This is a genomic window from Pelagimonas varians (assembly GCF_003208435.1).
Lineage (GTDB): Bacteria > Pseudomonadota > Alphaproteobacteria > Rhodobacterales > Rhodobacteraceae > Pelagimonas > Pelagimonas varians.
Window position 1 is genome coordinate 1 of record NZ_QKMF01000006.1, and the last position, 53,981, is coordinate 53,981.

Annotated in this window: 69 protein-coding genes and 1 tRNA gene; 48 read left to right on the forward strand and 22 right to left on the reverse strand. The window is 54.7% G+C overall.

Annotation, left to right across the window (positions count from 1 at the left end):
• The first annotated feature begins 1,570 nt into the window (after nt 1–1,570).
• From rpsJ to C8N36_RS09335, 5 genes are all read left to right on the forward strand, one after another.
• Nucleotides 1,571–1,876, forward strand: a complete 306-nt coding sequence (rpsJ, locus tag C8N36_RS09315) for a 30S ribosomal protein S10 (protein WP_097803781.1) — start codon at nt 1,571–1,573, stop codon at nt 1,874–1,876.
• A gap of 9 nt (nt 1,877–1,885) precedes the next feature.
• Nucleotides 1,886–2,602 (forward strand): 50S ribosomal protein L3, encoded by a 717-nt coding sequence (gene rplC, locus C8N36_RS09320; RefSeq protein ID WP_097803780.1) that lies wholly within the window; start codon nt 1,886–1,888, stop codon nt 2,600–2,602.
• The gene (gene rplD / locus C8N36_RS09325; RefSeq protein WP_097803779.1) at nt 2,599–3,216 is read left to right on the forward strand and encodes a 50S ribosomal protein L4; all 618 of its coding nucleotides are present in this window, start codon (nt 2,599–2,601) and stop codon (nt 3,214–3,216) included. Before rplC ends, rplD begins: the two co-directional genes overlap by 4 nt.
• Entirely contained in the window at nt 3,213–3,509 is a 297-nt protein-coding gene (locus C8N36_RS09330) for a 50S ribosomal protein L23 (RefSeq protein WP_097803778.1), read from the forward strand. Before rplD ends, C8N36_RS09330 begins: the two co-directional genes overlap by 4 nt.
• A gap of 160 nt (nt 3,510–3,669) precedes the next feature.
• Complete coding sequence (locus C8N36_RS09335; RefSeq protein WP_097803777.1) at nt 3,670–4,353, forward strand: aquaporin; 684 nt, start codon at nt 3,670–3,672, stop codon at nt 4,351–4,353.
• 85 nt (nt 4,354–4,438) lie between these two features.
• On the opposite strand, the gene C8N36_RS09340 is transcribed toward C8N36_RS09335, so the two are convergent.
• Both C8N36_RS09340 and C8N36_RS09345 read right to left on the reverse strand, forming a co-directional pair.
• A complete protein-coding gene (locus C8N36_RS09340) occupies nt 4,439–5,179 on the reverse strand; it encodes a sulfite exporter TauE/SafE family protein (protein ID WP_097803776.1) in 741 nt (246 codons plus the stop codon).
• A 59-nt stretch (nt 5,180–5,238) separates the two neighbouring features.
• Nucleotides 5,239–5,907, reverse strand: a complete 669-nt coding sequence (locus tag C8N36_RS09345; RefSeq protein ID WP_306456905.1) for a LysE family translocator — start codon at nt 5,905–5,907, stop codon at nt 5,239–5,241.
• 369 nt (nt 5,908–6,276) lie between these two features.
• On the opposite strand from C8N36_RS09345, the gene rplB reads away from it, so the two are divergent.
• The 39 genes from rplB to C8N36_RS09545 all read left to right on the forward strand — a co-directional run bounded on the left by rplB (nt 6,277) and on the right by C8N36_RS09545 (nt 32,587).
• The gene (rplB, locus tag C8N36_RS09350; protein ID WP_097803774.1) at nt 6,277–7,119 is read left to right on the forward strand and encodes a 50S ribosomal protein L2; all 843 of its coding nucleotides are present in this window, start codon (nt 6,277–6,279) and stop codon (nt 7,117–7,119) included.
• Between the two features lie 3 nt (nt 7,120–7,122).
• Nucleotides 7,123–7,401 carry a 30S ribosomal protein S19 gene (gene rpsS, locus C8N36_RS09355; RefSeq protein ID WP_097803773.1) on the forward strand — a complete coding sequence of 93 codons (279 nt, stop codon included), beginning with the start codon at nt 7,123–7,125 and terminating at the stop codon, nt 7,399–7,401.
• A 3-nt stretch (nt 7,402–7,404) separates the two neighbouring features.
• A complete protein-coding gene (gene rplV / locus C8N36_RS09360) occupies nt 7,405–7,785 on the forward strand; it encodes a 50S ribosomal protein L22 (RefSeq protein WP_097803772.1) in 381 nt (126 codons plus the stop codon).
• Nucleotides 7,785–8,504 carry a 30S ribosomal protein S3 gene (rpsC, locus tag C8N36_RS09365; protein ID WP_097803771.1) on the forward strand — a complete coding sequence of 240 codons (720 nt, stop codon included), beginning with the start codon at nt 7,785–7,787 and terminating at the stop codon, nt 8,502–8,504. Before rplV ends, rpsC begins: the two co-directional genes overlap by 1 nt.
• 2 nt (nt 8,505–8,506) lie before the next feature.
• Nucleotides 8,507–8,920, forward strand: coding sequence for a 50S ribosomal protein L16 (gene rplP, locus C8N36_RS09370; RefSeq protein ID WP_097803770.1), 414 nt, complete (start codon nt 8,507–8,509; stop codon nt 8,918–8,920).
• A 131-nt stretch (nt 8,921–9,051) separates the two neighbouring features.
• Nucleotides 9,052–9,723: a hypothetical protein gene (locus tag C8N36_RS09380; protein ID WP_141467980.1), complete on the forward strand. Its 672-nt coding sequence runs from the start codon at nt 9,052–9,054 to the stop codon at nt 9,721–9,723.
• 121 nt (nt 9,724–9,844) lie between these two features.
• Nucleotides 9,845–10,468: a TIGR02466 family protein gene (locus C8N36_RS09385; RefSeq protein WP_097803767.1), complete on the forward strand. Its 624-nt coding sequence runs from the start codon at nt 9,845–9,847 to the stop codon at nt 10,466–10,468.
• Between the two features lie 118 nt (nt 10,469–10,586).
• The gene (locus C8N36_RS09390; RefSeq protein WP_097803766.1) at nt 10,587–11,006 is read left to right on the forward strand and encodes a hypothetical protein; all 420 of its coding nucleotides are present in this window, start codon (nt 10,587–10,589) and stop codon (nt 11,004–11,006) included.
• The gene (locus tag C8N36_RS09395; RefSeq protein ID WP_245910779.1) at nt 11,003–11,683 is read left to right on the forward strand and encodes an HTTM domain-containing protein; all 681 of its coding nucleotides are present in this window, start codon (nt 11,003–11,005) and stop codon (nt 11,681–11,683) included. The genes C8N36_RS09390 and C8N36_RS09395 overlap by 4 nt, the downstream gene beginning before the upstream one ends.
• 303 nt (nt 11,684–11,986) lie before the next feature.
• On the forward strand, nt 11,987–12,193 hold the full coding sequence (rpmC, locus tag C8N36_RS09400) for a 50S ribosomal protein L29 (protein ID WP_097803765.1): 207 nt from the start codon (nt 11,987–11,989) through the stop codon (nt 12,191–12,193).
• A 3-nt stretch (nt 12,194–12,196) separates the two neighbouring features.
• Nucleotides 12,197–12,427, forward strand: coding sequence for a 30S ribosomal protein S17 (gene rpsQ / locus C8N36_RS09405; protein ID WP_097803764.1), 231 nt, complete (start codon nt 12,197–12,199; stop codon nt 12,425–12,427).
• Nucleotides 12,428–12,502: 75 nt separating this feature from the next.
• The gene (gene rplN / locus C8N36_RS09410; RefSeq protein WP_097803763.1) at nt 12,503–12,871 is read left to right on the forward strand and encodes a 50S ribosomal protein L14; all 369 of its coding nucleotides are present in this window, start codon (nt 12,503–12,505) and stop codon (nt 12,869–12,871) included.
• A gap of 1 nt (nt 12,872) precedes the next feature.
• Complete coding sequence (gene rplX / locus C8N36_RS09415) at nt 12,873–13,184, forward strand: 50S ribosomal protein L24 (RefSeq protein ID WP_097803762.1); 312 nt, start codon at nt 12,873–12,875, stop codon at nt 13,182–13,184.
• Nucleotides 13,177–13,737 carry a 50S ribosomal protein L5 gene (rplE, locus tag C8N36_RS09420; RefSeq protein ID WP_097803761.1) on the forward strand — a complete coding sequence of 187 codons (561 nt, stop codon included), beginning with the start codon at nt 13,177–13,179 and terminating at the stop codon, nt 13,735–13,737. Before rplX ends, rplE begins: the two co-directional genes overlap by 8 nt.
• A gap of 14 nt (nt 13,738–13,751) precedes the next feature.
• Nucleotides 13,752–14,057, forward strand: coding sequence for a 30S ribosomal protein S14 (rpsN, locus tag C8N36_RS09425; protein ID WP_097803760.1), 306 nt, complete (start codon nt 13,752–13,754; stop codon nt 14,055–14,057).
• A gap of 13 nt (nt 14,058–14,070) precedes the next feature.
• Complete coding sequence (gene rpsH, locus C8N36_RS09430; protein ID WP_097803759.1) at nt 14,071–14,463, forward strand: 30S ribosomal protein S8; 393 nt, start codon at nt 14,071–14,073, stop codon at nt 14,461–14,463.
• Nucleotides 14,464–14,473: 10 nt separating this feature from the next.
• Nucleotides 14,474–15,007, forward strand: a complete 534-nt coding sequence (gene rplF / locus C8N36_RS09435) for a 50S ribosomal protein L6 (protein ID WP_097803758.1) — start codon at nt 14,474–14,476, stop codon at nt 15,005–15,007.
• 12 nt (nt 15,008–15,019) lie between these two features.
• Nucleotides 15,020–15,379: a 50S ribosomal protein L18 gene (rplR, locus tag C8N36_RS09440; protein ID WP_097803757.1), complete on the forward strand. Its 360-nt coding sequence runs from the start codon at nt 15,020–15,022 to the stop codon at nt 15,377–15,379.
• Between the two features lie 141 nt (nt 15,380–15,520).
• On the forward strand, nt 15,521–16,084 hold the full coding sequence (gene rpsE, locus C8N36_RS09445) for a 30S ribosomal protein S5 (protein ID WP_097803756.1): 564 nt from the start codon (nt 15,521–15,523) through the stop codon (nt 16,082–16,084).
• A gap of 3 nt (nt 16,085–16,087) precedes the next feature.
• Complete coding sequence (gene rpmD, locus C8N36_RS09450) at nt 16,088–16,276, forward strand: 50S ribosomal protein L30 (RefSeq protein WP_097803755.1); 189 nt, start codon at nt 16,088–16,090, stop codon at nt 16,274–16,276.
• Between the two features lie 173 nt (nt 16,277–16,449).
• Nucleotides 16,450–17,214 carry an MBL fold metallo-hydrolase gene (locus C8N36_RS09455; protein WP_176527069.1) on the forward strand — a complete coding sequence of 255 codons (765 nt, stop codon included), beginning with the start codon at nt 16,450–16,452 and terminating at the stop codon, nt 17,212–17,214.
• A 337-nt stretch (nt 17,215–17,551) separates the two neighbouring features.
• Nucleotides 17,552–17,767, forward strand: a complete 216-nt coding sequence (locus C8N36_RS09460) for a DUF1127 domain-containing protein (RefSeq protein WP_097803753.1) — start codon at nt 17,552–17,554, stop codon at nt 17,765–17,767.
• 230 nt (nt 17,768–17,997) lie between these two features.
• Entirely contained in the window at nt 17,998–18,468 is a 471-nt protein-coding gene (gene rplO, locus C8N36_RS09465; RefSeq protein WP_097803752.1) for a 50S ribosomal protein L15, read from the forward strand.
• Nucleotides 18,469–18,579: 111 nt separating this feature from the next.
• On the forward strand, nt 18,580–19,941 hold the full coding sequence (gene secY / locus C8N36_RS09470; protein WP_097803751.1) for a preprotein translocase subunit SecY: 1,362 nt from the start codon (nt 18,580–18,582) through the stop codon (nt 19,939–19,941).
• Entirely contained in the window at nt 19,938–20,582 is a 645-nt protein-coding gene (locus C8N36_RS09475) for an adenylate kinase (protein ID WP_097803750.1), read from the forward strand. The genes secY and C8N36_RS09475 overlap by 4 nt, the downstream gene beginning before the upstream one ends.
• 90 nt (nt 20,583–20,672) lie before the next feature.
• On the forward strand, nt 20,673–21,044 hold the full coding sequence (locus C8N36_RS09480) for a hypothetical protein (RefSeq protein WP_097803749.1): 372 nt from the start codon (nt 20,673–20,675) through the stop codon (nt 21,042–21,044).
• A gap of 282 nt (nt 21,045–21,326) precedes the next feature.
• Nucleotides 21,327–21,695 (forward strand): 30S ribosomal protein S13, encoded by a 369-nt coding sequence (rpsM, locus tag C8N36_RS09485; RefSeq protein ID WP_097803833.1) that lies wholly within the window; start codon nt 21,327–21,329, stop codon nt 21,693–21,695.
• A 15-nt stretch (nt 21,696–21,710) separates the two neighbouring features.
• Complete coding sequence (rpsK, locus tag C8N36_RS09490) at nt 21,711–22,103, forward strand: 30S ribosomal protein S11 (protein WP_097803748.1); 393 nt, start codon at nt 21,711–21,713, stop codon at nt 22,101–22,103.
• Nucleotides 22,104–22,216: 113 nt separating this feature from the next.
• A complete protein-coding gene (locus C8N36_RS09495; protein ID WP_097803747.1) occupies nt 22,217–23,233 on the forward strand; it encodes a DNA-directed RNA polymerase subunit alpha in 1,017 nt (338 codons plus the stop codon).
• A 137-nt stretch (nt 23,234–23,370) separates the two neighbouring features.
• Complete coding sequence (gene rplQ / locus C8N36_RS09500) at nt 23,371–23,790, forward strand: 50S ribosomal protein L17 (RefSeq protein ID WP_097803746.1); 420 nt, start codon at nt 23,371–23,373, stop codon at nt 23,788–23,790.
• Nucleotides 23,791–24,070: 280 nt separating this feature from the next.
• A complete protein-coding gene (locus tag C8N36_RS09505; RefSeq protein ID WP_097803832.1) occupies nt 24,071–25,141 on the forward strand; it encodes a 3-deoxy-7-phosphoheptulonate synthase in 1,071 nt (356 codons plus the stop codon).
• A gap of 201 nt (nt 25,142–25,342) precedes the next feature.
• Nucleotides 25,343–26,716 (forward strand): trypsin-like peptidase domain-containing protein, encoded by a 1,374-nt coding sequence (locus C8N36_RS09510; RefSeq protein ID WP_097803745.1) that lies wholly within the window; start codon nt 25,343–25,345, stop codon nt 26,714–26,716.
• A gap of 3 nt (nt 26,717–26,719) precedes the next feature.
• Nucleotides 26,720–28,033, forward strand: a complete 1,314-nt coding sequence (locus C8N36_RS09515) for a replication-associated recombination protein A (protein ID WP_097803744.1) — start codon at nt 26,720–26,722, stop codon at nt 28,031–28,033.
• Nucleotides 28,030–28,560 (forward strand): hypothetical protein, encoded by a 531-nt coding sequence (locus C8N36_RS09520; protein WP_097803743.1) that lies wholly within the window; start codon nt 28,030–28,032, stop codon nt 28,558–28,560. The genes C8N36_RS09515 and C8N36_RS09520 overlap by 4 nt, the downstream gene beginning before the upstream one ends.
• Nucleotides 28,561–28,590: 30 nt before the next feature.
• Nucleotides 28,591–28,968 (forward strand): fluoride efflux transporter CrcB, encoded by a 378-nt coding sequence (crcB, locus tag C8N36_RS09525; protein WP_097803742.1) that lies wholly within the window; start codon nt 28,591–28,593, stop codon nt 28,966–28,968.
• Nucleotides 28,965–30,005, forward strand: a complete 1,041-nt coding sequence (locus tag C8N36_RS09530; RefSeq protein ID WP_097803741.1) for an RluA family pseudouridine synthase — start codon at nt 28,965–28,967, stop codon at nt 30,003–30,005. Before crcB ends, C8N36_RS09530 begins: the two co-directional genes overlap by 4 nt.
• Before the next feature lies 1 nt (nt 30,006).
• Entirely contained in the window at nt 30,007–30,675 is a 669-nt protein-coding gene (locus C8N36_RS09535; protein WP_097803740.1) for an HAD-IA family hydrolase, read from the forward strand.
• Nucleotides 30,672–31,388, forward strand: a complete 717-nt coding sequence (locus C8N36_RS09540; protein WP_097803739.1) for an ATP12 family chaperone protein — start codon at nt 30,672–30,674, stop codon at nt 31,386–31,388. The genes C8N36_RS09535 and C8N36_RS09540 overlap by 4 nt, the downstream gene beginning before the upstream one ends.
• Before the next feature lie 191 nt (nt 31,389–31,579).
• On the forward strand, nt 31,580–32,587 hold the full coding sequence (locus C8N36_RS09545) for an amino acid ABC transporter substrate-binding protein (RefSeq protein WP_097803738.1): 1,008 nt from the start codon (nt 31,580–31,582) through the stop codon (nt 32,585–32,587).
• On the opposite strand, the gene C8N36_RS09550 is transcribed toward C8N36_RS09545, so the two are convergent.
• The 10 genes from C8N36_RS09550 to rpmH form a co-directional block, all read right to left on the reverse strand.
• Nucleotides 32,584–33,078 carry a SixA phosphatase family protein gene (locus C8N36_RS09550; protein WP_097803737.1) on the reverse strand — a complete coding sequence of 165 codons (495 nt, stop codon included), beginning with the start codon at nt 33,076–33,078 and terminating at the stop codon, nt 32,584–32,586. The two genes, C8N36_RS09545 and C8N36_RS09550, sit on opposite strands and share 4 nt — an antisense overlap.
• A gap of 657 nt (nt 33,079–33,735) precedes the next feature.
• Nucleotides 33,736–34,623 (reverse strand): acetylglutamate kinase, encoded by an 888-nt coding sequence (gene argB / locus C8N36_RS09560; RefSeq protein ID WP_097803736.1) that lies wholly within the window; start codon nt 34,621–34,623, stop codon nt 33,736–33,738.
• Nucleotides 34,624–34,678: 55 nt separating this feature from the next.
• Nucleotides 34,679–35,335 (reverse strand): ribosome biogenesis GTP-binding protein YihA/YsxC, encoded by a 657-nt coding sequence (yihA, locus tag C8N36_RS09565; protein ID WP_097803735.1) that lies wholly within the window; start codon nt 35,333–35,335, stop codon nt 34,679–34,681.
• The gene (locus C8N36_RS09570; RefSeq protein WP_097803734.1) at nt 35,332–36,075 is read right to left on the reverse strand and encodes an MOSC domain-containing protein; all 744 of its coding nucleotides are present in this window, start codon (nt 36,073–36,075) and stop codon (nt 35,332–35,334) included. Before C8N36_RS09570 ends, yihA begins: the two co-directional genes overlap by 4 nt.
• Nucleotides 36,072–37,895, reverse strand: a complete 1,824-nt coding sequence (gene yidC / locus C8N36_RS09575) for a membrane protein insertase YidC (RefSeq protein ID WP_097803733.1) — start codon at nt 37,893–37,895, stop codon at nt 36,072–36,074. Before yidC ends, C8N36_RS09570 begins: the two co-directional genes overlap by 4 nt.
• 150 nt (nt 37,896–38,045) lie before the next feature.
• Complete coding sequence (locus C8N36_RS09580; protein WP_097803732.1) at nt 38,046–39,593, reverse strand: putative bifunctional diguanylate cyclase/phosphodiesterase; 1,548 nt, start codon at nt 39,591–39,593, stop codon at nt 38,046–38,048.
• Nucleotides 39,594–39,665: 72 nt separating this feature from the next.
• A complete protein-coding gene (ttcA, locus tag C8N36_RS09585) occupies nt 39,666–40,514 on the reverse strand; it encodes a tRNA 2-thiocytidine(32) synthetase TtcA (protein ID WP_097803731.1) in 849 nt (282 codons plus the stop codon).
• 79 nt (nt 40,515–40,593) lie between these two features.
• The gene (yidD, locus tag C8N36_RS09590) at nt 40,594–40,824 is read right to left on the reverse strand and encodes a membrane protein insertion efficiency factor YidD (RefSeq protein WP_097803730.1); all 231 of its coding nucleotides are present in this window, start codon (nt 40,822–40,824) and stop codon (nt 40,594–40,596) included.
• Nucleotides 40,821–41,219 (reverse strand): ribonuclease P protein component, encoded by a 399-nt coding sequence (gene rnpA / locus C8N36_RS09595; protein WP_097803729.1) that lies wholly within the window; start codon nt 41,217–41,219, stop codon nt 40,821–40,823. The genes yidD and rnpA overlap by 4 nt, the downstream gene beginning before the upstream one ends.
• A gap of 17 nt (nt 41,220–41,236) precedes the next feature.
• Entirely contained in the window at nt 41,237–41,371 is a 135-nt protein-coding gene (gene rpmH / locus C8N36_RS09600) for a 50S ribosomal protein L34 (RefSeq protein WP_072775959.1), read from the reverse strand.
• A gap of 281 nt (nt 41,372–41,652) precedes the next feature.
• On the opposite strand from rpmH, the gene C8N36_RS09605 reads away from it, so the two are divergent.
• The 4 genes from C8N36_RS09605 (at nt 41,653) to C8N36_RS09620 (ending at nt 45,339) form a co-directional block, all read left to right on the forward strand.
• Complete coding sequence (locus C8N36_RS09605; RefSeq protein WP_097803830.1) at nt 41,653–42,396, forward strand: TVP38/TMEM64 family protein; 744 nt, start codon at nt 41,653–41,655, stop codon at nt 42,394–42,396.
• A gap of 2 nt (nt 42,397–42,398) precedes the next feature.
• A complete protein-coding gene (locus tag C8N36_RS09610) occupies nt 42,399–43,817 on the forward strand; it encodes a dihydrolipoyl dehydrogenase family protein (protein WP_097803728.1) in 1,419 nt (472 codons plus the stop codon).
• A 6-nt stretch (nt 43,818–43,823) separates the two neighbouring features.
• Nucleotides 43,824–45,206: a sensor histidine kinase gene (locus C8N36_RS09615; protein WP_097803727.1), complete on the forward strand. Its 1,383-nt coding sequence runs from the start codon at nt 43,824–43,826 to the stop codon at nt 45,204–45,206.
• Between the two features lie 56 nt (nt 45,207–45,262).
• Nucleotides 45,263–45,339 (forward strand) — tRNA-Arg (locus tag C8N36_RS09620).
• 20 nt (nt 45,340–45,359) lie between these two features.
• Here the strand turns inward: C8N36_RS09620 and C8N36_RS09625 are convergent.
• The 10 genes from C8N36_RS09625 to C8N36_RS09680 all read right to left on the reverse strand — a co-directional run bounded on the left by C8N36_RS09625 (nt 45,360) and on the right by C8N36_RS09680 (nt 53,909).
• The gene (locus tag C8N36_RS09625) at nt 45,360–46,352 is read right to left on the reverse strand and encodes a tyrosine-type recombinase/integrase (RefSeq protein WP_170125849.1); all 993 of its coding nucleotides are present in this window, start codon (nt 46,350–46,352) and stop codon (nt 45,360–45,362) included.
• An 80-nt stretch (nt 46,353–46,432) separates the two neighbouring features.
• Nucleotides 46,433–46,639 (reverse strand): hypothetical protein, encoded by a 207-nt coding sequence (locus C8N36_RS09630; RefSeq protein WP_097803725.1) that lies wholly within the window; start codon nt 46,637–46,639, stop codon nt 46,433–46,435.
• Nucleotides 46,632–47,849: a phage portal protein gene (locus tag C8N36_RS09635; RefSeq protein WP_097803724.1), complete on the reverse strand. Its 1,218-nt coding sequence runs from the start codon at nt 47,847–47,849 to the stop codon at nt 46,632–46,634. Before C8N36_RS09635 ends, C8N36_RS09630 begins: the two co-directional genes overlap by 8 nt.
• Nucleotides 47,846–48,379: an HK97 family phage prohead protease gene (locus C8N36_RS09640; RefSeq protein WP_097803723.1), complete on the reverse strand. Its 534-nt coding sequence runs from the start codon at nt 48,377–48,379 to the stop codon at nt 47,846–47,848. The genes C8N36_RS09635 and C8N36_RS09640 overlap by 4 nt, the downstream gene beginning before the upstream one ends.
• On the reverse strand, nt 48,376–48,657 hold the full coding sequence (locus C8N36_RS09645) for a head-tail connector protein (RefSeq protein ID WP_097803722.1): 282 nt from the start codon (nt 48,655–48,657) through the stop codon (nt 48,376–48,378). The genes C8N36_RS09640 and C8N36_RS09645 overlap by 4 nt, the downstream gene beginning before the upstream one ends.
• Nucleotides 48,657–49,895, reverse strand: coding sequence for a phage major capsid protein (locus C8N36_RS09650; RefSeq protein ID WP_097803721.1), 1,239 nt, complete (start codon nt 49,893–49,895; stop codon nt 48,657–48,659). The genes C8N36_RS09645 and C8N36_RS09650 overlap by 1 nt, the downstream gene beginning before the upstream one ends.
• 84 nt (nt 49,896–49,979) lie before the next feature.
• Nucleotides 49,980–50,702: a hypothetical protein gene (locus C8N36_RS09655; RefSeq protein WP_097803720.1), complete on the reverse strand. Its 723-nt coding sequence runs from the start codon at nt 50,700–50,702 to the stop codon at nt 49,980–49,982.
• A 58-nt stretch (nt 50,703–50,760) separates the two neighbouring features.
• Nucleotides 50,761–51,207: a hypothetical protein gene (locus C8N36_RS09660; RefSeq protein ID WP_097803719.1), complete on the reverse strand. Its 447-nt coding sequence runs from the start codon at nt 51,205–51,207 to the stop codon at nt 50,761–50,763.
• Nucleotides 51,208–51,847: 640 nt separating this feature from the next.
• Entirely contained in the window at nt 51,848–53,515 is a 1,668-nt protein-coding gene (locus C8N36_RS09675; protein ID WP_097803716.1) for a terminase large subunit, read from the reverse strand.
• Nucleotides 53,516–53,558: 43 nt separating this feature from the next.
• On the reverse strand, nt 53,559–53,909 hold the full coding sequence (locus C8N36_RS09680; RefSeq protein WP_097803715.1) for an HNH endonuclease: 351 nt from the start codon (nt 53,907–53,909) through the stop codon (nt 53,559–53,561).
• Between the last annotated feature and the right edge of the window lie 72 nt (nt 53,910–53,981).

Genomic DNA, 53,981 nt, shown 5'->3' on the forward strand with positions numbered 1-53,981 from the left:
CAACAGGTGTGCATTCACGAACACCGCTTTTGTTGCAAACTTCTCCCCACCGCGTGAGCCAGCACATCCCGTTTCGTGATCCAATGACATAAACTGGGGATTGGGCGCGTTTGGTGGCACAGGTTTTCTAGATCTTGAAGCGCGTCCCAATTGGATTCGCTATTTTTGGTTGACCCTTTTCAGGCTTTGGAGATTCGTTGCCCGGATACCGCTGTCCGTCGATGTCGAACCGGCGGGGCAGGACTGTGGGCGGTGGTGAGAAACTCGGTGCCGCCGCCAATGCACTCACCTGACAGTGACGTTTTCCCAACCACCGCCAACCACACTCAAAATGCGGTTGCTTCCCTCACGAGGTGGACTGTCACACCACGTCCAGCGATCACCCTTGGTTCGATCGTGATGGCTAGGCCATCGGCGTTCTTGTGCCCGGTGCGTGTCTGGATCTGTCCGTGAGAGAAATGTCAGTCTGGTTGAAGGTGGATCGGATTCCGCGTTCCGCAATCCGGCTGCCAGCCTTCATGTTCTTTCAGGCTGTCCAGCTGTCGAAATCGATAGAGTTTTCACGCAGGCGCTGTTCGTTCATCCGCCTCTGTAGATCGATACAGCCTAACTTCTGCACGCCAAGCCCAGCCTGATGCCCCTTCGATACTCCAATGGTCTGTTCATACAAAAGCGGCTTCACCTCATCGTTTGCCTTCTCCCTTGAAGCACAGGCTATCCTTAAACGCGGAACACATCAGGGATGCAGATTGCACGCCGTCGATCGGCTGGCCGCATCCTGTGAAAATGATAAGGGTAGATCTGTTAACTTGGAGGGAGCAACTTTTCGACAGAAGGAAGCTGTCATTACCTCATCGTTCGTGAGGCCAACGGCCGCATTAGACTTTGTAGCGGGATGCGCTTTGTCCGACGGCAGGTGCTAAGCTAGTTATTGAGGGTGCAATCGAGGGCTAAACACTTTTTTCCCTCGACCGGAGGCTCCGGTCGAAGGCAGTCATTATATACAGTGGTCAGTTGTTTGACTTGCGAACCACGTTGCGGATCTTGCTTCGTTTGTGGCCTTCAAAGTCGCTGCTAGACAAAATCATCTGGATTTGCTGTCTGTCAAAGTCGGTCAAGTTAGATAGGTCTTGGTTCGGAGCGTATCGCGCAATATCGCTTTCGAGGCTGGCATACGCCGTCGAAGAAAAACCGAGTGAGGCAACAAACGTCGAAAGGGCGACCAAAAATATGAAACGCATTTTGCGTCCTCTTCTGTTACTAAATAAGGCAATTGTACCAGACGTGCGCAGGGGGCAAAAGTAACGGTCCTGTCAACTCTGGCTGATACGCAAAAATTGGCGCATGCGAAACGGATCCGGGCTCGCTTTGAGGTCTTGTCGCAGCGGAATGGACATCAATCTATTCGGTGCCACTATTATTGCTTGCCAGACTGCCGAACCCCGTGTACTCCGCCCAAGTTCCTATGAGGAATAACGAGGCGGGGTGATTCCCGCCTTTTGGGTTCGATGAAGGTCTGCGGCGGTCGTGGGTCCTCCTCTCAACTCCAACGCCAATAAAGGTATGTTCAATGTCTCAGAACATCCGTATCCGGCTTAAAGCGTTTGACTACCGTGTTCTCGACGCCTCTACACAAGAGATCGTCAACACAGCCAAACGTACCGGTGCCACGGTCCGCGGTCCTATCCCGCTGCCCAACAAGATCGAAAAGTTTACTGTTCTACGTGGTCCACACGTAAACAAAAAGTCGCGTGACCAGTTCGAGATCCGTACGCACAAGCGTATGCTCGACATTGTCGACCCGACTCCACAGACTGTTGATGCCCTGATGAAACTCGACCTCGCCGCCGGCGTTGACGTCGAGATCAAAGTATAAGGGGGTCACATGCGCTCTGGTATTATCGCAAAGAAAGTCGGGATGACTCGCGTCTTCATGGAAGATGGCAAGCAGATCCCAGTGACTGTTCTACAACTCGAAAACCTGCAGGTTGTTGCTCAGCGTACTGCTGAAGACAATGGTTACACAGCTGTTCAGCTGGGTGCCGGCACAGCCAAGGTTAAACGCACAAGCAAAGCCATGCGTGGTCACTTCGCCAAGGCGAATGTTGAACCCAAGCGCAAGGTTGCTGAATTCCGCGTTGCTCCTGAAAACATGATCGAAGTGGGCGCGGAAATTACCGCTGAACACTATAACGAGGGCCAGTACGTTGACGTATCCGGCATCTCGATCGGTAAAGGTTTTCAAGGCGGCATGAAGCGTTGGAACTTTGGCGGTCTGCGCGCGACACACGGTGTTTCGATCAGCCACCGTTCGCACGGTTCGACAGGTCAGTGTCAGAATCCCGGTAAGGTTTTCAAAGGCAAGAAAATGGCCGGTCACATGGGTGCAGCCCGTGTTACCACCCAAAACCTTCAGGTTGTCAAAGCTGACGCGGATCGCGGCATCTTGATGATCAAAGGCGCCGTTCCTGGTTCCAAAGGTGGTTGGGTTACGGTCAAAGACGCCGTGAAAAAGCCGCTGCCCGATGACGTGCCAACACCGGCCGGTCTTCGCGCAACTGCCGCACCTGCAGAAGCTCCTGCAGAAGGAGGTGAAGCATGAAACTTGATGTGATCAAACTTGACGGCGCGTCCGTAGGTTCGGTGGATCTGGACGAAGCACTGTTCGGCGTTGAGCCGCGTGCAGACATCCTTCACCGTGTGGTTCGCTGGCAGCGTAACAACGCGCAGGCCGGTACCCACAAGGTAAAGACCCGCTCGGAAGTTAGCTACTCGACCAAGAAGATCTATCGCCAAAAAGGCACCGGTGGCGCACGTCACGGTTCCCGCAAGGCGCCCATCTTCCGTAAAGGTGGCATCTATAAGGGTCCAACACCGCGTTCGCACGGTCACGACCTGCAAAAGAAAGTCCGCGCACTTGGTCTGAAAATGGCTTTGTCTGCTAAGGCTGCAACTGGTTCGCTGGTTGTGATCGAGGACATCAACACCGACGGCAAGACCAAGACCTTGGCAAATCAGATCAAGGCTCTGGGTTGGAAGCGCGCGCTGGTCATCGACGGAGCTTCGGTTAACGAAGAATTCCTGAAGGCCGCTCGCAACATCGAAGGTCTGGACGTTCTGCCCACCATGGGTGCCAACGTTTATGACATCCTGCGCCGTGACACGCTTGTGCTCACAAAAGCGGGTGTCGAAGCACTGGAGGCTCGCCTGAAATGAGCGCGAAAGCACAACACTACGACATCGTTCGCAAGCCGATCGTAACCGAGAAAACCACAATGGCATCCGAAAACGGTGCAGTGGTTTTCGAAGTCGCCATCGATAGCAACAAGCCACAGATCAAAGAGGCCGTTGAGGCTCTCTTTGGTGTGAAGGTGAAAGCGGTTAACACCACAATCACCAAAGGCAAAGTCAAGCGTTTCAAGGGCACCACCGGTCGCCGTAAAGACGTTAAAAAGGCCTATGTAATGCTCGAAGAGGGCAACACCATCGACGTGACCACTGGTCTCTAAGAAGGTTTGGCATCGCCATTGAAAAGGCCCTCTGCGCAAGCAGGGGGCCTTTTTCGTTGTGGCGAATGGGCTACAGGTGAGCCATGAGATTTGTCTTTCCCCTTATGCGCGTGGCGTCAAAATAAGATGTTCTCTTCATACAGCTTTGTGGTGAGGGAATATGAACAAACAAATAGCGGAATTTCTTGGGACTTTTACCTTGGTCCTGTTCGGGTGTGGGGCCGCGGTGATTGCCGGAGATGACATCGGCCTGACTGGCATCAGTTTTGCATTCGGTTTGGCGTTGATTGGAATGGCCTATGGTATCGGGTCCGTTTCCGGCTGCCATATCAACCCAGCGGTTTCTTTGGGAATGGTGGCCGCGGGCAGGATGAGTGTCGGTGAGGCGATCACTTACATTGTCGCGCAGGTTGCCGGTGCGGTTGCGGCTGCGGCTGTCTTGTTGATGATTGCGTCGGGCAAAGCGGATTACACCGTCGCCGCCAACGGGCTTGGCCAAAATGGATGGGGCGCGGGTTATCAAGCTGAATACGGCATGATGGCGGCCTTCGTCTTTGAACTGGTGGCGACTTTTCTGTTTATGGTGGTGATTTTAGGCGCAACCAGTGCAGGGGCTCCGGCGCAGTTGGCAGGTTTGGCGATTGGTCTTGCCTTGGTGGCAATTCACCTTGTCGGGATCAAGGTTACTGGTGTTTCAGTGAATCCGGCACGGTCGATTGGCCCAGCCTTGTTTGCAGGATCAGCTGCGGTTGGCCAGCTTTGGCTGTTTATCGTTGCCCCGATTTTGGGTGCCGCCGCCGCAGGTGTTTTGTTCCGTAGTGGAATGCTAACAGCACCAGAGTAAACGGGCCGGCCAGAGTATCGAAAATGGAAAGCCCCCTGTCAGGCGGGGGCTTTTTCTTGTTAGCAGCGCTCAAAAAGACAGAAGATCAACCAAAGATAACTTCGTACAAGAGTTTGAAGGACACCAAACCAAGAGCGATTTCCACCAACAGATAGAACATGCGCTCTGACAAAATCTTCGAAACGGTTGCACCGCTCCATGCGCCGGCAAGGGCCATCGGGGCCAGCCAGATCGCTTGGGTAAAGCTGTCCCACGTGATTTGCCCCGCGATAATGAAGGGCGGAACTTTCATCAGGTTGATGGCAGAAAACAGGATCGTTGTTGTCCCGAGGTAGACCATTTTGTCCAAACGTTGCGGTAGGACATAGGCCTGATAGGGCGGGCCGCCAGCATGAGAAATATAGCTGGTCAGGCCGGTCAACGTGCCCCAAAAAATACCGCGCGGAATGTCCGCAGGCTTTGCTGGAACATCGCCTTTGGACAAGCGGCCGCGCAAGGCATTGGCGAGATACAAAAAGCCGACAGCAGCGACCAGGAGCTTGACAAGATCTCCGGACACGTGAGCTACGGCGACATATCCCAAAAGAATTCCTGCAATGGCTCCGGGCATTAGAATTTTGAGGTTCCGAACCGAAAATGCCTTGCGAAACAGATACACTGCATAGGCATCCGCAACGATATAGATCGGCAACAACAAACCCGCTGCCTGAGCCGGATCCATGAACAGCGACATCAATGGAACCGCGAGGATGGCAATCATCGGCACGCCGCCCTTGGACAGCCCCATCAAATAGGCCGCAAGTCCTGCGACAATCCAGTATTCCATGCGTTGACCTTTATTTGGCGGATTTAGGCGGTTTCGGGTGCCTTGTGTCGGGTTGGCTTTTACCGTTGTGCCAAGACGGCGAGCAGAACAACAGCCATCATAGTGGTGGCCATCGCTATATTTATGACCGAATGCGTGCGGTCAGATAGGTTCAGGCGGTGGAGTGATACGCCAGCCCACAGCCAGAGAAAATGTATGGGAATCCAGATCGCATTGACGATCAGAAATTTAAGTCCAACTTCGACGACATAAGAGTCGGGCCAAAAGGCAAAGCCGGTAAAGAGTGCTGTGTTGACGGCATAGGCCTTGGGGTTAAACAGCTGGAGCACTATGCCACCATAAATGCCGGGCGGATCAGCGCGTTCAATAAATGCGATGCGTGATCCAGCAAAAGCAATCCGCAGGGCAAGATAGGCGACATATCCAAAAGACAGTATAAAAAACACCGTCCGGATACGTTCGTCAGCGATAATCAGAGTCGCCAAGCCGCTGACGACAGCCAAGGCAACCAGATTTGTGCCAATGAACAACCCACCGACGTAGCGCGCTCCGGTCCGAAAGCCGAACCCAGCCCCAACCCCGGCAGTAGAGAGCACACCGGGGCCGGGTGTGATAATCAAGAAAAAGACTGCGGCGGCGAAGGTTAACATGTGAATTGGATAAGCTTTTCGGAGGCGGTTTGCAATGGGAGGGCCGGGACCGGTATTGTATAGGTCTGTTGTGTCCATGAGGGCCCCAAGCTGCGTTATGGGTTCTGCGCCGCCAGCGTGAGTTAAATGCGCCTTCCTGATCGCGCTTAAGAGAGGCGATTTATTTCCCCGCCGCCCCTGTCGCACCGGTTCATTCTGAACGCTCGACCACAGGTTCAGGCCCTGCATTTTGAGGAGTTTGAACGCGCAGCTCAAAAAAGAGGTGGGGCCTATAGACCACCCCATGATTCCCTGATAGACGCGCTCCATGTCCAAGGCTCCAGATTCGTTCTGGGGCCTTGTGATCTTTTCGTCGGGGACCTTCGGGGCCCTATACTCCGGGGCTAACGCCCCAAACACAGGCGAGCCCCGTTCGGGGAATTCGTCGAAAAACGGAAGTCAGAAAGCATGGCATTAAAGTCGTATAAGCCGACTACGCCAGGCCAGCGTGGGCTGGTTCTGATCGACCGTTCGGAGCTGTGGAAAGGTCGTCCTGTCAAGGCACTCACTGAGGGTCTGACTAAAAAGGGCGGTCGTAACAACACCGGACGGATCACGATGCGTCGCAAAGGCGGTGGGGCAAAGCGCCTCTATCGTATCGTAGATTTTAAGCGGAACAAATTCGACGTGACAGCAACTGTTGCACGTATTGAATATGACCCTAACCGGACCGCATTTATCGCACTCGTTCAATATGACGATGGCGAACAGGCCTATATTCTTGCACCTCAGCGTCTCGCCATTGGTGACCGCGTTGTTGCAAGCGCCAAGGCCGACATCAAGCCCGGTAACGCGATGCCCTTCAGCGGCATGCCGATCGGTACTATTGTTCACAACATCGAAATGAAGCCTGGTAAAGGTGGTCAAATCGCGCGTGCAGCTGGTACTTATGCCCAGTTTGTTGGTCGTGACGGTGGCTACGCCCAGATCCGCCTCAGCTCGGGTGAACTGCGCTTGGTTCGTCAGGAATGCATGGCCACCATCGGTGCTGTGTCCAACCCTGACAACTCAAACCAGAACTTCGGTAAAGCCGGCCGTATGCGCCACAAAGGCATCCGTCCGAGCGTTCGTGGTGTCGTAATGAACCCAATCGATCACCCACATGGTGGTGGTGAAGGCCGGACATCGGGTGGTCGTCACCCTGTTTCGCCTTGGGGTAAACCGACCAAGGGCAAGCGTACCCGCAATACCAACAAAGCGTCGCAGAAGCTGATCATCCGCTCGCGCCACGCCAAGAAGAAGGGACGCTAATTAATGTCTCGCTCTGTTTGGAAGGGCCCATTTGTCGATGCCTACGTCCTGAAAAAGGCCGAAAAAGCACGCGACTCGGGCAAGAACGAAGTTATCAAGATCTGGTCGCGTCGTTCGACAATCCTGCCGCAATTCGTCGGTCTGACTTTTGCCGTGTATAACGGTCACAAGCATATCCCAGTGAACATCACTGAGGACATGATTGGTCAGAAGTTCGGTGAATATTCGCCAACGCGTACCTATTATGGTCACGCGGCCGACAAAAAAGCCAAAAGGAAATAAGCCATGGGCAAGGATAAAAATCCCCGCCGCGTGGCGGACAACGAAGCGATGGCAAAGCTGCGCATGCTGCGCACCTCGCCGCAGAAACTCAACCTTGTTGCCCAACTTATTCGTGGCAAAAAAGTTGATCGCGCTCTTGTCGATCTGACCTTCTCTAAGAAGCGGATCGCCGAAGATGTGAAAAAGTGCCTGCAGTCCGCCATTGCAAACGCTGAGAACAATCACGGTCTGGACGTTGACGAACTCGTCGTCGCCGAGGCCTATGTTGGTAAGAACCTGATCATGAAGCGCGGTCGTCCTCGGGCGCGTGGTCGTTTTGGTCGGATCAACAAGCCGTTCTCGGAACTCACCATCAAGGTGCGTCAGGTTGAGGAGCAAGCCTAATGGGTAATAAAACAAACCCGATCGGTATGCGTCTGCAGGTGAACCGCACCTGGGACAGCCGTTGGTACGCTGACACCAAAGACTACGGTGATCTGCTGTTGGAAGACCTCGCGATCCGCGATTTCATCCACAAAGAGTGTAAGCAGGCCGGTATTGCCCGCGTGATCATTGAACGCCCTCACAAGAAGTGCCGTGTATCTGTACACACAGCGCGTCCGGGTGTGATCATCGGCAAAAAAGGTGCTGACATCGAAGTTCTGCGCAAGAAGCTGGCGGCTATGACCGACAGCGAAGTGCACCTGAACATCGTTGAAGTGCGCAAGCCCGAGCTGGACGCCCAGCTTGTTGGTGAGAGCATTGCTCAGCAGCTGGAACGCCGTGTGTCTTTCCGCCGTGCGATGAAGCGCGCTGTTCAAAACGCCATGCGTATGGGCGCCCTGGGTATCCGGGTGAACGTTGCTGGTCGTTTGGGCGGTGCAGAAATCGCGCGTACCGAATGGTACCGCGAGGGCCGAGTGCCCCTTCACACGCTGCGTGCTGACATCGATCACGCCCAAGTCGAAGCTTCGACCGCCTATGGTATCATTGGTATCAAGGTCTGGATCTTCAAGGGTGAGATCATGGAGCACGACCCGGCGGCACGCGATCGTAAATCGCAAGAAGTTCAAGATGGCCCAGCACCTCGCGGTGCAGGTGGTCGTCGTGATAACCGGGGGTAATCATGCTTCAGCCAAAGCGTACTAAATTCCGCAAGATGTTCAAAGGCCGTATCAAAGGCCTTGCCAAAGGTGGTTCCGATGTAACGTTCGGCACTTACGGTCTTAAGGCTCTTGAGCCTGAGCGCGTAACTGCCCGTCAGATCGAAGCTGCACGTCGTGCCATGACTCGTCATATGAAGCGTCAAGGTAACGTTTGGATCCGCATCTTCCCAGACACACCTATCACTGCCAAGCCTATCGAAGTTCGTATGGGTAAAGGTAAGGGTTCTGTGGACCGTTGGGCCTGTAAGGTTAAGCCGGGCCGCATCATGTTCGAAATCGACGGTGTATCCGAAGATGTCGCCCGTGAGGCTCTGCGTCTGGCCGCGATGAAACTGCCGGTGAAAACCCGCGTAGTCATCCGCGAAGACTGGTAAACTGCGCAGGGGGTTCGCCCCCTTCCAGTGCCAAGATTAACAAAACCCCCGGCGCTTCATGCGCCGGGGGTTTTGCTTTTTGAAAAATCGGATACTGTGCGCCCACAACCGGAAGGGGAGGCTGTCCAGTGTTGTCACATCTCAAAGGCAAAGTGACCCTTGCCGTCATGTCTGCGGCCAAGCGTGGAAATCCCTTGGCCAAACAGCTGGTGACACAGGAAACCAAACGGTTCGCCAGCACCTTGCCTGATCAGTCCCCAATCATTACCGGCGATTACATGATACCGGACCTCAACCGGCCCCTGCCAGAAGACATGCAAGGTGGAATGCTGGGTGACTACGAGATGAAGGCGCTGGATATCACGCCAATTCAATCAACCGATTTGAAGGGCCGCAAGGTTGCCGCAGCCATGATCTCTCTGGGGTCCTACGGTGTCGGAACTCATGGCTTTTTCGGCCTTCTATTCGAAGACGAGCACTGGCTGGTTGTCCCCGTCCATATGGCGCGGTCTTGGTTGTCTTTGGATGGTCGTATTCTTGAGGATGAACGTGACACACGGGCTTGGATTCAAAACGGCGACGATGCCGCGATGTCCGACCGCCTTATGGGAGCCGAGATAACAGAGGCGATGTTTGCGGCGCACGCGTTGGCGCTGGAGTTTGACAATGGTGCCTCCTTGAGGATCGCCAAAGATCCCGCGCAAAGGCCAAAGTTCCCAGATGGAGCCGCCCGCGCATTTCTACCCACCGACAACTTGGCAAACGCAGTTTTTCTGAGCCCGTCAGGCGAGATCTTCGTCTAGGGTTCTTTTCTGATATGGCTACACGCATGGGGCATATTTGCAGCACCTGCCGTTTGGTATTGCGAGGGGTGAGCCCTGTCGCTACTTCAGCTAAAGGCCACCTAAGCTGAGGAGGGCATTCATGTCCGAGATCAAATCGCTGTTTGCGACCCGCCTGTACCGCGCCGAACTTTCTGAATTTGGCGATCCCATCGACCCAGCTGTCCTTGAGGCGTCGTGCTATTCCATTGCCGAGGATGATGAAGCCGGTCAGGAGTGGTGCGAGAACGAGGGCTATCCGGGCTACACATCCTATGCATCCTTGACGGATTTGCCGTGGCGGTTCCCCATCTTTAAGACCCTTGTCGACGCACTGGATCAGCATGTCGCGGCCTTTGTCGAGGAACTTGATTTCGATCTGGGCGACAAGGGGCTTAGCCTTGAGGATATCTGGATCAACATCCTGCCCCCCGGCGGCATGCATTCGAACCACATCCATCCCCATTCGGTGATTTCGGGTACAACCTATGTTGAGATGCCAGAAGGTGCGAGCGCGCTCAAACTTGAAGATCCGCGTTTGCCGATGATGATGGCTGCCCCGCCCCGCAAAAAGACGGCCCGCGAGGACCTGAAAGCTTTTGTCTATCAGGCCCCCAAGGTTGGCGACGTGCTGCTTTGGGAAAGTTGGCTGCGCCACGAAGTACCAATGAACCTAGCCGAAGAAGACAACCGCATCAGCGTGAGCTTCAACTACAAGTGGGAATGACGCCTCAGGGCGTGATTGATGAATAAGCATTGCTAGGTCTCTGGAATTGGAGGCTCTGCAATGCTTTGGTAATTGTCCTGCCGTAACCTTCAGCTCTGATGAGTGATCCGAGCTGACTGTGCTATTCAAAACAATCAATCTTCTGTTGCCTGTATTGCTGCCTTCATGGCGGTTTTTCAAAACCGTGGCGGCATCTCCGCGCGTCGAAGTTCGGGTCACGATAGATGGACACACCTCGGATTGGGTCTGCAGTCACCCGGAACCGGATCACATTGGCCTTGGCGCAATGATCGCCCGGCTGTTCTGGAACCCGCAGCGCAACAACAAGCTATATATGGTTAGCCTCTCTGAGCGCTTGGCAGAGGCGGAAACCAAGCATTCCACACAGGAGCTGGCGCGTTTGGTAGGCGCTACTCTGTCCGGTCGTGAAGGCGCGTTCGAATACCGCCTGCTCTTTTTGCAGCGTGATGGCAAGAAGATCATCCGCTTCTTGGAATACCAAAGCCCTCTTTTGCCCATTGGCAAAGGTGCGGCGTGACGTCAGCAGAAACCGTTCAGATCATGGGCCCGATGTTGGGTTTGGTGGTCGGTCAACAAACGTTGGAGCACCTGGCGGACCGATCCCTGAGGGCTCTGCTTGCCTTGCGCCTAGTCCTGTGCGGAATGCTGATCCTTGGCCTATATCCTGCGTTGGCGACTTGGGGATTGTTTGCTTACGGCATCGCGCTGTTGCATCGCTTTGACGGTCCGTACAACGGCGGTTCGGACAAGATGACCATGCTGATTTTAGCCTGCCTAAGCGCTTTCTATATCGCTCCTAGCCCGCTCTGGCAGGATATGGCGTTGTCCTATTTGGCGGTGCAGTTGGTTCTGTCATACTTTGTCTCCGGATACATCAAGATCATCAATCAGGAATGGCGGACCGGACAAGCGCTGCAAGATGTATTTCTCTTTTCGGCTTATCCGGTATCAACATCGTTGCGTGGTTTCGCGACCCATCCTCGGTTGCTATGGGGAATGTCTTGGGCTGTTATGGGGTTTGAGGTCTTGTTCCCTTTGACGCTGATGCATTCCACAGCTTTGCTATTTGGATTGCTGGTCGCAGCCGCGTTTCATTTAACGAATGCCTGTCTTTTCGGCTTGAACCGGTTTTTCTGGATCTGGATTTGCGCCTATCCATCACTGATCTGGTTTCAAGATAGGATTATCGGCTAACGAGGCTGGGCAAAATGGCCAAAATTTGCGCTATGATCGCAGGACTGCCTCTCTCAATTCCGCCTTGCTGGCAAGGAAAAAGCCACTATTTTCGTCACAGGCTTCTTTGGGTTGGATAAGGTCTCCAAAGGCCCTTGCCAGAATCTTCTGGCGGGCGTATAGGCACCCTTCATGCACGGAAAAACGGAATCAGTGCGCCTTGCGCGTGGCTTCTACGTTGACTGTAAACCACCTCACCAGATTTAGGGTGACCCGGACGCAAATGACCGGGGCTCTCTGGTGGAAACCAAAAGGAACAGGCGAATGAACGCCCAAGAACTTATGGACAAGACACCGGATCAACTCCGGGAAGATCTCGTTCAGCTCAAAAAGGAGGCCTTCAACCTCCGCTTCCAAGCCGCATCTGGCGCGCTGGAAAACACTGCTCGCATGCGCGAAGTTCGCCGCAGCGTTGCCCGTGTAAACACCATTTTGAATCAAAAAGCGGCAGCTGCCGCAGCGGAGGCGTAAGCAATGCCCAAGCGTATCCTTACTGGCACTGTAACCTCCACTGCCAACACCCAGACTGTAACTGTCTCGGTTGAGCGCCGTTTTAAGCATCCGGTCATGCAAAAGACCGTGAAGCGTAACAAGAAATACCGTGCTCACGACGAGGCGGAAAAGTTCGCAGTCGGCGATATGGTTCGCATCATTGAATGTGCGCCTCGCTCGAAAACGAAACGTTGGGAGGTTCTGGCTGACTAAGCCAGAGCCTTTTGGCATTCATCGAAACCCTGGGGGAGCTAACGAGAACAGCCCCCATAGGTCGGGAGAAACTATATGATCCAGATGCAGACCAATCTGGATGTAGCTGACAACTCCGGTGCCCGGAAAGTTCAGTGCATCAAGGTCCTCGGCGGCTCGCATCGCCGCTACGCATCGGTCGGCGATATCATCGTCGTATCGGTCAAAGAGGCCATTCCACGTGGTCGCGTTAAAAAGGGTGACGTCCGTAAGGCCGTTGTCGTTCGCACCGCAAAAGAAGTTCGTCGTGATGATGGCACCGCCATCCGTTTTGACCGCAACGCTGCAGTGATCTTGAACACTGCAGGTGAGCCGGTTGGCACGCGTATCTTTGGCCCAGTCGTTCGTGAACTGCGCGCAAAGAACTTCATGAAGATCATCTCACTCGCCCCGGAGGTGCTGTAAGATGGCTGCTAAGTTGAAAAAGGGTGACAAAGTCATCGTTCTTGCTGGCAAAGACAAAGGCAAAACCGGCGAGATCACTTCGGTGAACCCAGCTGCTGGTAAAGCCATTGTTGACGGCGTGAATGTTGCGATCCGTCACCAGCGTCAGTCGCAAACAGCTCAGGGCGGCCGCCTTCCTAAGGCCCTGCCAATCCAGCTGTCGAACCTGGCACTTGTTGATGCAAACGGCAAAGCAACCCGCGTTGGCTTCCGCATGGAAGGTGACAAGAAGGTTCGTTTCGCCAAGACCACAGGGGATGTAATCGATGCTTGATGAGCAAAAGTATACCCCGCGTCTTAAGACGAAGTTCCGCGACGAAATCCGCGCCAAGCTGAAAGAAGAATTCGGCTACAAGAACGACATGCAGATCCCGCGTCTGGATAAAATCGTTCTGAACATTGGTTGTGGTGCCGAAGCGGTACGTGATTCCAAGAAAGCCAAATCGGCGATCGAAGATCTGACAACAATCGCTGGTCAACAGGCCGTCGGTACAAAGGCCAAGAACAGCCACGCGCCGTTCCGCCTGCGTGAAGGCATGATCATTGGTACAAAGGTAACCCTTCGCGGTGACCGTATGTACGAATTTCTTGACCGTCTGACCACTGTTGCAATGCCTCGCATTCGTGACTTCCGTGGCGTGAAACCTTCGTTTGACGGTCGTGGCAACTTTGCCATGGGCCTGAAGGAACACATCGTCTTCCCCGAGATTGATTTCGACAAAGTCGACGAAGTCTGGGGCATGGACATCATCATCACCACGACCGCGGACGACGACGCGGAAGCCAAAGCGCTGTTGAAGCATTTCAACATGCCTTTCAACGCGTAAGGGGATCCACAGACATGGCAAAAAAATCCATGATCGAACGCGAGAAAAAGCGCGAGCGTCTGGTGGCAAAATACGCCGCCAAGCGCGCCGAGCTTAAAGAAATCGCCAACGACGAATCGAAGCCGATGGAAGAGCGTTTCAAAGCGCGTCTGAAACTGGCGAAACTTCCACGCAACTCTTCGGCCACACGCTTGCACAACCGCTGCCAGCTGACCGGTCGTCCTCATGCCTATTACCGTAAGCTCAAAGTCAGCCGTATCGCCCTGCGCGAACTCGGTTCGACCGGCATGCTGCCCGGTATGGTCAAGTCAAGCTGGTAAGGGAGAGTAGAATATGAACGATCCTATCGGCGATATGCTAACTCGTATCCGCAACTCGCAGATGCGTGGTAAATCCACCGTTTTGACACCAGCTTCCAACAAGCGCGCACGCGTTTTGGACGTTTTGGCATCCGAAGGCTATATCCGCGGCTACGAAAGTGGCACGGATTCCGCAGGTCACCCGACCTTCGAAATCAGCCTGAAGTATTATGATGGCGAACCAGTTATTCGCGAATTGGCACGGGTTTCAAAGCCTGGCCGTCGTGTTTACATGGGCGTTAAGGAGATCCCACAGGTCCGTCAGGGTCTGGGTGTCTCGATTGTCTCCACCTCTCAGGGTGTGATGTCGGATGCAAAAGCACGCGCAGCCAATATTGGCGGCGAAGTGCTCTGCACCGTCTTCTAAGGAGGGCTCTATGTCTCGTATTGGGAAAAAACCGGTTGAGCTGCCTTCTGGTGTGACAGCATCTGTTTCGGGTCAGGTTGTTGAAGTTAAGGGGCCGAAAGGCGTCCAGACTTTCACTGCCACCGATGATGTTTCAATCACCGTTGAAGACAGTGCCGTAAAAGTTGCACCGCGTGGCAAGTCAAAGCGCGCGCGTCAGCAATGGGGTATGTCCCGCACAGTGGTGGCCAATTTGGTCCACGGTGTGCAGAACACCTTCAAGAAAGAGCTTGAGATCCACGGCGTTGGTTATCGTGCAGCTGTTCAGGGCAAAACCCTGAAGCTGAACCTTGGCTACTCGCATGACGTGGACTTTGCTATCCCTGAGGGGATCAGCATTGTGTGCGCCAAGCCTACTGAAGTTGTGATCGAAGGTCACGACAAGCAGCAGGTTGGTGAAGTGGCGGCTAAGATCCGCGACTGGCGCCGCCCCGAGCCCTACAAGGGGAAGGGTATTCGCTACAAAGGCGAATTCATCTTCCGCAAAGAAGGCAAGAAGAAGTAAGGACGCACAGCAATGGCAAACAGCAAACGTGTACTGTTCCAAAAGCGCCGCATGCGCGTCCGGAACAAACTCCGCAAGGTCAACGCTGGTCGCGTTCGTCTTTCGGTTCACCGTTCGAACAAGAACATCAGTGTTCAGCTCATCGACGACGTGGCAGGCCGCACTTTGGCAGCTGCATCGACACTCGAGCCAACTCTGGGCCTTGTCGGCAAGAACAACGTCGAAGCCGCAACCAAAGTGGGTGCTTTGATCGCCGAGCGTGCGAAAGCCGCTGGTGTAGAGGAAGCATACTTCGATCGTGGTGGTTTCTTGTTCCACGGCAAAGTGAAGGCCTTGGCCGACGCTGCGCGTGAAGGTGGTTTGAAGATCTAAGACCGATACCGGTCTTACTTGCAGGCGGCGGGTATTCTCGCCGCCTCGATGATTGGGGGGCCCGTTTCGGCGGGTTCACTTCAATTGAAATAATAGGCGCTCTTTTGAGAAATCGCGCGCCGGAAATTAAAGGGATGCCAAATGGCTGAACGTGATAACCGCCGGGGCAACCGTCGCGACCGTGACGAAGCACCGGAATTTGCAGATCGCCTAGTCGCGATCAACCGCGTATCTAAAACTGTAAAAGGCGGTAAGCGCTTTGGTTTTGCTGCGCTTGTTGTTGTTGGCGACCAAAAAGGCCGCGTTGGTTTCGGTAAGGGTAAAGCGAAAGAAGTGCCCGAAGCGATCCGTAAGGCGACCGAGCAGGCCAAACGTCAAATGATGCGCGTGCCTCTCAAAGAGGGCCGCACATTGCACCACGACATCGAGGGCCGTCACGGCGCTGGTAAAGTTGTGATGCGCACTGCACCACAGGGTACTGGTATCATCGCCGGTGGTCCAATGCGTGCTGTGTTCGAAATGCTTGGTGTTCAGGACGTCGTCGCGAAATCGATCGGCTCCCAGAACCCTTACAACATGATCCGCGCCACTCTGAACGGTTTGGGCAAAGAACAGTCTCCTCGCAACGTCGCTCAGCGTCGTGGCAAAAAGGTTGCTGATATTCTTCCCAAGCGTGACGAAGCGCCAGTAGCAGAGGAAGCATAAACCATGGCTAAAACCATCGTTGTAAAACAGATCGGTTCCCCGATCCGTCGCCCCGCTGTTCAGCGTCAGACCCTGATTGGTCTTGGCCTCAACAAAATGAACCGCACCCGTGAGCTGGAAGATACTCCTTCGGTTCGCGGCATGGTTCGCAAGATTTCGCATCTTGTTGAGATCATCGAAGAAAAGGGCTAACCGCCACTTCGACTAAGTCAAAGTTTGAGGGCCTCGACAGTAATGTCGGGGCTCTTTTTCTTTGGGCATCATAAATAAAATCGATATTATTGTGAAATTGGCGAGAAAATCATTTGCTATGTGCGTCGTTCGAACTAACTTTGAGACAAGACATGTTCAACGGAGAAACCAAAATGAACCGAAGAGATTTTCTTGCCAGCAGTTCAGCCATTGGGGCTATCACCATTCTCCCGTTTGCCGCTCGGGCAGATGGCCATATGGCGGATAGTTTCGCGACACCCGCTGGTGACATCAAAGTACATCCTGTTGCCCATGCTTCTATCGTTTTGGAAACGCCAACTGGTGTGATCTATGTTGATCCCGTCGGAGAACCCGAGATCTATTCCGAATTTCCCGCGCCCGATTTGATTTTGGTGACCCATGAACATGGCGACCATCTCAACGTCGAAACACTTGCTGCTCTTGCCGGGGCGTCCACGCCCATCGTGACCAATGCGGGGGCGCATGCCAAGATGACGGAGGCCCAACAGGGAAATGCTACAATTCTAGCGAATGGTGATAGCTCCGATGTCCTTGGTCTGACGATCGATGCGATCCCGGCTTATAACACAACCGAAGACCGTATGAAGTTCCACCCGCAAGGCCGTGACAATGGCTATGTCCTGACTTGGGACGGCTTCAAGATGTATATTTCAGGCGATACGGAAGGCACCCCTGAAATGCGGGCCTTGGAAAACATCGATCTGGCCTTTGTTTGCATGAACTTGCCTTTCACCATGGATGTGGCTGCTGCGGCAGATGCTGTGGCTGAGTTTTCCCCGACAGCAGTCTACCCTTATCACTACCGTGGCCGTGATGATGGTACTCAAGATCCGCAGGCCTTTGCCGATTTGATCGGAGACAAAGCAATTGTCAAAATGGGAAACTGGTACGGCTAAAGGGCAAGCGTCTTTAGCTGAGCACAAATTTTGAAGATGCAAACACCTCCGGCTTTCGGGGGTGTTTTCTATTTCCGGTCCAAACTATCCAGCAAATTCAACAAGCCGGAGCGTCCATAGCGATTTTTTAGGGGGACTTGTGCGGGAACCTTCCCAAGACTGAACGCCTGTGCCGAATTCAAGGCTTGCTGCATTGCAGCAATTGCATAGCGGCAAGTCGAAAACGTAAATTGTTAGCGCAACCTGCATCTTCTATATCAGTTGCAGGTGAGGAAATGAAAACACATTAACTGCGCTCTTGGAATTCGCCTCGAGCCCCTCGAAAGGACCTAATACAATGGCACATATCGCACACACAGCCCCCACAGGTTTCGCCCCAGTCGCTTTGGTTCGTGGCCTGATCGCAGACGCCCAAGACTACATGGCGCGCCGCAAAGAATATAACCGCGTCATGCAAGAACTGATGTCGCTGAACGATCGCGAATTAAATGACGTTGGCCTTAGCCGCTCTGATTTTCACGCGATTGCTGTGGAAACCGCAGCCCAACTGTAAGCCTGACCGCTTTTGCTTGAACGCCCTCGAAGTTTCGGGGGCGTTTTGCGTTTGTTGGTGCAAATCAACGGAGCAGAGCAAGGGTTACGGTCCAGGCAAGCAAAGGCTTGCAAGGTGCCCAACTGGCGTCTATACGCGCCCAGTGGCCTGATGGCCGCATTAGAATCATAAAGATATGCCGTGTACGTCCCAGATCGCTTCGGGGGCGCTTCCGGCGAAGGAGAAGCGACATGAAACTCAATGAACTGCGTGATAACGATGGCGCAACAAAACGCCGCAAACGCGTTGGCCGTGGTGCCGGTTCGGGCATGGGTAAGACCGGTGGCCGTGGTATCAAGGGTCAAAAATCCCGCTCGGGTGTAGCCATCAATGGTTACGAAGGCGGTCAGATGCCTTTGTACCAACGTCTGCCTAAGCGCGGCTTCAACAAGCCGAACCGCAAGGCATGGGCCGTTATCAACTTGGGCCTGATCCAGAAATTCGTAGACGCCGGCAAATTGACTGCGGGCGATATTTCCGAAGATACACTGGTGTCTTCCGGTCTGGTTCGCCGCAAGCTGGACGGTATTCGCGTTCTTGCAAAAGGCGAAGTTACTGGCGCTCTGACCATCAACGTAACCGGCGCTTCCAAGTCCGCAATCGCGGCTGTTGAGGCAAAAGGTGGCGCGCTGACAGTCACGAACGCGGCAGCAGCGGAATAAACGCCTTGTGAGCGGCGCATCCGCCGCTTACATACCTACCTAGTTTTCCATCAACGCCGCCCGAGCAGGAGAACGCTCTGGGCGGCGTTTGTCTGACAAGAGAGACCCCGCATGGTATCCGCAGCAGAGCAAATGGCCGCAAACACAAGTTGGGCGGCACTGGGCAAAGCAACCGACCTGCGCAATCGCATCCTCTTTACCCTTGGCCTATTAATCGTCTACCGCCTCGGCACCTTCATTCCCGTTCCGGGAATTGACGGCGCTGCTTTGCAGGAATTCGTTGATCAGGCCGGGCAAGGGATCGCTGGCATTGTGTCGATGTTCACAGGGGGCGCGCTTGGCCGCATGGGCATCTTTGCCCTCGGTATTATGCCCTATATTTCCGCCTCCATTATCATTCAGTTGCTGACGGCCATGGTGCCGGCACTTGAGCAGTTGAAGAAAGAAGGCGAACAGGGCCGTAAAAAAATCAACCAGTACACACGCTACGGCACGGTGGTTCTGGCGACTTTTCAGGCTTACGGCCTTGCGGCCTCGCTTGAGGCGGGCGACCTGGCTACCGATCCCGGTTGGTATTTCCGCGCAGCCTGTGTGATCACCCTTGTGGGCGGCACCATGTTCCTGATGTGGCTGGGTGAGCAAATCACCGCACGCGGTATCGGCAACGGCATCTCGCTGATCATCTTCGTCGGTATCATCGCCGAAGTTCCTGCCGCTTTGGCGCAGTTCTTTGCCTCTGGCCGCTCTGGTGCGATCAGCCCTGCAGTGATTGTCGGTGTCATGCTGATGGTTGTGGCGGTGATTGCCTTTGTGGTCTTTATGGAACGGGCGCTTCGAAAGATCGCCATCCAGTATCCCCGCCGTCAGGTGGGCATGAAGATGACAGAAGCGCAACAAAGCCATCTGCCACTCAAAGTGAACCCGGCGGGCGTCATTCCTGCGATCTTTGCCAGTTCTTTGCTGTTGCTACCGGTGACGATCAGCACCTTCTCCGGCTCTGAAACCGGTCCGATTATGTCGACAGTTCTGGCCTACTTTGGTCCCGGACAGCCGCTATATCTGTTGTTCTTTGCGTCGATGATCGTCTTCTTTGCGTATTTCTATACGTTCAATGTGTCGTTCAAACCTGATGAAGTTGCGGACAACCTGAAGAATCAGAACGGTTTTGTTCCGGGCATTCGCCCAGGCAAAAAGACAGCTGAGTATCTTGAGTATGTCGTGAACCGTTTACTTGTTGTTGGCGCTGCATATTTGGCTGCTGTTTGTTTGCTGCCGGAAATTCTGCGGGCTCAATTCAGCATTCCGTTCTACTTTGGCGGAACTTCGGTCCTTATTGTCGTTAGCGTGACAATGGACACTATTCAGCAAGTGCAAAGTCATCTTCTCGCACATCAGTACGAAGGTCTTATTCAGAAGTCGCAGCTTCGCGGTAAAGGTAAGGCTCGTAAGCGGAAAGGGCCGGCGCGCAAATGAATATCATACTTCTAGGACCACCGGGTGCCGGTAAAGGAACCCAAGCAAGACTGTTGGTTGAACAACGAGGAATGGTGCAGCTGTCCACTGGTGACATGCTGCGCGAGGCGAAGGACAGCGGAACAGAGATGGGCCTGAAAGTGGCCGAGGTCATGGCCAAAGGCCAGCTGGTCACAGATGAGATCGTAATCGGTCTGATTCGGGAAAAGCTGCAAACGGTCAAAGCCAACGGTTTCATCTTTGACGGCTTCCCACGGACGCTTAAGCAGGCTGATGCACTGGCCGAGCTTCTGGAAGAAGTGGGTCAAACGCTGGATCGCGTGATCGAGCTGCGTGTCGAAGACGAATCTCTGGTTAAGCGCATCACCGCGCGTTCAACCTGCGGAGACTGTGGTGAGGTTTACAATGACATCACCAAGCCGATTCCCAAGGATGAGAAATGCATCAACTGCGGCGCGTCTAACTTCAAGCGTCGTGCGGACGACAACGAAGAAAGTCTGCGTACCCGTTTGATGGAGTATTACAAGCAGACTTCGCCGTTGATCGGATACTACTACGCACTGAACAAGCATTGCCGTGTTGATGGTTTGGGTGAGATCAACGAGATCAAAGCCGCAATCGATGAGAAGCTGGACAGCTAAACTAGAATTGCCAAGACTTTTGAAAAACCCACCCATTGCGGTGGGTTTTTTGTTAGGTTGATGGAACTTTAGGTATACAAGGATAGCGCGATGCTCCGTAACTCAATTTTTCTGCTCTGCGTCCCGTTTTTCTCTTTGGCGCATGCGGCGACGGCAGACACAGATTTTGTGACTGATGCCGCATTGTGCCCGCTTTCCTCAATGGAACGGCATGAAAAGGGCATGAGCTTTGATGGCCAAAGTTTTTGGGAAATAGAATATCATTGCGAGATTGACGGGGCTCTACCAGCGCTTGATTGGTCTACTGACCAGACTTTCATCAAGGCAGGCTATTGCGAAGAGCCGGGTGCATTGATGCCAACGGTCTTTGTGTTTCGGACATTTACGTCGGAACCCCGGGTGCTCTATGTTTACGAAGGCCAAGGCGGAGAGCCGGTACTGTATCACCTATGCAACGGTTAGCGGTGGGGACTTTTCCGATTTTTGTCAGGCAACAACTGTGCCTTTGATGGCATTTTGAGGTCGCGTGCCTGCGCGGCTTCTGTCTTGATTTGTAAACAGTCTTGACGAGGAGTGCGAATCCTCATAGGCACCGCGTTCTAGTAAGAATCAAATATGCAATATGGGTCAATCCCATTGCGCAGATCACCTGATCAGCTACGGCCCGGCGGTGTATGCCTCGGGCCTCATGTTGTGAAAAAAGGGTCCGGATCTACGGACTCGCAACAAAAAGGAAGATGCACTTTGGCACGTATTGCCGGCGTTAACATCCCGACCAACAAGCGGGTGCCCATCGCACTCACATATATCACAGGTATCGGCCACACTTCGGCTGCTGCTATCATCGAAGCGGTAGGCATCGACGCCACACGCCGCGTAAATGAGCTGTCCGACGCTGAAGTATTGGCGATCCGTGAGCACATCGATGCAACCTATACCGTAGAAGGCGACCTGCGCCGCGAAGTGACCATGAACGTTAAGCGTTTGATGGACCTCGGTTGCTACCGTGGCCTGCGTCACCGCCGCAATCTCCCAGTACGCGGTCAGCGTACTCACACCAACGCTCGTACCCGCAAAGGCCCCGCAAAGGCCATCGCAGGCAAGAAGAAGTAAGGGAGACACCTACCAATGGCACGTGATACTCGCCGCGCTGGCAAGAAAAAGGTCTCCAAGAACATCGCTGCTGGCGTTGCTCATGTAAACTCGACCTTCAACAACACCAAAATCCTGATCTCTGACGTACAGGGCAACGCCATTTCATGGTCGTCCGCCGGTACAATGGGCTTCAAAGGCTCGCGTAAGTCGACGCCTTATGCGGCTCAGCTTGCAGCAGAAGATGCTGGCAAGAAAGCTCAGGAACATGGTGTTAAAACTCTGGAAGTCGAAGTTCAGGGCCCCGGTTCGGGTCGTGAATCGGCTCTGCGCGCCTTGGCCGCAGCTGGGTTCAACATCACATCGATCCGTGATGTAACACCTATTGCGCACAACGGCTGCCGCCCGCCAAAGCGCCGCCGCGTTTAAGCAAATATTTTCGTATTGGGGCTTGGCATCTGTCAGGCCCCAATATGCCGTTTTGAAACCTCGGGCGTCGGGACCTATGGACATGGGGGCCGGACAGGTATGGAGGGACTTGCATGATCCACAAGAACTGGGCCGAATTGATCAAGCCAACACAGCTTGAAGTCAAACCCGGCAATGATCCAGCACGCAAAGCCACTGTTGTTGCCGAACCGCTGGAACGCGGCTTTGGTCTGACACTTGGTAATGCTCTGCGCCGCGTACTGATGTCGAGCCTGCAAGGCGCGGCCATCACAAGCGTTCAGATCGACAATGTTTTGCACGAATTTTCATCGGTTGACGGTGTTCGTGAAGACGTTACCGACATCATCTTGAACCTCAAAGGCGTTTCGATCCGCATGGAAGTCGAAGGCCCCAAGCGTTTGTCTGTGACCGCCAAAGGTCCGGGCGTTGTTACCGCTGGTGACATCACCGAAAGTGCTGGCATCGAGATTCTGAACCGCGATCACGTGCTCTGTCACGTGGACGAAGGTGCCGAAGTGTACATGGAATTCACTGTGAACACTGGCAAAGGTTATGTGTCCGCAGACAAGAACAAGCCTGAGGATGCGCCAATCGGACTGATCCCGATCGATGCAATCTATTCGCCGGTTAAGAAGGTCGCTTATGACGTTCAGCCGACACGCGAAGGTCAGGTTCTGGACTATGACAAGCTGACAATGAAGGTCGAAACTGACGGCTCGATCAGCCCCGAAGATGCAGTGGCCTACGCCGCGCGTATCCTTCAGGATCAGCTGTCGATCTTCGTCAACTTCGATGAGCCTGAGTCGGCTCAGCGTCAGGACGATGATGATGGTCTCGAGTTCAACCCGCTTCTGCTGAAGAAAGTGGATGAACTGGAACTGTCTGTCCGTTCTGCAAACTGCCTGAAAAACGACAACATCGTTTATATCGGCGATCTGATCCAGAAAACCGAAGCAGAAATGCTGCGCACACCTAACTTTGGCCGTAAGTCTTTGAACGAGATCAAAGAAGTGCTGTCGGGCATGGGTCTGCACCTTGGCATGGACGTTGAGGACTGGCCACCGGACAACATCGAAGATCTGGCCAAGAAGCTTGAAGACAACTTCTAAGCCAAATGATTTTGCAAGGGGGGCCTGTGGCCCCCTGCGCTAAGACCGGGCTCCGGCCCCAAGGAGAGTTGCTGACACGCATCGGCAGCCAGACAAAGCAAAACAGCCCGTAGAGGGCACATTCTGGAGTAAGACATATGCGTCATAAACGTGGATATCGCCGCCTTAATCGTACACATGAGCACCGCAAAGCGTTGTTCTCGAACATGGCAGGCTCGCTCATCGAACATGAGCAGATCAAAACCACTTTGCCAAAAGCAAAAGAACTCAAGCGTATCATCGACAAGCTGATCACCTTGGGCAAGCGCGGCGATCTGCACGCGCGCCGTCAGGCTGCAGCTCAGCTGAAAGAAGACAAGGACGTTGCAAAACTGTTCGAGATCCTTGGCCCACGTTACGCCGAGCGTTCGGGCGGCTATTGCCGTGTTCTGAAAGCTGGCTTCCGTTACGGTGACATGGCACCCATGGCGATCATCGAATTGGTTGACCGCGACGTAGACGCTAAAGGCAAGGCTGACAAAGCCCGCTTGGAAGAAGCAGAAGCTGCTGACGCATAAGCGAATTTTCATCGAAAATTCAGAGCCCTGCCGGAGACGGTGGGGTTTTTCTTTTGTGAAGGGTGAATTTCTGCGTGACAGTGGTGATTTGTCTGACTAGCTTAAGCCCATGACCCAAACGTACGCCACATTTTGGTACTTTTATTATCCGAGCCATCAGGCGGACGGAGGGGTTTGCGCGTTCTGACACCACGCGAAAACAAGTTACCACACCGAACCGCCCCCCTTTAGGGCGGTATTTTTGTATCCGCCGGGGGCAAACCAAAGCCAGGAAGATACAATGCCCATCGTTACCCAAAACCTCCGCGTCACCCAGATGCAAGAATTGACCACACCCGCGGATTTACGCGCCAAGGTGCCTTTGACGGATGCGATTTCGCAAACTGTTCAAGGTGGCCGTAGTGCGATCCAGCGCATTTTGAAAGGTGAGGATGATCGCGTTATCGCTGTAACCGGACCGTGCTCGATCCACGATCCTAAGGCGGCTCTGGAATATGCTCGCAAATTGCAGGCGCTGCGTGTCGAACTGGCCGACACTGTGGAAATTGTGATGCGGGTGTATTTTGAAAAGCCGCGCACCATTGGTGGTTGGAAAGGTCTGATCAACGATCCACGGTTGGATGGTTCCTTTGCGATCAACGAAGGTCTTCTGGCGGCACGTGAGCTTCTGGCGCAAATCAATGAAATGGGTCTGCCGGTTGGAACAGAGTTTCTGGATACCGCTGTGCCGCAATACGTGGTCGATATGGTGTCATGGGCGGCGATCGGTGCGCGGACCACTGAAAGCCAGATTCACCGTGAAATGGCTTCGGGGTTAAGTTGCCCGGTTGGGTTTAAGAACGGTACGCGCGGCAATATCCAGATTGCGCTTGATGCTGTGCGCTCTTCTGCGCAGCCTCATCATTTCATGGGTCTCAGCGAAAGCGGACAGGCTGCAATTGTCGGCACGCAGGGGAACCCGGATTGTCATGTGATTTTGCGAGGCGGCGCAGGGACAAACTATGACGAAGCCTCGGTGGACAAGCTTTGCTACAAGGCTGAACAGGATGGCGTTCGCCCGCAGGTGATGATTGACGCCAGCCATGCCAACAGCGGCAAAGACCCTGAGCGGCAACCGGATGTGCTCTCCAATGTGGGTGATCAAATCGCCCGCGGTGACCAGCGCATCACCGGCGTGATGATTGAAAGCAACTTGGTGGCAGGCGCACAAAAACTGGGCACCAAGCCCTTGGTCTATGGCCAATCAGTGACGGATGGATGCATTGGCTGGGCTCAAACAGAAGACGTCCTGCGTGAGCTGTCTCAGAATGTTCGCAAAAGGCGGGCAGGGGCACTTCGCCAAGCCAGTTAAAATCGGCGTGTCATGCCGGTGGCGATCAGCGGCCATGACACGCAATTTTTGCGGTGTGGATGTTCTTTCAACACCTGAACCGCATTTCCAGCCCCTGAACCGGAGAGTCCGCTCCCTACTCCTCGGTTCAGGGTGTAGTCTCAACTTGCATTCCAGCATGAGCATCCGCATATCAAACGTGTATTTGAAGAAAGCGATGCCATGCTCTTACGCCTTTGCCTCATATTGACAGTCCTTGCTGCCCCGTTATGGGCGGAGACCCGTGTTCCGCAGTCCCAAGTCGAGTTAAGCCTATCCTTTGCACCCTTGGTGAAACAGGCAACACCGGCGGTGGTGAATATCTACGCCCGCCGGATCGTAGAACAAAGGAACCCTTTTGCGGACGATCCGTTCTTTAGCAATCTGTTTCGAGATTTTAAGAGCCAACCACAGGTGCAAAATTCGCTTGGGTCCGGAGTGATCTTGTCGGACGACGGGATTGTGGTTTCGAACTATCACGTGGTTGGCATGGCCACAGACATCCGCGTGGTGCTCACAGACCGCCGCGAATTTGAAGCGTATGTTGTCTTGGCGGATCAGGAATCCGATCTGGCCATTTTGAAACTTCGCGACGCTACGGATATGCCGCATCTGACACTGCGTGATAGCGATACTGTAGAAGTGGGTGAGTTGGTTTTGGCCATCGGGAACCCCTTTGGCGTGGGGCAAACAGTGTCATCCGGAATCGTATCGGGTTTGGCACGTTCTGGCGCGGCGACAGGCAATGGACGCGGGTATTTCATCCAAACCGACGCAGCGATCAATCCGGGGAATTCGGGTGGGGCGTTGATCGATATTCACGGTGCATTGATTGGCGTAAACACCTCGATTTTGACTAAGTCAGGCGGTTCGAACGGTATTGGCTTTGCGATTCCGTCGGCTTTGGTTGGGTCATTTGTTGATCAGGCAAGATTGGGGCATGAACAGTTTCAGCGTCCTTGGGCTGGGATGACAGGGCAGCCGGTGACGGCGGATTTGTCCGAATCATTGGGTCTGGGCATTCCGAGTGGCGTTTTGATCGCACAATTGCATGACAAAAGTCCGTTCAAGGCTGCGGGGCTGCGGCCAGGTGATGTGGTTTTGAGCGTTGATGATCTGCCTGTGAACACGCCCGCCGAAATGTTGTTTCGGATGTCTGTTCGCAGCATTGGGCAAGACGTAAGGGTCACGTTTGTATCGCGCGAAGAAACAAAAGACGCCTCTGTGACATTGATGACTCCTCCGGACAGTCCAGAGCGCGAGCAGGTGACCTTGGGCAATCGCGATGTGTTGCCGGGGCTGACGATTGCGCGGATCAATCCTGCGGTCCTTGCTGAATTGGGGCTGTCGGGCAATGCCGAGGGCATAATTGTTTTGGACACCGGACATGCAGGCTCGCGCGTCGGGTTGCGGCGCGGCGATGTGATCTTGGGGGTGTCCGGTAAACAGGTGACCAGTACGGGGGATGTCACCACTTTGCTCAAAAAGTCAGGCCGGCGTATTCGGCTGGATGTGCTGCGCGGTGATCGCCGGATCACTTTGCAGTTCCGGACCTAAGCGGTGGTGGATCTCTTCGACCGTTCCGGCGATGTGCCCGACACTGCACCTAGGCCCTTGGCGGACCGATTGCGGCCGCAAGTGCTGGGGGATGTGATCGGGCAAGCGCAGGTTCTTGGGCCTGAGGCACCTTTGGGTGTGATGCTTGAGGCCGGCACGCTGGGCTCGATCATTTTTTGGGGCCCGCCGGGTGTTGGAAAGACCACCATAGCGCGGCTGTTGGCCGATGCCACCGATCTACATTTTGTGCAAATCAGCGCGATTTTCACCGGTGTGCCCGATTTGCGCAAAGTCTTTGAGGCGGCAAAGCTGCGCCGCCGGACGGGGCAGGGGACGCTGCTGTTTGTGGACGAAATCCATCGGTTTAACAAAGCCCAGCAAGACGGATTTTTGCCTCATATGGAGGATGGCACCATTTTGCTGGTTGGGGCCACCACTGAAAATCCGTCGTTTGAATTGAACGCCGCCTTGCTCAGCCGTTCCCAAGTTTTGGTTTTGGAACGCCTGTCGCCGGATGAATTGGAGTTGATGGCGCAGCGCGCGGAAAACGAGCTGGATCGGAAACTGCCACTCGAGGCGTCGTCCCGCGCCGCTCTGTTGGAAATGGCAGATGGCGATGGTCGGGCGCTGTTGAACCTGATTGAACAAGTGATGTCATGGCGGGTCAGTGCCCCCTTGGACACTGATGCCCTAACCAAACGATTGATGAAGCGGGCTGCGCAATACGACAAAGGCGGCGATGGTCATTATAACCTGATCTCGGCTTTGCATAAGTCGGTGCGCGGGTCCGACCCCGACGCGGCGCTTTATTGGTTCGCGCGTATGCTAGAGGCAGGAGAAGACCCTCGCTTCTTGGCCCGCCGGATCACGCGGATGGCCGTCGAAGACATCGGGCTTGCTGATCCGCAGGCGCAATCGGTGTGCCTGCAAAGCTGGGAAACATACGAACGGCTTGGCTCGCCTGAGGGCGAGTTGGCGCTGGCGCAGGCGTTGGTCTACATCGCCTTGGCTCCGAAATCGAATGGGGTCTATGTCGCTTACAAGGCCGCACGGGTGGCGGCAAAAAAGACCGGTTCATTGATGCCGCCCAAACATATTCTGAATGCGCCAACCAGCTTGATGAAGGACCAAGGGTACGGCACGGGCTATGCCTACGATCATGATGCCGAAGACGGCTTTTCAGGTCAGGATTATTTTCCAGAAGACATGGGACGGCACAGTTTTTACACCCCTGTTGAACGCGGGTTTGAACGCGATCTGGCAAAGCGTGTTGCCTATTTCGCCAAACTACGCGCCCGCCGGGAAGCCGATACATGAGCATTGATCTGACAGCAGACTGCAGCCGCTGTGCCGCGCTGTGCTGTATGGCCTTGGCTTTCGACAAGGGGGCTGATTTCGCATTGGACAAGCCCGCGGGGGTTGGCTGTGTAAACCTGCGCGGTGATTTTGGCTGCCAGATTCATGACAGCCGCATTGATGCCGGTTTTTCCGGCTGCCTGAAATTTGACTGTCTGGGGGCGGGGCAGAGGATCACGCAAGAGGTGTTTGCCGGAGTTGATTGGCGCGACACGCCTGCCGCAATTCCGGACATTATCGAAGCGTTTCGGATCTTGCGCGAAGTGCATCGTCTCCACGAGCTGCTTGGCTTTGCAGCGGACTTGCCTTTGGCTCCGGCGCAGCGTGACCTGCTGCATGCCTTGATGGAGGAGCTGGCTCCGAATGGAGGTTGGACCGCAGACAGCTTGAACCAACTGCCGCTTGGCAGATTGTCGTCAGACGCCACATCTTTCCTTGGATCGCTTAAAACCCTCGCCAAACGGGGCGGAATTTCAGGCAAGGCTTGACTCTGGCGGGGTAGCGCGCAACAGACGCGCATGGTTTTCACCCTCTCACAAGTGGCCCTCGGCGGGGCTTTGGGCGCTGTTTTGCGCTATCTGACCTCGCTTGGCGCGATGCGTTTGATCGGGGCAGGGTTCCCGTGGGGGACCGTCATCGTCAATATCGCCGGGTCATTTGCAATGGGGGTTATCGTGGTGGTTCTGGCACATATGTCAGGCACCCGCTTTGCGCCGCTGTTGATGACGGGCTTACTAGGTGGATTTACGACCTTCTCGGCCTTCTCACTGGACGCAGTGACCTTATATGAACGGGGTGACGTGACGCTGGCCGCAGGCTATGTGCTGTCCTCTGTTGTTCTTTCCATAGCCGCGCTTTTTGCCGGCCTTTTACTTGCCCGGAGCTTTGCCGCATGAGCCGTGTTCAGACCATAACCGTTGCCCAAGGTGACGGCGACCAGCGCCTTGATCGCTGGTTCAAGCGCAATTTCCCGCATGTCGCACAGGGGCGCATTGAAAAGATGTGCCGCAAGGGCGATTTGCGTGTTGACGGTGGACGGGTCAAAGCCTCGACCCGCCTTGAAGTCGGCCAGCAGGTGCGTATCCCACCGCTGCCCGAACCCGGCCAGATAGTGAGCCAGCCCAAGACCGATATTTCGTCTAAAGATGCAGAGATGATCCAGTCTTGTGTCTTGTGGAAAGACGACCACATTATCGCGATCAACAAACCGCCTGGCCTCGCCTCGCAGGGGGGGAGTAAGACGACCCGCCATGTGGATGGGCTTTCCGAAGCGCTGCGTTTTGGCAGCGAGGAGAAGCCGCGCCTTGTGCACCGGTTGGACAAAGATACATCCGGTGTCTTGTTGTTGGCCCGTTCGCGCGAAGTCGCCAAAGGCCTGACCGACGCTATCCGCCACAAAGAGACCCGCAAGATCTATTGGGCACTGGTTGGCGGTGTTCCGGTGCCTTACTTGGGTGAAATCCGCTATGGTCTGGTGAAAGCGCCGGGGCATGGCCCCCATGGCGAAGGCGAAAAGATGGTCGCCGTGCATCCGCGTGACATGAACAGCACGCCGGATGTAAAACGCGCCCACACGCTTTATGCAACTTTGTACCGCGTAGCATCGCGCGCGGCTTGGGTCGCGATGGAGCCGATCACAGGCCGGACCCACCAGCTTCGGGCGCACATGGCCGAAATTGGCCATCCGATTATTGGCGACGGAAAATATGGCGGTTCCGGTCAGGAAAACCTTGGGGATGGTTGGGGCGCACAATTGGGCGGCCTTATCTCGCGCAAGCTGCATCTGCATTCTCGCTCCATGACGTTTATCCATCCGATGACCCGCAAGGAAATCACGGTGACGGCACCACTGCCTGAACACATGGCGCAAAGCTGGGACACCTTGGGTTGGTCCGAAGATCTGGCCGCAGACGATCCATTCGAAGGCCTCTGATATGACGCTCAAATTGGTTGTGTTTGATGTCGACGGCACGCTTGTCGACAGTCAGGGTGATATTGTGGCATCGATGCAGATCGCTTTTGACGGCGTTGGATTGCCATTGCCTGACCGCGCGGCGGTACTGTCGATTGTTGGTCTATCCCTGCCGCAAGCGATGGCGCGTTTGGTTCCCGGGGCTTCGGATGCAAAAATTGATGCCTTGGTGACGGGCTATAAGGATGGCTACTTTGAGCGCCGCAAGGTCAGCGGGCATGCCCCGCTATATCCGGGCATCACGGATCTGCTGACGGCATTGGGCAAATATGACAATTTGCTTCTGGGGATAGCAACCGGCAAATCAAGGCGTGGATTAGATGCATTGTTGGAAGGGTTGAACCTTCCCGTGCGCTTTGTCACCACACAGGTGTCTGACGATCACCCATCGAAACCGCACCCCGCGATGCTGCACGCTGCATTGAGGGAAAGCGGCGTAGACGCGGCGGATTCTGTGATGATTGGCGACACCAGCTACGACATGGATATGGCCCAATCTGCCGGAATGAAATCCATCGCGGTTGGCTGGGGTTATCACGATGACGCGGCCTTGTCGGGGGCCAATACATTGGTTCATGACGCAGAAGCCCTGCAACAGGCAATTTACCAACAGTTGGGAGATTTGGGATGAGTGAATGGACACCCAAACGGTTTTGGAAAGCGGCAGATGTTGTTGAGGTGAGCGGCGGTTTTGCGGTCACTTTGGATGGCCGGAACGTCAAAACCCCAGCCAAAACTGCGCTGGTTGTGCCAACCCGCGAACTGGCTCAGGCGATTGCAGAAGAATGGCAAGCGCAAGAAGACAAAGTCGATCCTGCGACGATGCCCTTTACCCGGATGTCCAATTCCGCGCTCGACAAGGTTGCAACTCAATTCGCCGAAGTGGCAGAAATGCTGGCGGCTTACGGTGATGCTGATTTATTGTGCTATCGGGCTGAATCGCCGGCAACACTGGTTGAGCGCCAAAATGAGCGCTGGAACCCCTTTCTGGACTGGGCCACTCAAAATTTGGGGGTGCGGCTCGAGACGCGATCCGGGTTGATGCACGCAGCGCAAGATCCGGCAGCATTGGCCGTTCTTACAACCAAAGTGCATCAGCTGACTCCGTTTCAATTGGCTGCGTTCCACGATTTGGTTTCTCTTACCGGGTCGCTAATCTTAGGGTTTGCAGCGACTTATCCAGAGTTTGACATAGAGACCCTATGGGATTTGTCCCGTCTGGATGAGAACTGGCAAGAGGAGCAATGGGGCCCTGATGACGAAGCAACGGCCCTTGCGAACCGGAAAAAGGGTGATTTGGTCTTTGCAGCACGGTTTTACCAGCTTGCAACCAAAGTGGCATAGGGCTTACACCGCTAATCTATTGGTATAGTGGCCTTTGAAACAGGGTGCTCAGTGGCATCTTGGCTTGACCTTACAGCGGGAAATCGCCCAAACTGGTTGGCATAAGGCAGGGACACCCAGAATCTGGTAAATAACGCCTGCGTAAAAGGGCCGCCCGTTGTTCAGAGGCGAAAACCTAAGAAGAGGGAAAGATGCGGAATTTTATTCTCCTGAGCGCGCTCTTGGGTGCCGCGGGAGCCGCACAGGCAAGGACATTGGATGATGTCAAGGCAAATGGCGTCCTGAGGTGCGGAGTGAATTCCGGTTTGGTCGGCTTTGCATCGCAAGATGCAAACGAAGACTGGCTTGGGTTTGACGTTGGCATTTGCCGCGCTGTGGCAGCAGCAGTCATTGGCGATCCAACCGCAATCGAATTTGTGCCGACCACCAACAAAACAAGATTCACGGCGCTGTTGTCCGGTGATATTGACGTCTTGGTGCGCAACACAACTTGGAGCCTGTCGACTGACGTTGACCTCAAGCTGGAATTTGTCGGGATCAATTACTACGATGGCCAAGGTTTCATGGTGCCCAAAGCGTCAGGTATTTCATCAGCCAAGGAACTGAATGGAAATTCAGTTTGCGTGCAAGGTGATACCACCACAGAACCGAACCTAACGGAATTCTTTGCCCGAAATAATATCGAATACGAAGCCCTCTTGATCGAGTCGACTGCCGAAGCGCAGGCGCTGTATCTGGACGGGGGATGTGACGTTTACACCAATGATGCCTCGGCATTGGCGGCGATCCGTGCGACCTTCGAAAGCCCGGGTGATCATGTTTTGCTGCCTGAAATCATCTCCAAAGAGCCGCTGGGTCCTGTTGTGCGCCACGGCGATGATGAATGGAGTGATGTGGTGCGTTGGACGCTCAATGCTTTGATTTCGGCAGAAGAATTGCGCATCACCTCAGCCAATATTGATGAATTGCTTGAAGGGACTGATAACCCTGAAATCAACCGGTTGCTGGGTACCGAAGGCTTTTTGGGCGAAATGCTTGGACTGGACAATGATTGGGCTGTCAAAGCGATCAAGGCTGGCGGCAACTACGGCGAATTGTTCGAAAAGAACATCGGTGAAAAGACACCGATTGGTCTGCCGCGCGGCCTGAACGCGCAATGGACGGACGGCGGCTTGCTCTACAGCCCACCTTTTCGTTAAGACGAGCCGTCCAGTTCTTTTGGAATGACAAATGTCACAACCCGGCCTGTGCCGGGTTTGACCGTTTCCCAGCTGTCGGTGTCAAAATCGACCACCAAAGTCGCGCCGGTCGGGAAATCCTGGAACCGCGGGTGCGCCGGAGCTTGCGCGACCAATCCTTCGGCTAACATGGCCATGCCGGGATTGTGCCCCAACAAAAGCACAACGTTGCCTGTCGCGCCGCAAAGCGTATCCAGAATAACGCCGGGATCTGCCAAATACAGCGCCGGTTCAAACCTCGCTTGCACTGACAGACCCAATCCGTCCAACGTTTGACGTGTGCGCATCGCGCTCGAACTTAGGACCTGATCGGGAATCAGTCCTTGGGTGCGCAACCAGTTGCCCAACATCTGAGCGGAGTTCTTCCCACGCGTGTTTAAAGGGCGGTCATGGTCCTCTTGACTAAGAGACCAGTCGGATTTTGCGTGCCGCATCATGATCAGACGTTTCATAGCGTCAGTTTTTCAGAAATGCGGCCATGTGGAAAGCGGACTGTGCCTCCAAACGTGAGAAATTTTCTGAAACGGGGCAAGCGCGCCTGACCAGGCAACCTTGGGTGCGGCATGTTTCCCCTTCAAGGCTCCGCATATGGGCTTTGCAAGTTGCGATGTCATAGGCCTTGCCGGGCGCTATAGCGGACACTGGACAAGCCGTTTTGCAGGGGGCTGCGCAGGTGGTGCAAGGTTGTTCAGGGGCTGTGTCAGGCTCCAAAAGGGCGGGAAGGGCTATTGCACAGCGATAGCTAATAAATAGCCCGGCTTGGTGGTGGACCAAAAGGCCGACAGGGGAACTCCACGCGTGTTCTGAGTGCGTTGCCCAACTTAGGAATGGCGGGTAGGGCGGCCCGTCCGAAGGAAACACAGCGGTTCCTGACCAATCTGCGGCAAGACCATTGCATATGCGTTTCGACCAGCGGTCCATTGGATCCGGATTGTTGTCGTGAAATTCCGCAGAGCCTGAAAAGACCGGCCAAAAGGCGGGTTCGTCCGGACCAAGCAATATCAGCGTTTTGGTGTGATCTGGTAGGCAGTCATCAGGTTGCGGGTGCAAAACTCCGCGTACAGCCAGTCCGTGGGATTTGGCTGTACGTTCGATAGCTTGTAGTGTGATCATTCGCCGAGCGGCGGAAGACTTGTCGAGCGGATCATCGAGCCCGACCCATGTTCGGTAAACAGTTCCAGCAAACACGCGTTGGCCACCCGCCCGTCAATGATGACGACACCGCGTACGCCCTGATCAATGGCCTTCAGTGCGGTTTCGGTTTTCGGGATCATGCCGCCAGCGATGGTTCCGTCATCGGTCATGCTGCGTACATCGCTTGGCGTCATTTCTGTAACCACTTTGCCTGAGGTGTCCTTGACCCCCTCCACATCGGTCAGCAGCAACAGGCGGTCAGCCTTGAGAGCGCCTGCAATGGCCCCGGCGGCTGTATCGCCGTTGATATTATAGGTATCAACACCGTCCGGACCCGTGCCAACCGGCGCAACAACGGGAATGATACCTGCCGAGAAAAGATCTTGCAGAACCTGCACGTTCAATTCCGTCGGGCGTCCGACAAAGCCCAGCTCGGGGTCGTCAGGTTCACAGACGATCAGATTGTCATCTTTGCCAGACAAACCAACGGCCCGGCCTCCTTCGCCCATAATGGCCTGAACGATCCGTTTGTTCACGCGGCCTGTAAGGACCATTTCGACAACTTCGACAGTAGCGGCATCTGTCACTCGTTTGCCGCGAACAAAATTGGATTCGATGTTCAACCGGCCCAACAATTCGTTGATCATCGGCCCGCCGCCATGCACGACAACCGGATTTACGCCAACCTGACGCATGAGCACGATGTCACGGGCGAATTGTGACATTGCTTCATCGTCGCCCATGGCGTTGCCGCCAAACTTAACTACAACCACAGCGCCGGTGTAGCGCTGCAAATAGGGCAACGCCTCTGAAAGAGTGCGGGCGGTGGCGATCCAATCACGGTTCATATTTTGCGTTCTCATTGATTGTCCCATCGGCAAATCTGGGAATGAATTTGCCCCGTCGTTTTGGTTATTGCTAGTCCAGACCAGCGATGATCGCCCGCAGCGTGGCAATCCCGTCGCCCTTTTCGCTGCTGGTCAAAACCATTTCAGGGTATGCGGCCGGATGTTTGGCGATCGCCGCACGGACCTGTGCCAGAACCTTTTCACTGTCCTTGTCTTTAACCTTGTCGGCCTTGGTCAGGACGACCTGAAAAGTGACGGCAGATCTGTCTAGCAACTTCATGATCTCTTCGTCAGCGGCTTTGACGCCATGGCGGAAATCAATCAGCACAAAGGCGCGGCGCAAACTGGCGCGGCCTGCCAAATAGTTTTTCAACAGCGCCTGCCATTTTTCCACCACCGGAAGCGGTGCATTGGCAAAACCATAACCAGGAAGGTCGACCAAATACCGTTCGGCCCCAAGGGTGAAATAGTTGATTTCCTGTGTCCGGCCCGGCGTGTTTGAGGCGCGCGCCAGTGCTTTGCGGCCTGTCAGTGCATTGATCAAGCTGGATTTCCCGACGTTTGAACGCCCGGCGAAACAAACCTCGGCACGGTCATCGGGTGGCAAGCCGTCCATGGCGACCACGCCCTTGAGAAATTCGACTTCGCCCGCGAACAAAATGCGTGCGGCTTCGCGCACATCTGCTTCGGGTTCTTCTACCAGTGGAAAGGGGAGTTGCTGTGTCACAGTCTTTGAACCTTGTCGCCCTGCCGGATCGTGCCCGCTTTGACCACCTTGGTCTGGACCGAGAAGTCGCGATGCCCCCAAGTGTCCAATGCCGCAAGAATGTTGTCGTCGCGTTGTCCGGTTTCGGGATTGTTATGAGTGGCAAGGCAGCGCTCGGTGCGTTCCACCACTTCGAGAATTGCGTCGCCTATTTGAACCTGATGACCGACCCAGTCGAATTCTTCCCACGGAGCCATGCCATCAACCCATAGGTTACAGCGCCAACGGTGGATCGACAAAGGGTGTCCAATGCGCTGTTCAACAGCACGATGCGAAGATGTGTTGCCCAACGTGATGGACTGAAAATTGCAGTCAGTGAACCCGAAATTCTGCCCGCGCACAACACGCGAAGACTGTGCCCGATTCTCAGGGATAAAGGGCCCAGCCCAATCGATCAGCTGATCGCCTTCTGTATCGGGGTTAAATGTCAGGTCAGCGCGCTCTGGATGCGACAGTGTCACATTGCCGGTGGTTTCATCAAGTTTGGCTGATATTGCACTGAGAAGTGGGGCCTTGGCCCCGCGCGAGAACTGGCTGCAAGGAGCCCATGCACTGCCGTCGGCCTTGGATGCCTCATGCGCAACAGCCCACACCCGATCCCAAGGCAAAGCTTTGCCAGTGGTCAGGTCCGCAAATGAAAGCGGCTCCCAACCATGACTTTTGATTGGGAACCGCCAGATTTCAGCAAGAGTTTGGGTCATTTGTCCTCAGGCTTGCCTGCTTTTTTCAAGCCGCTCGTGATATTGCCCAGTATGTCAGGTTTAAAGCCCTGGCTGCGCATAATCAGGTACTGCTGTGTAAATGTGATCGTGTTGTTCGCGATCCAGTACACCACAAGACCACTCGCAAATCCACCCAGCATGAACATGAAGACCCAAGGCATCCAGGCAAAGATCATCGCCTGAGTTGGATCCGTTGGTGCCGGGTTTAGCTTTTGCTGCAGGAACATCGAGATACCCAACAGCAGCGGCAAGATACCAATAAAGATCAGTGCCATGATGGAACCCGCTTCTGGTGCCGCCCAAGGCAGGGCACCAAACAGGTTGAAGATCGATGTTGTATCTGGTGCAGACAAGTCCTGGAAAGGACCAAGAAAGGGAGCGTGACGCAATTCAAGCGTTACAAAAATCACCTTGTACAAAGAGAAGAAGATCGGGATTTGCATCAAGATCGGCAAACAACCGGCGGCCGGGTTCACTTTTTCTTTTTTGTACAAAGCCATCATTTCTTTTTGAAGCTTTTCGCGATCGTCGCCGGTGCGTTCTTTGATTTTGGCCATTTCTGGCTGAAGCTCTTTCATCTTTGCCATGGAGACATAAGATTTATATGCCAGCGGGAAAAGCAGTGCCTTGATTAGCAAGGTCAGACCAATGATTGACCAACCCATGTTGCCGATTGCGGCGTTCAGCCAGTGTAAAACAGCAAAGATCGGTTTGGTTAGGAAGAAGAACCAACCCCAGTCGATGGAGTCGAGAAAGCCATCAACGCCGCCCTTTTCATAGCCACGGATGGTTTCCCACTCCTTGGCACCAGCAAACAGTTGGGTGCTGGCGTTTTTCGTCTCGCCCGGTGCCACTTGGACTGTCTGCAACACTGTTTCGGTCTGATAGATATCGCGGCGTTCGTCGTATTTGGCGACCTGTTTATAAGGGGTGCCTGCAGCGGGGATAAGGGTGGTCATCCAATAGTGATCTGTGAAGCCGATCCAGCCGCTCTCAGCGACCTGAGTCACTTCGGCGCGCGCACCTTCGCTGGCGATCACGTTGAAATCAGGCATATCGCCGTAGTCTATTTCCGATAGCGTACCGTCTGCCATCGCAACAACACCTTCGTGTAGAACGAAGAAGTTTTTCAGATCGTCTGGTTCGCCTTTACGAGCAAGAATGCCGTAGGGAGCAAGAGAGACCGTAGCTCCGCCAGTGTTTTCAACTGTTTGTGTGATTGAAAACATGTAGTTGGCGTCAATTGCAACTGTGCGTCGAAACGTCAGGCCAGCGGGGCTGTCCCAACGCAAAATCACAGGGGATGTCGTTGTCAGTGTCTGGCCGGTTTCAATCGCCCAAAGAGTGTTGGCACCGGGGACATCGTCTAATGTCAAACCCGCGCCGGGCGCCCAGCCGTACAGGGCGTAGTAAGGATTATCGCTACCAGCTGGATCGAGCATCTGCACAATGGCTGAATCGTCATCCAGAGTTTCGCGGTAATCTTTCAGCCGTAGATCATCAATGCGGCCACCAACCAACGAAATCGAGCCTTCAAGGCGGTCGGTGTCCAAAGTGACACGGGGCGCTTCTGTGGTTTCGCTTGCGGTCTCAGCTGCCTGAGCCGGGGCACTGCCCGGTGCAGCAGCCGGTGCCACTGCAAGGTCGTTGTCCGCCGCAGGTGCTGCGCCCTCGATCGCAACAGGTGCGTTCGGGTCAATCTCAGGCTGTTCGGGTGGGGGAAACAAGATGAACCAGGCCAGGATCACCACAAAGCTGAGTGCCGTTGCAAGAAACAGGTTCTTGTTCTGATCGTCCATGAGGGGAGCTGCCTTATCCGTTCAAAGTCACCGGTGCGTTCAAACGTCCCAAGCCCCAAAGGTCAAGGGGATTCGCAGGTTCTACCCATGGGTAGCGGCATCAAAGCCCCATGATCACCATAAAACCGGTCAGATTGTGCCGAAACAGGGTTAACCTCCGGTGCGTCCCAAACGCTGGGCCCCTTCGATACGGACGGCATGTTCTTTGGCCCAATCGATCATTTTGTCCCCGGGCATCGGGCGCGCAATGCCAAAACCTTGAACGTGATCGCAACCCAGTTGAGACAGCAAAGCATGTTCCCCGACACTTTCGACACCTTCAGCCAAGGTTTCAAGTCCAAGGCGGTCTGCCATCCCAAGGACTGCAGCCAGCATGCGGTGTTGGTCTTCGTCGCGGTCGACCCGAGTGACAAAACTGCGGTCAATTTTCAAACGGTGTACCCGAAATTTGCGCAACGCGGTGATTGAGGCGTGACCGGTGCCAAAGTCGTCAAGGTCAATATGGCACCCCAACTCACCCAGTGCGACGATGTTACGAGCCACAATACCTTCTGGAGAACCGGCAATGACGGTTTCGAGCACCTCGATGCCTAGGCGCTGTGGGGTCAGGCCAAAGCGGTCGAGTTCCCACTGGATTTTCTCAACCAGATTTGGACTGCGCAATTCGGAATCGGAGAAGTTGACACTCACACGCGGAATATCAAGACCTGCTTGGTCCCAACTTCTCAGCGCCGTCAGGCTATGTTGCAAGATGACTTCGCCCAGGTTTTCCATGCGGCCGGAATCCTCCAATACGCGCAGGAACTGAGCAGGCGGAACAATTCCGCGCTCCGGATGGATCCAGCGGGCCAAAGCTTCTGCTCCGCTGATATTGCCGGTGGATGTGCATATTTGCGGTTGAAACCACGGTTGAATTTGACCGTTTGCCAAAGCGCGGTCGACCTCGGTTTTCAGGTTTTGCTGTTCCTTGTGGGCTGCGCGCATGTTTTCCGACCACGCCCGAATAGCAGAGGGGCCATTGTTGATCGCTTCATTCAAAGCGACATGGGCTGCTTCAAGCATTTGAATGCCCGTCGCGCTATCAGGTAAGCGCGAGCTACCGCAAAAGCCGATTGAGGCCGAAAGGTAGCGCATTGAGTTTTCTAGTGAGGCAGGTTCTTCGACAGAGGTTTGTAGTCGGGTTGAGAGCTGCAACAGCGCTTCAAGATCGAGCCGAATAGACGGCGCGAGCAAGATCAAGAAGCGATTGTCGCTCATCCGGACGGCGCGATCATCCCGGCGAAGGGTATTGCGCAAACGGTTCAAGGCTAGATCACGCATCGCCTCTGCGGCGGCGTCGCCGCCGCGACTTGCAATTTCTTCGAGCCCATCGACCTCAACCAATATGCAGCCTGAGGCCAAACTGGCAGATCGGGCCTGAGCAAGGCAGGCATCGGCCATCTTGTTGGCGGTCATCGTGTTGACCACGTCGGCGTAGCCGGGGGGCGCGCTGCCTTGATTGGAGGGAACTGAAAAATTGCCAGTCAGCAACAAAATTGCTGGTAACCCAAAGGCCACGGCAATCAACAAAGGTTCGCCGCCAAGCCAAAAAGCGGCCAGTGCAAGAGCCGGCAAAAATGCCAAAGCATGTGGCCCATTCAGGCCGCGATGCAATACTAAACGAAGTCTACCAATTTGGGCGTTGATGGCCGCTTTCATCGCGTATCCTTTCCCTTGCCTTACAAGGGAAACTAGACGCAACCGGTAACTCGGCTATTAACAAAACGACATCTAATCGTTCGAATTATCCGCGTTCGCCTGCCGCATCAGACCGGCAAAGTCGAATAATTTGGGGTCTAGCATATGCGATGGACGTATATTTGTCAGGGCTTTGAACATGACATTGCGGCGGCCAGGGCTGTTCTTCTCCCAGCCGTCCAGAATTTGTTTCACTTGTTGCCGCTGTAACCCATCCTGACTACCGCATAAATCGCAGGGAATAATCGGATAGTTCATAGCTTTGGCGAATCGTTCACAGTCGACCTCGGCTACATGGGCCAAGGGGCGGTAGACAAACAGATCGCCTTCTTCGTTGATCAATTTGGGCGGCATCGTTGCCAATCGCCCGCCGTGAAACAAATTCATAAAGAAGGTTTCTAGGATGTCGTCGCGATGATGGCCGAGTACAACCGCACTACAGCCTTCTTCGCGGGCAATCCGGTAGAGGTTGCCCCGGCGCAGGCGCGAACACAGAGCGCAAAAAGTGCGGCCTTCTGGGACTTTGTCCATCACGATGGAATAAGTGTCTTGATATTCAATCCGGTGCGGCACTTCCATTTTTTCGAGGAACGCGGGCAAAACTGTCGCGGGAAACCCCGGCTGCCCTTGGTCAAGGTTGCAGGCTACCAGTTCGACAGGCAGCAGGCCGCGCCACTTAAGTTCATGTAAGATGGCCAACAAAGTATAGCTGTCTTTACCGCCCGACAGGCAGACCAACCACTTTGTGCCTTCTTCGATCATACCATATTGATCGATTGCTTCGCGCACGTTTTGTACGATGCGTTTGCGCAGCTTTTTGAACTCGGTGGTTTTGGGCGCACCGTAGAACAGCGGGTGAATATCATCGGCGTTGTCAAACATAGGGTGTGTTCACTGTTCTGGTGGGGTTGCGAAAGTCGAGAGGTCTGGAGTCTGAACGCTCATACCATCATTTCGGCGCTTAGTCTTTGCGGGGAGGTACGTTGTCAATCCCGGACCCGCCCCATGGGTGACACCGGCCAATGCGGCGCAAAGTCAGCCAAATGCCTTTGATCGCGCCGTGCTTTTCCAGCGCCTCCAACGAATAGGCAGAGCAGGTGGGGTGATAGCGGCACCCGTGCCCAACCCACGGAGAAAAGAGCAACCGATAGGCGCGCACCGGCAATGCCGCGACATGGGCCATCGGGCTCATGCGTGCAACTTTTTCAGGGCGTGGGCCAAATCGGCCTGCATGGCGGTAAATTCATGAGAGGCGGTTTTCTCGGCCCGGCCAATTAGCACGTAATCATAGCCGTCTTGCCCCATGCGGGGCAGTACGAGGCGGGCGATTTCGCGCAACCGGCGTTTGGCACGGTTGCGGGCAACGGCATTGCCAACCTTTTTGGAACAGGTAAAGCCGACCCGCATGCCCATAGCTTCGCCATCAGCCCGTTTTCTGGCTTGAACCAGAAACGCAGGGCAGGGCGCACGGCGGGCGCGGGCCGCTTTCAGGAAATCACTGCGCTTACGCAGGACTGCCAACGGCAAAAGAGCCGCCCGCGGTTCACCCGAGGCGGCCTTTTGATCTTGTTCGTCCGGCTCCGTCATATGCGAAGCTCCGGTCGTTACGCGCTCAGGCTCTTACGGCCACGTGCACGACGGGCGTTCAGAATTTTGCGACCTGCTTTGGTTGCCATGCGCGAACGGAAACCGTGACGGCGCTTGCGAACGAGGTTCGACGGCTGGAAGGTACGTTTCATAGCGGCTACTCCGATCCTTGGCCTAGAGCGGATTCGCCAGACCAGTGGTAATTGAAGTCCGTGCTATAGGGAGGTGATTGGGGTATGTCAAACGCCAATCAGGGCAGTGTTGCAACATTTCACTGCCAAAACCGGCGGCAAATGTTTCACTCTGGCAATATTAACCCCGAATTCTCACGCTGGCGATAACTCTGCATCAACGGGATGTGAGAAGGCTATTGTTGCGTGGCATTCATACGCATGTTTGCTGCATGAATGCGACAACCGAAAGCCCCAATGATATGAGCGATATGACCCAGACACCTCCAAATGCCACCCAAGGTGGCCTGCGCAGATACCTTCCACTGTTGGGGATCGGGACGGTTGCTATCATTGGTGCCTTTACGTTGCGCGATTATCTTACATTTGAAACCCTGCGCGACAACCGAGAGGCGTTATTGGCCTTCCGAGACAGCAATCTAATTCTGACTTTGGGCGTGTTTGTAGCGGCCTACGTGGCAATTGTTGGATTTTCGCTGCCGGGTGCATCCATTGCAACGTTAACGGGCGGCTTTTTGTTTGGCACGCTGACCGGGTCCATGGTCAACGTTGTGGCCGCAACTGCCGGAGCTTCGACAATCTTCTTGGCTGCGCGTTGGGGGCTTGGTGCGCGCTTGGGGGCGAAGCTGGAAAACTCCGAAGGAACGGTGAAGCAAATCAAAGACGGGATCGATGAAAACCAATGGTCGATGCTGTTTCTGATTCGGCTTGTTCCAGCCGTGCCATTCTTTTTGGCAAATCTGATTCCGGCGTTCCTTGAGGTGCCTCTGTATCGCTTCGTTGTCTCAACCTTCTTGGGAATCATCCCCGGTACGGTTGTCTTCACATCGATTGGCGCGGGTTTGGGCGAAGTGTTTGCCCGCGGCGAAACCCCTGATTTCGGCATTATATTCGAGCCGCACATCATTGGCCCTATCCTTGGTTTGGCCGCTCTTTCTGCACTTCCCATCGTTATCAAAGCCGTTCGCGGCAAAAAGGACCTGTAATCATGGAAACCATCAAAACTGATCTGCTGATTATTGGTGCCGGTTCTGGCGGGTTGTCGACAGCGGCAGGGGCGGCGCAAATGGGGGCCTCTGTTGTTTTGCTTGAGGGCCACAAAATGGGCGGCGATTGCCTGAACTATGGCTGTGTCCCTTCCAAGGCGTTGATCGCCAGCGGTAAGGCCGCATTCGAAATGACCCATGCGCAAGACTACGGGGTGGCCAACGTTGTGCCTCAGGTCGACTATGCCGCTGCCAAAGACCATGTGAATGACGTGATCGCCACGATTGAACCTGTCGATAGCCAAGAACGCTTTGAGAGTTTTGGCGTTCGGGTGATCCGTGAATACGGGCAGTTTATCTCACCGACCGAAGTTGAAGCAGGCCCCTATAAGATCATCGCGCGCCGCGTGGTGATTTCGACTGGCTCTTCTCCCTTCGTCCCGCCCATTCCGGGCTTGGACAATGTTCCCTATCTGACCAACGAATCCTTGTGGGAGTTGCGCGAGAAGCCTGAGCACCTGCTTGTCATTGGCGGTGGCCCAATCGGAATGGAAATGGCCCAAGCGCACCGCCGCCTTGGATCCGAAGTCACGGTGATTGAGGGTATGAAAGCCCTTGGTAAAGATGACCCCGAGATGGCAGAGGTGGTTTTGGAAAATCTGCGCGCCGAAGGGATCGAGATCGCCGAGGAGGCCCTTGCAAAAGAGATTCGCGGTGAAGCGGGGGCGATTGAAGTCGAAACCCAAGATGGCCGCATCTTTAAGGGCACGCATTTGCTGATGGCCGTGGGCCGCAAGGCGAATGTCGCCAAGTTGGGATTGGACAAAGCCGGGATCGAAACCACCCGGACCGGCATCAAAGTCGACGACAGCCTGCGCACAACCAACAAAAAGGTCTATGCGATCGGGGACGCTGCTGGCGGTCTGCAATTTACCCATGTTGCAGGCTATCACGCTGGTATCATCATCCGGTCGGCTTTGTTTGGGCTACCCGCCAAAGCCAGCACCAAACACATCCCTTGGGCCACCTACACCCAGCCCGAATTGTCCCAAGTCGGGCTAACCGAGGCGCAGGCAAGCGAGCAATATGGAGACAAGCTGGAGGTTGCGCGTTTTCACTATCATCATAATGATCGCGCCATCGCGGAGCGCAAAACCAAAGGTCTGATCAAGGTGATGGTTGTCAAAGGCAAACCAGTCGGGGCGTCAATCGCGGGCTACCAAGCGGGTGAGTTGATTTCGACTTGGTCGCTAGCCATTGCCAATGGTTTGAAAATGAGCGCAGTGTCCAACATGATTGCGCCCTATCCCACAGTCTCTGAAATGAACAAGCGGGTGGCAGGCGCGTATTTCTCACCTAGATTGTTTGAGAATGACACCGTGAAAAAGGTTGTCCGATTTGTACAACGCTGGCTGCCGTAGACCCTGATGCTGAATTCTCTCTCAGGCCGTTTCCTTATCCTAACCACCATCTTTGTGATGCTGGCCGAAGTGATGATTTTTGTTCCTTCGGTCGCGCGGTTTCGCGAGGATTATCTTACGACACGGCTTGAGAGGGCGCAGATCGCCTCTTTGGCGCTGCTCGCGGATGATATGCTGACTGAGGAGCTTGAAGCAGAGCTGCTTAAAAACGCCGGGGTCTTCAACGTTGCTTTGCGCCGCGATGAAGTCAGTGAGTTGATGCTGTCATCGCCCATGCCCGCCGAAATCACCAAAAGTTTTGATTTGCGCGGGGCGCGGCCCATGCCGCTGATCCGCGACGCGATGATGCGATTGGCCAATCCGGATCCACAAGTGATCCGGGTGATTGGCAATCCGTCCTTGGACGCCGGTCAGCAAATCGAAATCACCATGGATACAGAAGATTTACGCAATTCCATGATCGACTACGGGCTGAATATCTTGTGGTTGTCCGCGGTGATTTCGGTGTTCACAGCCTTTTTGTTGTTCTTATCGGTGCGGGTCTTGCTTGTGCGGCCGATCAAAGGCGTGGTGGGCCACATGCAAGCTTACTCCGCTGCGCCAGAGGATGCGCGCCAGATCATCGAGCCATCTGCCAGCGTTCGAGAGCTTAGAGAAGCGGAAGAGGCGTTGCACAGTCTGCAAACGCAGCTGACCTCCGCGCTCAAGCAAAAAGATCGTCTGGCTCAGCTGGGCGGTGCTGTAGCGCGGGTCAGCCATGATCTGCGAAACATTCTAACAGCCGCGCAGCTGTTCACAGACAGGATCGAAATGTCCGAAGATCCGACAGTCAAACGTATGGCACCGAAACTGGTGAATTCGATCACCCGGGCAGTGTCATTATGCGAGAACACACTTGCATTTGGTCGCGCCGAAGAACCTGCGCCGGCCCTGATCCATTTCGATTTAGCCAGTTTGGCCAGCGAAGTGATTGAAGCCGAACGGCTGGCCATCGGTGAATATGATCTGAGCATTTCCGAAGACATCCCCGCAGGAATGATGGTGCGCGGTGATCCTGAACAATTATACCGCGCTTTAGGCAATTTGATCCGCAATGCGCGCCAAGCGATTGTGGCCAGCAGCCAGCCCGGTGAAATTGGCGTGCAGGCACTGTCTACGGATACGGATTGGATCATCCACGTTACAGATACCGGCCCCGGCCTGCCACCGAAAGCCAAAGAGCATTTGTTTCAGGCCTTTCAGGGTGGCGTGCGCAAAGGTGGCTCCGGACTCGGGCTTGCGATTGTCTTTGAGCTTGTCCGTGGTCACGGCGGCGAATTGACCCTTGATCGCAGCGATGAAACCGGAACAGTTTTCACCATTCGACTTCCGATGGGAAAATTGATGTAAAAAGCTGAAATTGCCTCTTGCGCTCCTGCTCTACTAACTCTAAATCCTGCCCTCACGGACCGATAGCTCAGCTGGATAGAGTACCTGACTACGAATCAGGGGGTCGGGGGTTCGAATCCTCCTCGGTCCGCCATTACACCCCTGATCATAAACTTATCCCTTCGATTTCAAGTGGTTATGTTCCTGAGTTGGAACTTGCTCTGAAAGTTGGAACTTTTCTGTTCCCTCTACGGTCCTGCGTAGATCGGCGGACTTCGAATAACGTGTCGCTTCCCCAATAGTCTCATGGCCTAAAATAGCCATTCGTTGATCTGCGGAAGCACCATTCTCTTTGAACATCGCTGCACGACCCTTGCGAATCCCGTGAGCGGTCTTGCCCTTCTCAAGGCCAGCAGCGTTAGCGGCCTTAGAAAACCATGATGCGGCACTCTTTGGAGAGCGAGATTTTCCGGTTTGGGTCGTTAGAAAAGTGATGTGATTATCTTCGGCGTTTAGACATGCCTGCAAATCTGTTGTGCCTTCAAACCAATCTGGCCCATCGGCGTAGAAAGGGCAGGCCGCAACACTGTTTGATTTTTGCCGGGTGTAGGACAACCAACCATCTTTGACGTTGCCACGTGTGAGATTGCAGGTGTCGCCAATTGCGGCGCAGGTCCGATACATCAGCTCGAAAGCCAAGCGTTCTTTGGTGCCGATTGCCCAGAAAGCCCGGAAAGCAGCAAAGTCATTACGCGTCCAGGGGGTGTGCCCATCGGTTGCCGCAGTCTTGCTCAGTGAAACTTGGCGCGCCACGTTGATTTCAATCATTCCTTGCTCATCCCAGAAGGAACAGAGTGAGCGCCAAACCTTGAGGCGGTTGTTTCGAGAGTGTCCCTCGAATGTCGATAGGTCTTTTTTAATGTGGCGGGCTGTCAGGCTTTCCAGATTGGCAATCCCGTAACGCAGGCGAATATCATCGCAACGAGTGCGCCAGCGTTCCTTGGTGCTCGATGCCATCCCGTGAAAACTAGAAGATCCCAGATAGGCCGTAACGCCTGCGCCCAAGCTGCCTAGGCCGAATGCCTTAGGTTTCGGGGTAGGGGCCTTGCCTGATGCATCAACATATGCCGCTAGAAATGCTGCACTATCTTTTGGAGCGTCGGGCATTCGAACGCCCTTTTCCCCTTTGGGTCGATAATAGAAGCGTGGGTTACCGCTAGCAAAGAAACCGGATTGGGAAAGATGCTTCAACCTGACCGTTCCTCGAAAATGGCGTCGCATGTTTTGGCCTCACTTGCGTTGGTTGTGTTTTCGACTTCACCAACCAAGATACGCACAATACCACCGCCGCGCACCTCAACCGCTGAAACGGGCAATCCAGCGCGTTTTGCGCCTTCAATGGCCGTCTGGACTAGCTGAGGTGTTGTGCGACGATTCTGGATGGCTTCATTCATCGTTGCCCCCTTCCCGCTGGCCCAGCTCGGTCATGTTGAGCGGTGACAGGTATTCGTTGCCGTCTTCGATCTCGCTTAGGTTTTCCCAACCACGAATTTCATTCGGGCTGATCCAGCCCCATTCCCGGCCGATCCGATAAGCCTCATAGCGGGCCTTCATATCGCCGCGCAGTAGGCCAGCAAGGTCATGCTCTACAAAATAGCGCTTGCGCCCTTCGCTGGTAAGAAGCGCCGCATTCATAGCCTGTTCAATGCGGCGGGCCATCGGGGCCAGACAGCGCACCACCAGCGCGCGACTTTCGCCATCTACATTTGAATAGGTGGCGTTATCTGTGATCCCAACAACTGTGGGCGGAACACTGAATGTGCGGGCCACGTCCATGTTGGACAGCTTGCGGCTTTCCAAAAACTCGGCATCCTTGGATGACAGCGACAGGCTTTTCCATTCAACGCCGCCATCCAAAACCAGAATACCGGATGACTGCACCTCGCCTTCAACGCGGGTGCGCAGCTTGTCCAAAGCATCAACCTTTTTGTCACCGCCGATGGATTGAGGAAACACAAGCGCGCCCTCGGGACGGAAGGCTTTGCCCGCTTGACGGTTCGCCTGTTCTTGCTGTGTCAGTGCCAAGGAAAAGGTTTCTCGCGCGAGTTGGATAGGCGATGCGCCCATGATCCCATCGGGGCCAAGGCGATAGCGCAAATGCAGGATTTCTTCTTGCAGGTGGACCTTTGTGCCGCCGCGTGCGTCCGACACGCGATAGCGAAGCCGCCCGCTTTCCAAGCGCTCAACCGCAACCATGGCTGGGTTGAGTGGGAACAAACCCACCACCTGCCCGCGGGCGTTGCGGTCGATCTGGGCAAAGGCATTGCCCGTGGTCAATAGCGAGACAATCAAATGCTCACGACCTTCAAAGGCGGTCAATTGCTCGTTGAAGTTATCATGCAAACAGGTGTGAAGCGGGTGCGACGTGGCGCGGTTCCGACCGCTGCCTTCGCCGTGCTGATAGACATTGAACGGCATTGCGGCCAAGTTTTGACTGATTACCGAAATACATGCTTGAGCTACGGAAAGGCCGGACGCGCGGCTTGGATCAACAAATCCGCTTGCGGTGCTGCGTTGGCCCAAAAACGCTGCAAGCGCCGGGTCAGAGGAGGTGATCGTAGAGTCGCGCTGTTCACGGCCAAAGATGCGAGACAACAGGCTCATGTCATCAACTCCAAAATTGTCAGGGTGCGGGCTGCATGATTGCGGGCTGTGAATATGCTGGGCTTTGAGCGGGCCTGAATGACCGTGCCACCATAGGCTGGGAACGCTGCAACAATGCTGATTTCGAACAGATCCACCGCCCGCAATTCGCGGCGGTTGTCGTCAATCTGCTCATCGCGGGCGTTAAACCCAAAGGACATTCCGCCAAGGTCGCCGCGTTCGGCCAATGCCAACACATCGCGGCCAGCTTGTGTATCTGGCACATCCAGATCAAAAGCCAAGCCGCGTGTGTCTTCGCTCAGGCGCAGAGTGCCGGACTTGGTGCGGGCCAAAACGCGGGCCGGATCATGGTCAACCAGCGCCAAAATGTCAGACCTTTGTGCCAAAGTGGTCGCAAAAGCACCGGGGGCGATGGTTTCAAGCATCCCCCCACCAATCCGTGCCTCTGTGCCAAATAGGGCTGCGTAGCCTTCTAGGCGTCGGCCTTTGGTACGCAGTTCGGCGGTTTGAAAGCGTTTCTCAAGGGTCACAGGTTAAACTCCCGATATGGGGCAATCAGGCGCGATACGCCCAAAGGGACAACGGTTAGTTGTCCCTCGGTCACGGCCTCTTTGTTTTCGAAGAAATGAGCGGCAAGCATCAATGCCGCATGTTTTAGTGCCGGAGGAAGTGGGTCAACCGTCATGCCCACATCAATTGAATTGAGATGATCCACAGCCGCATCCAACGCGTTCTGTAATTCCAAATCAAAATCCGTATCCTCAGGCAAAACCCGACAGTGGGCCTTCACATCCTCCAGCGTCACCATTAGCCAATCTCCGCGTAGCGGAAGCCTTCGGGGTGGCGGACCACCACGTCAGCATCAAGGAAGGCATGAAGCAGAGCGCCGCCCTTGCTGGCCACATCCGAATGATAGGGGTTCACAAGCAGATCCACACCAGACCAGTAGCCGATATAGAGGCTGGCCCATTCACCATAGATCAGCGCGTCTTTGTCGCTACCTGCGCCAATGTCACTGGGAACCTGTGTGGACGACTCTACGCGCTCATTGTGGAACGTTTCAGACAGCGGAATGTTGCGGCCATCAGAGTCTTGAAGCTTGCGGGCGAGGTTCATAACCGCTGGATTGGTCAGGAACGCCGCCGTACCAGAAACGTTGTCCGATTCCAGAGCCGCAATCAAGTCCGACGCTAAATCCGCGTCAATCGGGCCACCGGTAACACTCGAAACGTCACCGTTGGCCAAAATGCCCGTAGGTTCATTTGTGCCGCCCCCACGTATGGCCGCGCTATCCAGCTTTTGAGCCAGCAAAAAGGCCAGATCTGCCCGCAACACCGTTTCCAAAGCCGTGTTGGATTGCAGCATCATCCGGCGTGACAACTCATATTCCGCTGTAACTGTCTTTGGCCCCATGGACGTTTTGCTAAAGGTAGCGTCTGAGCGGTTGGCATCGGTGTGCTCCGCTACCCAAGATGCAGAACCAGATCCGGCAAGGCGGGGCAGTTCAAGATTGCCAGACAAGCCGCGCAAAACTGTTGCACCCATGCTTTCGATCTTAAGGGCCGGGCGGCGGCGGTCGGTCATGGCGGCAAGGTTTGTTGCCACCAGATTGCCCCCCGTGCCGCCCGTGGTCAAAGCGCGGGTTTCGCCGCCAAGAATGATTTCAGTCGGAACCATAACGCCGCGCACTTCGCCGCGATCTCGGGCCAATTCTTGGTGGTGTTCCGCTTCAAGACCGGTCAACCGGCCAGAGCGGCTTTCGGTCAGCGCCTTCGACAGCGAATAGCCCGTTGTGGTCAACGTGCCGCTGCCATTGCCGGAAACATCTTCGCCGCGCGCTTCGAACCGCTCAAACTCTGCTAGTTTTTCCGCATTGGTCAAACGGGTTTGCAAACTACGCGCTTCACCTTCCAGCGTGTTGAAGCGCTTTTGCTCTTCGCCAGACAAGTCACGGTTTTCCGTGTCTGCCTTGTCATTGATTGCCCGCATTTCTGCGGTTTTTGCTGCACGTTGCTCACGCAGCTCATGGGCCTTATCAAGAGTCATCTTGATTCTCCTTTGTGGATGTTAAGATAAAGGCCAGCGCGTTCTCTGCGTCCAAACTTTGCGCGCGCTGGCCGGTTTAGAAACCTATGGAATGTCCTCCCATTGGTCAGCGCATGCCGCCACTAGGGGCGCAATCATGTTTCCTTCGATTTTCATGCTAACTTCGCGTTTGTCTTGTTGTTCTTCCAGCAAGAGAAAGTTGGCCGTCACAAGCCAATCGTGTTCTTCTTCGCAGTCAGTGAAACGAAGGCGGTCGCTGCTATCGCCAGACGCCTCAATGTAGCGCTTTTGCATTTCTGCTTGAGACGTTTTGACATTCATCTGGATTTCCCAGCTAAGAGCGTCTTGGCTGGATTTTGACGTTATGCCTGTCAATCGGTTGTTTGGCTCTTGGTTCTTGGAAAACAACAATGCGGTTGCGAGAACTTTAATCAGGTCGTTGCTTTTAAGCATATCGCAATAATTTGTGGGCAGCGGTGCGCCATACCACTTGTACGGCATCGCCTTCTCATCTTCGGGCCTTCCAAGACCATTTTGCAGGGCGGTTAAATCTGTCCAGTCACAGAAGTCAAACTTGGCACGAGACAAATCCCGCAAGGCGTATCCTGTGCCGGTTGGCTCAGAAAAAGAATTAAACCCCAAGAGAACAGCGGCAAGGTCATCGGGCTGCATCTCGGCAGCGCCCTTGCCGCGCCCACCGCTGCGCAAAAAACCATGTTCACGCATGAAACGGGCGCGCGTTTTTGCTTCGCTGGGTTTTATCCCGATTTCCATAGAAGCGGCGTTTATGAGTGCAGCAAGTTTCATATGCGTTCTTTTTGCACGAGATGCAAAAAAGGGTCAAGTGTTTTTGCATCTCGTGCAATTAAGGGCGGCGTTGCGAATTCTTGTGACGTGCTGGTTTGCTCAAGATCTGGGATATGTGGTCAAGTTGTTCTGCTGTGCGGTGCAAGGCGAAAGTAACACGGTATGAGATATACAGCGCCGCGTCGCGGGTTCTACCTTCGGTGTCTAGGTCGCCATCTTTCACCAAGGCATCAAGCGCGTGGGATAGGTGCAGCGCTTCTTCAAATCCTTCGGGGTATTCTTCTCCGTCCGAGTGCAAGAGAGTCCATGCCTCAGAAATTGCGTCACATTCGTTGTCCGGAAGGCTATCCAGATAGGCCGCTTGGCGGCTCCGCAAGGCTTCAACTTCCTCCATGTGGTCACTGAAAACATTGCTGCCGCATAGGGCAAGGCCGCTTACCTGATTGTTTTCAAACATGGAAACAGGGTGTGGCTGATCGTTCGCGCAGGCGCGGTCTTTGGGCATTGTCAGGGTCTCCTGAATGGGTTATCAACAGTTTATGTTGATAACGACGGTGAGTATCGCCGTCAACAGAAAATGTTGATATGACACCTGCACAATGCCGAGCCGCGCGCGCCTTGATTTCTATGACACAACCAAAACTCGCCGAAACTGCATCAGTTGGCTTGTCCACGGTCGTAGATTTCGAAAAGGAAAGAAGGGCTGTCGCAGAACCTTCAATTATGGCCATCTGCGAGGCTCTAGAACGCGCGGGTGTAGAACTCATTCCTGAGAATGGTGGCGGCGCAGGCGTTCGGCTTAGAAAATGAAAAGCTTGGATGAATTTAACGGGGACACCAGTCTAGCAGTAAGAGTAGAGGGCGCAGTAATGTGCCTATTGGTAAGCAAAGGCGCTTACTCGGAACAGCTTGCTAGTGCTCTGGATTGGGTTCTCCCACTTGGCCCGGGCGACTTCCCCCAAGAGCTTCAAGACAGTTGGGCGTGTATTCAAAGGACAATGGAACAATGCCCCAGCGTCCAAATAACTGGCTGCCCCCCACATAGGGACACACTTTCTATTTCGAGAAGCCCCAAGAGAAAGTCTGAGTTCGCGCAAGCACTGCTCGAAATCTATCGCGCGACGCTTTCTGGAAAAACCTAGAACTTACTCCAAAAGCTGCGCCAAACACGCCGGAAGCTCTTCTTCCAACTCTCGGTCAATCGCTTCGATCGCCATGGCAAGCGCCACCAGCCCATCGATCCGCCCGCTTGACCGCGCTTTGTCCAATTTTCTGTTGCCAGCGGCATCACGCTCAATCACCGCGTTGGATGCGCAAAAGGTCAGGATCGGGTTGCCGGCATGACGCAACCGGCCTTCCGCAACCATGCGTTCCAGCTTGTCCACCGCTGGCCCCATATCGCGAAAGCCCTGCCCGAATGGCTCCAGCGGCGGAGCGACGTTGATGCGGTCCAATTCCCGTTTCAGATCATTGATGCGCCAGCGGTCATAGGCGATGGTGCGCAGATCGAAGTCTTGGCAAGCCTCTGCAATGGCTTCGGCCACGGCGCTAGGATCGATCACGGGACCGGGGATCAGGGTTAGAAAACCCTGTTTCGCCCAAACCTCGTATGGCACCCGATCTTGTTCCGATTTTTCGCGAATGCCAGCCTCAGGCAAGAAGAACCTGGCGAACACATCAATGCCGCCATCGGCATCGGGAAAGACCAGCACAAAGGCGGTCAGGTCGCGGCTCTGCGACAGATCCAGCCCGCCCCAGCATTCACGCCCTGCCAACGCCGCATAATCCACCGCGCCGCCATTGGCGTCCCATTCTGCCTTGGCCAGAAACCTGACATGCGCGTCAACGCGTTGGTTTAAGATCAGGTTGCGGAATGATTGTTCCTTGGACGGAATACGCTGCGCTTGCGCCGCTTGACGCTGCACATCCTCAAGGGATCGAAAGTCACCAAGCGCCGGATTTGCTTTGAGCCAAGTTTCTTCGCTCCAAGGGTCATCGTCTTGATCTGCTCCGTAAAAAGTCAGGTGAAAGCTTGGGTCGATTTCTTCGCCCGCGTTTATCTTTTTGCCATAGTCCACCAGTTCGGACAAAACCGCGTGGTCATTGGCGGCTTGGGTGCTAATCACGCAAAGCAGCGGGTTGTCACGCGCGCCCATGGCCGTATCAAGCGCTTCGTAGAGGTCGCGCTTGGGGGCGGTGCCAAGTTCGTCGTAAATGGTAAAACTGGGACTCAAACCCTGTTTGGTGGAAGCATCGGCGCTAAGTGCTTGAAAAATTGAACCTTTTCCAGTGCCGCTTAGGACTTCGATCCGCTTTGAGAATTTGACCACGTTGACGCGCGTGTCCAGTTCGGGGTGTTCGTCCAGTATCGCGACCATTTCCATGAAGGTCTTTCCGGATTGCTGTTTGTCGTTTGCGGCGGCATAGACTTCGCCCCGGCTTTCCGCCTCTGGCCCGACAAGGTGGCAAAGGCCAAGACCCGCGACCAATTGCGTTTTGCCGTTCTTGCGGGCCATGGACAAAACCGCAGTGCGCACCGGGCGTTGGCCGGTTTCATCTTCGGCGTAGACGGCTTCAAGGAAGTCGCGTTGCCAATCGCGGATTTCAAGTTTTGAACCGGCCAAACTGCCCTGAGTGATCGGCAGATCCTCAAGAAACGCAACCACGCGTTCAACGCGGCTTAGACCGGGCTTCTCCCATGGCAAGACGCTGCGCAGGGGCGAAACTTCGTCTTGCGCGAAGCCAAACGCGCCTTGGGCCGTGTTGCCAACCACTGCCAGTTTAGGCTTGGCCCCCTTGCCGCGTTGTCCCATTTTTAGATTTCCTTATTAAATATTTGTTTGTCTATGCAGACGGTTAGCAGGATGATCCGCTTTCGTGATCTGACCCGCCCCCACCCCACCAGCCGTCACTCGGATCGATCGGTTCGCCCTCCGCATCACACCCTTTGAAGCGGCGACCAGTTGAGTTGCCGTGTGTTCGATCAAAGCCCGCCGTCTTCTCATTGTGACAGCGAGCGCACAGAGCCATGAGGCCAGAGAGTTCTGGATAAGCTGCGCCGCCTTGGCTGATCGGTTTGATGTGATCGACGGTGTTGGCTTCGACAGTCATCCCACGGCGTTCGCATATTTCGCAGATTGGGTTCTGCCCCAGCTTGACCAAGCGTAGCTTCTTCCACTTGCTGGTGATGTACGGCCAACGTGCCATCAGTTCACCTGCCTTGCTAGTTCGGACAGATCATAAGCAATCTCGCTTTTCTCCTCGTGAAAGCGGTGCGGG

Bases quoted from the DNA above. Each gene is read 5' to 3' on its own strand.
- rpsJ (WP_097803781.1), top strand. From the start codon at position 1,571: ATGTCTCAGAACATCCGTATCCGGCTTAAAGCGTTTGACTACCGTGTT.
- rplC (WP_097803780.1), top strand. From the start codon at position 1,886: ATGCGCTCTGGTATTATCGCAAAGAAAGTCGGGATGACTCGCGTCTTC.
- rplD (WP_097803779.1), top strand. From the start codon at position 2,599: ATGAAACTTGATGTGATCAAACTTGACGGCGCGTCCGTAGGTTCGGTG.
- C8N36_RS09330 (WP_097803778.1), top strand. From the start codon at position 3,213: ATGAGCGCGAAAGCACAACACTACGACATCGTTCGCAAGCCGATCGTA.
- C8N36_RS09335 (WP_097803777.1), top strand. From the start codon at position 3,670: ATGAACAAACAAATAGCGGAATTTCTTGGGACTTTTACCTTGGTCCTG.
- C8N36_RS09340 (WP_097803776.1), bottom strand. From the start codon at position 5,179: ATGGAATACTGGATTGTCGCAGGACTTGCGGCCTATTTGATGGGGCTG.
- C8N36_RS09345 (WP_306456905.1), bottom strand. From the start codon at position 5,907: ATGGACACAACAGACCTATACAATACCGGTCCCGGCCCTCCCATTGCA.
- rplB (WP_097803774.1), top strand. From the start codon at position 6,277: ATGGCATTAAAGTCGTATAAGCCGACTACGCCAGGCCAGCGTGGGCTG.
- rpsS (WP_097803773.1), top strand. From the start codon at position 7,123: ATGTCTCGCTCTGTTTGGAAGGGCCCATTTGTCGATGCCTACGTCCTG.
- rplV (WP_097803772.1), top strand. From the start codon at position 7,405: ATGGGCAAGGATAAAAATCCCCGCCGCGTGGCGGACAACGAAGCGATG.
- rpsC (WP_097803771.1), top strand. From the start codon at position 7,785: ATGGGTAATAAAACAAACCCGATCGGTATGCGTCTGCAGGTGAACCGC.
- rplP (WP_097803770.1), top strand. From the start codon at position 8,507: ATGCTTCAGCCAAAGCGTACTAAATTCCGCAAGATGTTCAAAGGCCGT.
- C8N36_RS09385 (WP_097803767.1), top strand. From the start codon at position 9,845: ATGTCCGAGATCAAATCGCTGTTTGCGACCCGCCTGTACCGCGCCGAA.
- rpmC (WP_097803765.1), top strand. From the start codon at position 11,987: ATGAACGCCCAAGAACTTATGGACAAGACACCGGATCAACTCCGGGAA.
- rpsQ (WP_097803764.1), top strand. From the start codon at position 12,197: ATGCCCAAGCGTATCCTTACTGGCACTGTAACCTCCACTGCCAACACC.
- rplN (WP_097803763.1), top strand. From the start codon at position 12,503: ATGATCCAGATGCAGACCAATCTGGATGTAGCTGACAACTCCGGTGCC.
- rplX (WP_097803762.1), top strand. From the start codon at position 12,873: ATGGCTGCTAAGTTGAAAAAGGGTGACAAAGTCATCGTTCTTGCTGGC.
- rplE (WP_097803761.1), top strand. From the start codon at position 13,177: ATGCTTGATGAGCAAAAGTATACCCCGCGTCTTAAGACGAAGTTCCGC.
- rpsN (WP_097803760.1), top strand. From the start codon at position 13,752: ATGGCAAAAAAATCCATGATCGAACGCGAGAAAAAGCGCGAGCGTCTG.
- rpsH (WP_097803759.1), top strand. From the start codon at position 14,071: ATGAACGATCCTATCGGCGATATGCTAACTCGTATCCGCAACTCGCAG.
- rplF (WP_097803758.1), top strand. From the start codon at position 14,474: ATGTCTCGTATTGGGAAAAAACCGGTTGAGCTGCCTTCTGGTGTGACA.
- rplR (WP_097803757.1), top strand. From the start codon at position 15,020: ATGGCAAACAGCAAACGTGTACTGTTCCAAAAGCGCCGCATGCGCGTC.
- rpsE (WP_097803756.1), top strand. From the start codon at position 15,521: ATGGCTGAACGTGATAACCGCCGGGGCAACCGTCGCGACCGTGACGAA.
- rpmD (WP_097803755.1), top strand. From the start codon at position 16,088: ATGGCTAAAACCATCGTTGTAAAACAGATCGGTTCCCCGATCCGTCGC.
- C8N36_RS09455 (WP_176527069.1), top strand. From the start codon at position 16,450: ATGAACCGAAGAGATTTTCTTGCCAGCAGTTCAGCCATTGGGGCTATC.
- C8N36_RS09460 (WP_097803753.1), top strand. From the start codon at position 17,552: ATGGCACATATCGCACACACAGCCCCCACAGGTTTCGCCCCAGTCGCT.
- rplO (WP_097803752.1), top strand. From the start codon at position 17,998: ATGAAACTCAATGAACTGCGTGATAACGATGGCGCAACAAAACGCCGC.
- secY (WP_097803751.1), top strand. From the start codon at position 18,580: ATGGTATCCGCAGCAGAGCAAATGGCCGCAAACACAAGTTGGGCGGCA.
- C8N36_RS09475 (WP_097803750.1), top strand. From the start codon at position 19,938: ATGAATATCATACTTCTAGGACCACCGGGTGCCGGTAAAGGAACCCAA.
- C8N36_RS09480 (WP_097803749.1), top strand. From the start codon at position 20,673: ATGCTCCGTAACTCAATTTTTCTGCTCTGCGTCCCGTTTTTCTCTTTG.
- rpsK (WP_097803748.1), top strand. From the start codon at position 21,711: ATGGCACGTGATACTCGCCGCGCTGGCAAGAAAAAGGTCTCCAAGAAC.
- C8N36_RS09495 (WP_097803747.1), top strand. From the start codon at position 22,217: ATGATCCACAAGAACTGGGCCGAATTGATCAAGCCAACACAGCTTGAA.
- rplQ (WP_097803746.1), top strand. From the start codon at position 23,371: ATGCGTCATAAACGTGGATATCGCCGCCTTAATCGTACACATGAGCAC.
- C8N36_RS09505 (WP_097803832.1), top strand. From the start codon at position 24,071: ATGCCCATCGTTACCCAAAACCTCCGCGTCACCCAGATGCAAGAATTG.
- C8N36_RS09510 (WP_097803745.1), top strand. From the start codon at position 25,343: ATGCTCTTACGCCTTTGCCTCATATTGACAGTCCTTGCTGCCCCGTTA.
- C8N36_RS09520 (WP_097803743.1), top strand. From the start codon at position 28,030: ATGAGCATTGATCTGACAGCAGACTGCAGCCGCTGTGCCGCGCTGTGC.
- crcB (WP_097803742.1), top strand. From the start codon at position 28,591: ATGGTTTTCACCCTCTCACAAGTGGCCCTCGGCGGGGCTTTGGGCGCT.
- C8N36_RS09530 (WP_097803741.1), top strand. From the start codon at position 28,965: ATGAGCCGTGTTCAGACCATAACCGTTGCCCAAGGTGACGGCGACCAG.
- C8N36_RS09535 (WP_097803740.1), top strand. From the start codon at position 30,007: ATGACGCTCAAATTGGTTGTGTTTGATGTCGACGGCACGCTTGTCGAC.
- C8N36_RS09540 (WP_097803739.1), top strand. From the start codon at position 30,672: ATGAGTGAATGGACACCCAAACGGTTTTGGAAAGCGGCAGATGTTGTT.
- C8N36_RS09545 (WP_097803738.1), top strand. From the start codon at position 31,580: ATGCGGAATTTTATTCTCCTGAGCGCGCTCTTGGGTGCCGCGGGAGCC.
- C8N36_RS09550 (WP_097803737.1), bottom strand. From the start codon at position 33,078: ATGAAACGTCTGATCATGATGCGGCACGCAAAATCCGACTGGTCTCTT.
- argB (WP_097803736.1), bottom strand. From the start codon at position 34,623: ATGAGAACGCAAAATATGAACCGTGATTGGATCGCCACCGCCCGCACT.
- C8N36_RS09570 (WP_097803734.1), bottom strand. From the start codon at position 36,075: ATGACCCAAACTCTTGCTGAAATCTGGCGGTTCCCAATCAAAAGTCAT.
- yidC (WP_097803733.1), bottom strand. From the start codon at position 37,895: ATGGACGATCAGAACAAGAACCTGTTTCTTGCAACGGCACTCAGCTTT.
- C8N36_RS09580 (WP_097803732.1), bottom strand. From the start codon at position 39,593: ATGAAAGCGGCCATCAACGCCCAAATTGGTAGACTTCGTTTAGTATTG.
- ttcA (WP_097803731.1), bottom strand. From the start codon at position 40,514: ATGTTTGACAACGCCGATGATATTCACCCGCTGTTCTACGGTGCGCCC.
- yidD (WP_097803730.1), bottom strand. From the start codon at position 40,824: ATGAGCCCGATGGCCCATGTCGCGGCATTGCCGGTGCGCGCCTATCGG.
- rnpA (WP_097803729.1), bottom strand. From the start codon at position 41,219: ATGACGGAGCCGGACGAACAAGATCAAAAGGCCGCCTCGGGTGAACCG.
- rpmH (WP_072775959.1), bottom strand. From the start codon at position 41,371: ATGAAACGTACCTTCCAGCCGTCGAACCTCGTTCGCAAGCGCCGTCAC.
- C8N36_RS09605 (WP_097803830.1), top strand. From the start codon at position 41,653: ATGAGCGATATGACCCAGACACCTCCAAATGCCACCCAAGGTGGCCTG.
- C8N36_RS09610 (WP_097803728.1), top strand. From the start codon at position 42,399: ATGGAAACCATCAAAACTGATCTGCTGATTATTGGTGCCGGTTCTGGC.
- C8N36_RS09615 (WP_097803727.1), top strand. From the start codon at position 43,824: ATGCTGAATTCTCTCTCAGGCCGTTTCCTTATCCTAACCACCATCTTT.
- C8N36_RS09625 (WP_170125849.1), bottom strand. From the start codon at position 46,352: ATGCCCGACGCTCCAAAAGATAGTGCAGCATTTCTAGCGGCATATGTT.
- C8N36_RS09630 (WP_097803725.1), bottom strand. From the start codon at position 46,639: ATGAATGAAGCCATCCAGAATCGTCGCACAACACCTCAGCTAGTCCAG.
- C8N36_RS09635 (WP_097803724.1), bottom strand. From the start codon at position 47,849: ATGAGCCTGTTGTCTCGCATCTTTGGCCGTGAACAGCGCGACTCTACG.
- C8N36_RS09645 (WP_097803722.1), bottom strand. From the start codon at position 48,657: ATGGTGACGCTGGAGGATGTGAAGGCCCACTGTCGGGTTTTGCCTGAG.
- C8N36_RS09650 (WP_097803721.1), bottom strand. From the start codon at position 49,895: ATGACTCTTGATAAGGCCCATGAGCTGCGTGAGCAACGTGCAGCAAAA.
- C8N36_RS09655 (WP_097803720.1), bottom strand. From the start codon at position 50,702: ATGAAACTTGCTGCACTCATAAACGCCGCTTCTATGGAAATCGGGATA.
- C8N36_RS09660 (WP_097803719.1), bottom strand. From the start codon at position 51,207: ATGCCCAAAGACCGCGCCTGCGCGAACGATCAGCCACACCCTGTTTCC.
- C8N36_RS09675 (WP_097803716.1), bottom strand. From the start codon at position 53,515: ATGGGACAACGCGGCAAGGGGGCCAAGCCTAAACTGGCAGTGGTTGGC.
- C8N36_RS09680 (WP_097803715.1), bottom strand. From the start codon at position 53,909: ATGGCACGTTGGCCGTACATCACCAGCAAGTGGAAGAAGCTACGCTTG.